General features: G+C 71.8%; 56 protein-coding genes and 1 pseudogene (1 of these 57 running past the window's edge). 32 read left to right on the top strand and 25 right to left on the bottom strand.

Features of this window, described 5'->3' with window-relative positions; translation table 11 throughout:
• On the top strand, positions 1-1,771 hold the 3' portion of the coding sequence (locus ACH4S9_RS46535; RefSeq protein ID WP_385347029.1) for an ABC transporter ATP-binding protein. It extends 176 nt beyond the left edge of the window; only the last 1,771 of its 1,947 coding nucleotides appear in the window; its start codon lies off the left edge, out of view; the stop codon is at positions 1,769-1,771.
• 64 nt (positions 1,772-1,835) lie between these two features.
• Here the strand turns inward: ACH4S9_RS46535 and ACH4S9_RS46530 are convergent, their stop codons facing one another.
• From ACH4S9_RS46530 to ACH4S9_RS46505, 6 genes are all read right to left on the bottom strand, one after another.
• Positions 1,836-2,588, bottom strand: coding sequence for a response regulator transcription factor (locus ACH4S9_RS46530; RefSeq protein ID WP_398377659.1), 753 nt, complete (start codon positions 2,586-2,588; stop codon positions 1,836-1,838).
• 64 nt (positions 2,589-2,652) lie between these two features.
• On the bottom strand, positions 2,653-4,077 hold the full coding sequence (locus ACH4S9_RS46525; RefSeq protein ID WP_398377657.1) for a sensor histidine kinase: 1,425 nt from the start codon (positions 4,075-4,077) through the stop codon (positions 2,653-2,655).
• Positions 4,074-4,817: a response regulator transcription factor gene (locus ACH4S9_RS46520; protein ID WP_311724563.1), complete on the bottom strand. Its 744-nt coding sequence runs from the start codon at positions 4,815-4,817 to the stop codon at positions 4,074-4,076. The genes ACH4S9_RS46525 and ACH4S9_RS46520 overlap by 4 nt, the downstream gene beginning before the upstream one ends.
• A 106-nt stretch (positions 4,818-4,923) precedes the next feature.
• Complete coding sequence (locus ACH4S9_RS46515; protein WP_398377654.1) at positions 4,924-6,048, bottom strand: S1C family serine protease; 1,125 nt, start codon at positions 6,046-6,048, stop codon at positions 4,924-4,926.
• 110 nt (positions 6,049-6,158) lie between these two features.
• Entirely contained in the window at positions 6,159-7,181 is a 1,023-nt protein-coding gene (locus ACH4S9_RS46510) for a LacI family DNA-binding transcriptional regulator (RefSeq protein ID WP_311724565.1), read from the bottom strand.
• A 24-nt stretch (positions 7,182-7,205) separates the two neighbouring features.
• Entirely contained in the window at positions 7,206-8,009 is an 804-nt protein-coding gene (locus ACH4S9_RS46505) for a response regulator transcription factor (RefSeq protein WP_398377652.1), read from the bottom strand.
• A 304-nt stretch (positions 8,010-8,313) separates the two neighbouring features.
• Here ACH4S9_RS46505 and ACH4S9_RS46500 point away from each other — a divergent pair, with 304 nt between their 5' ends.
• Entirely contained in the window at positions 8,314-9,270 is a 957-nt protein-coding gene (locus ACH4S9_RS46500) for an alpha/beta hydrolase (RefSeq protein ID WP_398377650.1), read from the top strand.
• 42 nt (positions 9,271-9,312) lie between these two features.
• On the opposite strand, the gene ACH4S9_RS46495 is transcribed toward ACH4S9_RS46500, so the two are convergent.
• Both ACH4S9_RS46495 and ACH4S9_RS46490 read right to left on the bottom strand, forming a co-directional pair.
• Positions 9,313-11,211, bottom strand: a complete 1,899-nt coding sequence (locus ACH4S9_RS46495) for an ABC transporter ATP-binding protein (RefSeq protein WP_311724645.1) — start codon at positions 11,209-11,211, stop codon at positions 9,313-9,315.
• Positions 11,212-11,443: 232 nt separating this feature from the next.
• Positions 11,444-13,177: an ABC transporter ATP-binding protein gene (locus ACH4S9_RS46490; protein ID WP_398377648.1), complete on the bottom strand. Its 1,734-nt coding sequence runs from the start codon at positions 13,175-13,177 to the stop codon at positions 11,444-11,446.
• Positions 13,178-13,281: 104 nt separating this feature from the next.
• Here ACH4S9_RS46490 and ACH4S9_RS46485 point away from each other — a divergent pair, with 104 nt between their 5' ends.
• From ACH4S9_RS46485 to ACH4S9_RS46455, 7 genes are all read left to right on the top strand, one after another.
• Entirely contained in the window at positions 13,282-13,566 is a 285-nt protein-coding gene (locus ACH4S9_RS46485; protein WP_311724569.1) for a MoaD/ThiS family protein, read from the top strand.
• A 10-nt stretch (positions 13,567-13,576) separates the two neighbouring features.
• Positions 13,577-14,974 carry a hypothetical protein gene (locus ACH4S9_RS46480; RefSeq protein WP_398377646.1) on the top strand — a complete coding sequence of 466 codons (1,398 nt, stop codon included), beginning with the start codon at positions 13,577-13,579 and terminating at the stop codon, positions 14,972-14,974.
• 88 nt (positions 14,975-15,062) lie between these two features.
• The gene (locus ACH4S9_RS46475; protein ID WP_385347040.1) at positions 15,063-15,758 is read left to right on the top strand and encodes a DUF2993 domain-containing protein; all 696 of its coding nucleotides are present in this window, start codon (positions 15,063-15,065) and stop codon (positions 15,756-15,758) included.
• A 255-nt stretch (positions 15,759-16,013) separates the two neighbouring features.
• The gene (locus ACH4S9_RS46470; RefSeq protein ID WP_352133573.1) at positions 16,014-16,094 is read left to right on the top strand and encodes a putative leader peptide; all 81 of its coding nucleotides are present in this window, start codon (positions 16,014-16,016) and stop codon (positions 16,092-16,094) included.
• Between the two features lie 162 nt (positions 16,095-16,256).
• Positions 16,257-17,096 (top strand): sulfurtransferase, encoded by an 840-nt coding sequence (locus ACH4S9_RS46465; protein WP_311724572.1) that lies wholly within the window; start codon positions 16,257-16,259, stop codon positions 17,094-17,096.
• Between the two features lie 40 nt (positions 17,097-17,136).
• Entirely contained in the window at positions 17,137-17,424 is a 288-nt protein-coding gene (locus ACH4S9_RS46460; protein WP_311724573.1) for a DUF1416 domain-containing protein, read from the top strand.
• Between the two features lie 170 nt (positions 17,425-17,594).
• The gene (locus ACH4S9_RS46455) at positions 17,595-17,855 is read left to right on the top strand and encodes a DUF3099 domain-containing protein (protein WP_311724574.1); all 261 of its coding nucleotides are present in this window, start codon (positions 17,595-17,597) and stop codon (positions 17,853-17,855) included.
• A gap of 60 nt (positions 17,856-17,915) precedes the next feature.
• Here ACH4S9_RS46455 and ACH4S9_RS46450 read toward each other — a convergent pair whose 3' ends face one another.
• A complete protein-coding gene (locus tag ACH4S9_RS46450) occupies positions 17,916-18,278 on the bottom strand; it encodes a DsrE family protein (protein ID WP_311724575.1) in 363 nt (120 codons plus the stop codon).
• Positions 18,279-18,584: 306 nt separating this feature from the next.
• On the opposite strand from ACH4S9_RS46450, the gene ACH4S9_RS46445 reads away from it, so the two are divergent.
• The 3 genes from ACH4S9_RS46445 (at position 18,585) to ACH4S9_RS46435 (ending at position 20,720) form a co-directional block, all read left to right on the top strand.
• Positions 18,585-19,148, top strand: a complete 564-nt coding sequence (locus tag ACH4S9_RS46445) for an FABP family protein (RefSeq protein ID WP_311724576.1) — start codon at positions 18,585-18,587, stop codon at positions 19,146-19,148.
• Between the two features lie 76 nt (positions 19,149-19,224).
• Positions 19,225-19,716 carry a Fur family transcriptional regulator gene (locus ACH4S9_RS46440; protein WP_398377643.1) on the top strand — a complete coding sequence of 164 codons (492 nt, stop codon included), beginning with the start codon at positions 19,225-19,227 and terminating at the stop codon, positions 19,714-19,716.
• Positions 19,717-19,754: 38 nt separating this feature from the next.
• A complete protein-coding gene (locus tag ACH4S9_RS46435) occupies positions 19,755-20,720 on the top strand; it encodes a folate-binding protein (protein ID WP_311724579.1) in 966 nt (321 codons plus the stop codon).
• Between the two features lie 33 nt (positions 20,721-20,753).
• Here the strand turns inward: ACH4S9_RS46435 and dtd are convergent, their stop codons facing one another.
• A complete protein-coding gene (gene dtd, locus ACH4S9_RS46430; RefSeq protein ID WP_352133474.1) occupies positions 20,754-21,179 on the bottom strand; it encodes a D-aminoacyl-tRNA deacylase in 426 nt (141 codons plus the stop codon).
• Between the two features lie 152 nt (positions 21,180-21,331).
• On the opposite strand from dtd, the gene ACH4S9_RS46425 reads away from it, so the two are divergent.
• On the top strand, positions 21,332-22,021 hold the full coding sequence (locus ACH4S9_RS46425; protein ID WP_398377640.1) for an ABC transporter substrate-binding protein: 690 nt from the start codon (positions 21,332-21,334) through the stop codon (positions 22,019-22,021).
• Positions 22,022-22,094: 73 nt separating this feature from the next.
• Positions 22,095-23,342: a GNAT family N-acetyltransferase gene (locus ACH4S9_RS46420; RefSeq protein WP_398377638.1), complete on the top strand. Its 1,248-nt coding sequence runs from the start codon at positions 22,095-22,097 to the stop codon at positions 23,340-23,342.
• 34 nt (positions 23,343-23,376) lie between these two features.
• On the opposite strand, the gene ACH4S9_RS46415 is transcribed toward ACH4S9_RS46420, so the two are convergent.
• Positions 23,377-23,976 (bottom strand): TetR/AcrR family transcriptional regulator, encoded by a 600-nt coding sequence (locus ACH4S9_RS46415; RefSeq protein ID WP_398377636.1) that lies wholly within the window; start codon positions 23,974-23,976, stop codon positions 23,377-23,379.
• Positions 23,977-24,090: 114 nt separating this feature from the next.
• Between ACH4S9_RS46415 and ACH4S9_RS46410 the strand changes: the two genes are divergently transcribed.
• Both ACH4S9_RS46410 and ACH4S9_RS46405 read left to right on the top strand, forming a co-directional pair.
• Positions 24,091-25,077 (top strand): zinc-binding dehydrogenase, encoded by a 987-nt coding sequence (locus tag ACH4S9_RS46410; RefSeq protein WP_398377634.1) that lies wholly within the window; start codon positions 24,091-24,093, stop codon positions 25,075-25,077.
• A gap of 11 nt (positions 25,078-25,088) precedes the next feature.
• Complete coding sequence (locus ACH4S9_RS46405) at positions 25,089-25,994, top strand: TIGR03564 family F420-dependent LLM class oxidoreductase (RefSeq protein ID WP_398377632.1); 906 nt, start codon at positions 25,089-25,091, stop codon at positions 25,992-25,994.
• 107 nt (positions 25,995-26,101) lie between these two features.
• Here the strand turns inward: ACH4S9_RS46405 and soxR are convergent.
• Positions 26,102-26,479 (bottom strand): annotated as a pseudogene (gene soxR / locus ACH4S9_RS46400) (redox-sensitive transcriptional activator SoxR); the annotation flags it as partial.
• Positions 26,480-26,540: 61 nt separating this feature from the next.
• Between soxR and ACH4S9_RS46395 the strand changes: the two are divergent.
• Together ACH4S9_RS46395 and ACH4S9_RS46390 are read left to right on the top strand one after the other, a co-directional pair.
• Positions 26,541-27,170, top strand: coding sequence for an NADPH-dependent FMN reductase (locus tag ACH4S9_RS46395; RefSeq protein ID WP_398377630.1), 630 nt, complete (start codon positions 26,541-26,543; stop codon positions 27,168-27,170).
• A gap of 164 nt (positions 27,171-27,334) precedes the next feature.
• Complete coding sequence (locus tag ACH4S9_RS46390; RefSeq protein ID WP_398377628.1) at positions 27,335-28,744, top strand: pyridoxal-phosphate dependent enzyme; 1,410 nt, start codon at positions 27,335-27,337, stop codon at positions 28,742-28,744.
• A 27-nt stretch (positions 28,745-28,771) separates the two neighbouring features.
• Here the strand turns inward: ACH4S9_RS46390 and ACH4S9_RS46385 are convergent, their stop codons facing one another.
• A complete protein-coding gene (locus ACH4S9_RS46385) occupies positions 28,772-29,884 on the bottom strand; it encodes a MerR family transcriptional regulator (RefSeq protein ID WP_398377626.1) in 1,113 nt (370 codons plus the stop codon).
• Positions 29,885-29,983: 99 nt separating this feature from the next.
• Positions 29,984-30,769 (bottom strand): IclR family transcriptional regulator, encoded by a 786-nt coding sequence (locus ACH4S9_RS46380; protein WP_398377624.1) that lies wholly within the window; start codon positions 30,767-30,769, stop codon positions 29,984-29,986.
• A gap of 172 nt (positions 30,770-30,941) precedes the next feature.
• Between ACH4S9_RS46380 and ACH4S9_RS46375 the strand changes: the two genes are divergently transcribed.
• Both ACH4S9_RS46375 and ACH4S9_RS46370 read left to right on the top strand, forming a co-directional pair.
• The gene (locus ACH4S9_RS46375) at positions 30,942-32,048 is read left to right on the top strand and encodes a homoserine dehydrogenase (RefSeq protein ID WP_398377621.1); all 1,107 of its coding nucleotides are present in this window, start codon (positions 30,942-30,944) and stop codon (positions 32,046-32,048) included.
• On the top strand, positions 32,041-33,471 hold the full coding sequence (locus ACH4S9_RS46370) for an aldehyde dehydrogenase family protein (protein WP_398377619.1): 1,431 nt from the start codon (positions 32,041-32,043) through the stop codon (positions 33,469-33,471). Before ACH4S9_RS46375 ends, ACH4S9_RS46370 begins: the two co-directional genes overlap by 8 nt.
• Here the strand turns inward: ACH4S9_RS46370 and ACH4S9_RS46365 are convergent.
• From ACH4S9_RS46365 to ACH4S9_RS46345, 5 genes are all read right to left on the bottom strand, one after another.
• The gene (locus ACH4S9_RS46365; protein WP_311724592.1) at positions 33,452-33,904 is read right to left on the bottom strand and encodes an Lrp/AsnC family transcriptional regulator; all 453 of its coding nucleotides are present in this window, start codon (positions 33,902-33,904) and stop codon (positions 33,452-33,454) included. The genes ACH4S9_RS46370 and ACH4S9_RS46365 overlap by 20 nt on opposite strands.
• Positions 33,905-33,983: 79 nt before the next feature.
• On the bottom strand, positions 33,984-34,775 hold the full coding sequence (locus ACH4S9_RS46360; RefSeq protein WP_311724593.1) for a cyclase family protein: 792 nt from the start codon (positions 34,773-34,775) through the stop codon (positions 33,984-33,986).
• A gap of 58 nt (positions 34,776-34,833) precedes the next feature.
• Complete coding sequence (locus ACH4S9_RS46355) at positions 34,834-35,517, bottom strand: HAD hydrolase-like protein (RefSeq protein ID WP_311724594.1); 684 nt, start codon at positions 35,515-35,517, stop codon at positions 34,834-34,836.
• Positions 35,514-36,878, bottom strand: coding sequence for an amino acid permease (locus tag ACH4S9_RS46350; RefSeq protein WP_398377617.1), 1,365 nt, complete (start codon positions 36,876-36,878; stop codon positions 35,514-35,516). Before ACH4S9_RS46350 ends, ACH4S9_RS46355 begins: the two co-directional genes overlap by 4 nt.
• Before the next feature lie 262 nt (positions 36,879-37,140).
• Positions 37,141-37,617 (bottom strand): hypothetical protein, encoded by a 477-nt coding sequence (locus tag ACH4S9_RS46345; protein ID WP_358847838.1) that lies wholly within the window; start codon positions 37,615-37,617, stop codon positions 37,141-37,143.
• A gap of 207 nt (positions 37,618-37,824) precedes the next feature.
• Here ACH4S9_RS46345 and ACH4S9_RS46340 point away from each other — a divergent pair, with 207 nt between their 5' ends.
• The 5 genes from ACH4S9_RS46340 (at position 37,825) to ACH4S9_RS46320 (ending at position 40,994) form a co-directional block, all read left to right on the top strand.
• The gene (locus ACH4S9_RS46340) at positions 37,825-38,604 is read left to right on the top strand and encodes an IclR family transcriptional regulator (RefSeq protein WP_361192216.1); all 780 of its coding nucleotides are present in this window, start codon (positions 37,825-37,827) and stop codon (positions 38,602-38,604) included.
• 55 nt (positions 38,605-38,659) lie between these two features.
• A complete protein-coding gene (locus ACH4S9_RS46335; RefSeq protein ID WP_398377615.1) occupies positions 38,660-39,331 on the top strand; it encodes a class I SAM-dependent methyltransferase in 672 nt (223 codons plus the stop codon).
• A 104-nt stretch (positions 39,332-39,435) separates the two neighbouring features.
• Positions 39,436-39,867 (top strand): helix-turn-helix domain-containing protein, encoded by a 432-nt coding sequence (locus ACH4S9_RS46330; RefSeq protein WP_352133453.1) that lies wholly within the window; start codon positions 39,436-39,438, stop codon positions 39,865-39,867.
• A gap of 18 nt (positions 39,868-39,885) precedes the next feature.
• A complete protein-coding gene (locus ACH4S9_RS46325) occupies positions 39,886-40,512 on the top strand; it encodes a hypothetical protein (RefSeq protein WP_311724599.1) in 627 nt (208 codons plus the stop codon).
• Positions 40,513-40,649: 137 nt separating this feature from the next.
• The gene (locus tag ACH4S9_RS46320; RefSeq protein ID WP_311724646.1) at positions 40,650-40,994 is read left to right on the top strand and encodes a DUF2516 family protein; all 345 of its coding nucleotides are present in this window, start codon (positions 40,650-40,652) and stop codon (positions 40,992-40,994) included.
• A gap of 83 nt (positions 40,995-41,077) precedes the next feature.
• Here ACH4S9_RS46320 and ACH4S9_RS46315 read toward each other — a convergent pair whose 3' ends face one another.
• The gene (locus tag ACH4S9_RS46315; RefSeq protein WP_311724600.1) at positions 41,078-42,310 is read right to left on the bottom strand and encodes a fused response regulator/phosphatase; all 1,233 of its coding nucleotides are present in this window, start codon (positions 42,308-42,310) and stop codon (positions 41,078-41,080) included.
• Between the two features lie 359 nt (positions 42,311-42,669).
• Positions 42,670-43,863, bottom strand: coding sequence for an NlpC/P60 family protein (locus ACH4S9_RS46310; RefSeq protein ID WP_385347071.1), 1,194 nt, complete (start codon positions 43,861-43,863; stop codon positions 42,670-42,672).
• 334 nt (positions 43,864-44,197) lie between these two features.
• Here ACH4S9_RS46310 and pstS point away from each other — a divergent pair, with 334 nt between their 5' ends.
• The 4 genes from pstS (at position 44,198) to pstB (ending at position 48,437) form a co-directional block, all read left to right on the top strand.
• Positions 44,198-45,328, top strand: a complete 1,131-nt coding sequence (gene pstS / locus ACH4S9_RS46305; protein ID WP_385347073.1) for a phosphate ABC transporter substrate-binding protein PstS — start codon at positions 44,198-44,200, stop codon at positions 45,326-45,328.
• A 98-nt stretch (positions 45,329-45,426) separates the two neighbouring features.
• Positions 45,427-46,413, top strand: a complete 987-nt coding sequence (pstC, locus tag ACH4S9_RS46300) for a phosphate ABC transporter permease subunit PstC (RefSeq protein ID WP_311724603.1) — start codon at positions 45,427-45,429, stop codon at positions 46,411-46,413.
• A 139-nt stretch (positions 46,414-46,552) separates the two neighbouring features.
• Positions 46,553-47,629 (top strand): phosphate ABC transporter permease PstA, encoded by a 1,077-nt coding sequence (gene pstA, locus ACH4S9_RS46295; RefSeq protein ID WP_311724604.1) that lies wholly within the window; start codon positions 46,553-46,555, stop codon positions 47,627-47,629.
• 31 nt (positions 47,630-47,660) lie between these two features.
• Positions 47,661-48,437 carry a phosphate ABC transporter ATP-binding protein PstB gene (pstB, locus tag ACH4S9_RS46290; RefSeq protein ID WP_311724605.1) on the top strand — a complete coding sequence of 259 codons (777 nt, stop codon included), beginning with the start codon at positions 47,661-47,663 and terminating at the stop codon, positions 48,435-48,437.
• A 181-nt stretch (positions 48,438-48,618) separates the two neighbouring features.
• Here the strand turns inward: pstB and ACH4S9_RS46285 are convergent, their stop codons facing one another.
• Entirely contained in the window at positions 48,619-49,617 is a 999-nt protein-coding gene (locus ACH4S9_RS46285; protein WP_311724606.1) for an inorganic phosphate transporter, read from the bottom strand.
• A gap of 8 nt (positions 49,618-49,625) precedes the next feature.
• Positions 49,626-50,246, bottom strand: a complete 621-nt coding sequence (locus ACH4S9_RS46280) for a DUF47 family protein (protein ID WP_311724607.1) — start codon at positions 50,244-50,246, stop codon at positions 49,626-49,628.
• A 194-nt stretch (positions 50,247-50,440) separates the two neighbouring features.
• On the opposite strand from ACH4S9_RS46280, the gene ACH4S9_RS46275 reads away from it, so the two are divergent.
• The gene (locus ACH4S9_RS46275; protein WP_311724608.1) at positions 50,441-50,824 is read left to right on the top strand and encodes a metal-sensitive transcriptional regulator; all 384 of its coding nucleotides are present in this window, start codon (positions 50,441-50,443) and stop codon (positions 50,822-50,824) included.
• A 214-nt stretch (positions 50,825-51,038) separates the two neighbouring features.
• Here the strand turns inward: ACH4S9_RS46275 and ACH4S9_RS46270 are convergent, their stop codons facing one another.
• Together ACH4S9_RS46270 and ACH4S9_RS46265 are read right to left on the bottom strand one after the other, a co-directional pair.
• Entirely contained in the window at positions 51,039-51,227 is a 189-nt protein-coding gene (locus tag ACH4S9_RS46270; RefSeq protein ID WP_311724609.1) for a hypothetical protein, read from the bottom strand.
• A 127-nt stretch (positions 51,228-51,354) separates the two neighbouring features.
• Positions 51,355-52,428 carry a hypothetical protein gene (locus tag ACH4S9_RS46265; RefSeq protein WP_398377612.1) on the bottom strand — a complete coding sequence of 358 codons (1,074 nt, stop codon included), beginning with the start codon at positions 52,426-52,428 and terminating at the stop codon, positions 51,355-51,357.
• A 97-nt stretch (positions 52,429-52,525) separates the two neighbouring features.
• Between ACH4S9_RS46265 and ACH4S9_RS46260 the strand changes: the two genes are divergently transcribed.
• Together ACH4S9_RS46260 and ACH4S9_RS46255 are read left to right on the top strand one after the other, a co-directional pair.
• Entirely contained in the window at positions 52,526-52,861 is a 336-nt protein-coding gene (locus ACH4S9_RS46260) for a hypothetical protein (RefSeq protein WP_398377678.1), read from the top strand.
• 70 nt (positions 52,862-52,931) lie between these two features.
• Complete coding sequence (locus tag ACH4S9_RS46255; protein ID WP_385347079.1) at positions 52,932-54,560, top strand: FAD-binding oxidoreductase; 1,629 nt, start codon at positions 52,932-52,934, stop codon at positions 54,558-54,560.
• The last annotated feature ends 180 nt before the right edge of the window (positions 54,561-54,740 follow it).

The raw sequence follows: 54,740 nt of genomic DNA, 5'->3' as shown, positions 1-54,740 counted from the left end.
CCGCTTCTGGCCGCTGACCAGCGGCGACCGCCGCTGGCTGGTGCTGATCTGCGCCTGCGTGGTCGCCGCCGCGCTCGCCGAGACGGCCGCGATCCTGCTGTTCTCCGACCTGACCGACCACGCCCTCCAGGAGGGCTCGCTCAGCGCCTTCTGGTCCCCCGCCGGGCAGTGGTTCGCCGTGGCGGTCATCGGCGCGGCGGTCGGATACACCGGCAACTCGCTCGCGGTGTGGACCGCGGAGCGCTTCGTGCTGCGCCTGCGCGCCCGCGTCTTCGGCCATGTCCAGGACCTGCCGCCGCACTTCTTCCAGCGCCACCGCCAGGGCGATCTGGTCGAGCGCCTCACCGGGGACGTCGAGGCCATCGAGCAGATGGTGGTCTCCGGCGTCGTGGGCACCGTGTCCGCCCTGTTCAGCACGGTCTTCTTCGCCACCGCCGCCTTCTGGCTGCGCTGGGATCTGGCGCTGGCCACCTTGGTGCTGGCGCCGCTGTTCTGGCTGGCGGCCCGGCGCTTCTCCGGGCGGATCAAGACCGTGGCGCGCGAGGAGCGCGTCGCCGACGGCGCGATCACCTCGGTCGTCGAGGAGTCGCTGGGCAACATCGTGCTGACCCAGGCCTACAACCGGAAGGCCGCCGAGGAGAAGCGGCTGCGCCGGGAGGCGCGCGCCTGGATGCGCGCGTCGGTGGCCGGGGCGCGGATGAGCGAGCTGTACGAGCAGCTGGTCGAGGTCATCGAGACGCTGTGCGTCCTCGCCGTCATCGGGCTCGGCGCCTGGGAGATCTCCCAGGGCCGGATGACCATCGGACAGCTGCTGGCCTTCGCCGCCTTCCTCGGCTACCTCTACCCGCCGATCCGCAACCTCGGGCAGCTCGGCCTCACCCTCACCGCCGCCACCGCGGGCGCCGAGCGGCTGCTGGACATCCTCGACGCCGAGCCCGCCGTGGCCGACCCGCCGCCGGGAGCGGCCGTCGCACCCTGGCGGGTGCACGGCACGGTGGAGTTCGCCGGGGTCGGCTTCCGCTACCCGGGCGCCGGGAAGCGCACCCTGGCCGCGGTCTCGCTCACGGCCCGGCCGGGGGAGTTCGTGCTGATCACCGGCGCGAGCGGGGCGGGCAAGTCGACCGTCTCGAAGCTGTTGCTGCGCTTCTACGACCCCGCCGAGGGCTCCGTGCGCCTGGACGGGGTGCCGCTGCACACCATGCCGCTCGCCTTCCTGCGCGAGAACGTCACGCTCCTGCCGCAGCAGACGCTCATCCTGCACGACACCATCCGCGAGAACATCGCCTGCGGCCGGCCGGGGGCCACGGACCACGAGATCGTCCAGGCGGCCCGCGACGCGGCGGCCCACGACTTCATCACCGCCCTGCCCGAGGGCTACGACACCCGTATCGACCCGCACACCGCCCGGCTGTCCGGGGGCCAGCTCCAGCGCGTGGCGATCGCCCGCGCGATGCTGCGGGACGCGCCCGTCCTGGTCCTGGACGAGCCCACCACCGGGCTCGACGCGCTGGCAGCGCGGCGGGTGGTCAGGCCGCTGAGGCGGCTGATGTCCGGCCGTACGACGATCATGATCACGCACGATCTGAACCTGGCCCCGGACGCCGACCGCATCCTCGTCCTCGACCACGGGCGGGTGGTGGAGACGGGTACGCACCGGGAGCTGCTGGCCCTGGGCGGGGCGTACGCGCGGCTGCACGGCTCGCAGAACGGCACGGGACTCGCGGAACCCACGGACACAGGGCAGTTCCCCGCCCCGCTCGCGGGGAGCTGACGCCCCGCCGAACGCCGGGCGGGCTGGATGAGAACCATCCAGCCCGCCCGGCGTTCGGCGTTCGCTACTCCCCCACCAGGGCGCGCAGCACATAGCCGACCCCCCGCACCGTGTGCAGCAGCCGCGGCTCGCCGCCCGCCTCCGTCTTGCGCCGCAGGTACATCACATACACGTCCAGGGTGTTGGAGGTCGGCTCGAAGTCGAACCCCCACACATCGCGCAGGATCACCGCCCGGGTGAGCACCTGGCGGGGGCGGGTGAGGAACAGCTTCAGCAGCGCGTACTCGGTCTTGGTGAGCTCCAGCAGCCGCCCGGCCCGGGTGACCTGGCGGGTGCCCGGGTCCAGCATCACGTCCTCGAAGGACAGCCGCGCGGGCGGCTGCGGCGCGGCACCGGCCGCCGGTACGAGGGCAGAGGCGAGGGCGGGGGCCGGGGCGGGGCGGTGGGCGCCGCGGCGCAGCAGGGCGCGCACCCGGGCCAGGAGCTCCTCGCCCGCGAAGGGCTTCGTCAGATAGTCGTCGGCGCCGTTGTCGAGGCCGACGATCCGGTCGCCGATCGAGTCCCGCGCGGTGACCATCATGATCGGCACGGTGTCGCCGGCGGCCCGGATGCGGCGGGCGACCGTCAGCCCGTCCAGGCCGGGCATCATCACATCGAGCAGCACCAGGTCGGGCGGTCCCTGTTCGAGACGGTCCAGGGCTTCCAGGCCGTCCTGGGCTGTGTCGACCGCGTACCCCTCGGTTCTCAGGGTTCTGCCGAGCGTGTCCCGCACCGCGGGATCGTCGTCCACGACCAGAATCCGGGCTGTCTCATGCATGGGCTCCAACCTCGCGCCCGAGCCTGTGCGCACGCTGAGTCAGGCGTGTACGGCGGCTGAGAGGTCAGGGCCCCGAAGGCTCCAGTCCCTCCGGCGGCTCCGTGGGCGCGCCCGGGAGCCGGATCCAGGCCACCGTCCCTCCGCCCGGCGCGGGCTGGAGCCCCACCTGGCCGCCGGACTGCTGCACGGTGCGGGCCACGATGGACAGGCCGAGGCCGGAGCCGGGCAGGGCGCGGGCGGACGGCGAGCGCCAGAACCGTTCGAAGACATGCGGCAGTTCGTCGGCGGGGATGCCGGGGCCATGGTCGCGAACGGTGAAGTCGCCGTCTTTGAGCACGATGTCGATCACACCACCCGAAGGGCTGAACTTCACCGCGTTGTCGAGCAGATTGACCAGTGCCCGCTCCAGCGCCGCCGCCTCTCCCCGTACGTACCAGGGCGCCAGCGAGGCGTTGATGGTGAGGTCGGCGCCGCGCAACCGCGCCCGCTCCAGCGCGGCCCCCGCCACCTCGTGCAACCCGACCACCTGGAGCGGTCCGGCGCCGGGCAGGGCGTCCGGGCGGGACAGCTCCTGGAGGTCGCCGATGAGCGCGGCCAGCTCGGTCATCTGCGCCTTGACGCTGGCCATCAGCGCCTTGCGGTCGTCGGGCGGCAGCGGACGGCCGGTCTCCTCGCTGCGCGCGAGCAGCTCGATGTTGGTGCGCAGCGAGGTGAGCGGCGTACGCAGCTCGTGGCCGGCGTCGGCGATCAGCTGCTGCTGCCGTTCGCGGGAGGAGGCGAGGGCGGCGGTCATGGAGTTGAAGGAGCGGGACAGCCGGGCGATCTCGTCGTCTCCCTCGGCGGGGATGCGTACGGCCAGGTCCTCCGTGCGGGCCACATGCTCGACCGCCTCGGTCAGCCGGTCCACGGGCTTGAGCCCGGTCCTGGCGATCCACAGGCCGGCGGCCCCGGCCCCGACGACACCGGCGCCCGCGACCAGGAGCATGACCAGCGCCAGGGTGTTGAGGGGACCGGTCACCTCGTCGAGGGGACGGGAGACGGACACGGTCAGCACGCCGGGGCCGCCGTCCACCCGGACCGGCATCTGCCTCGTGTAGACGCGGACGGCGTCGCCGGATGTGGTCGTGCCGTTGCGCATGACCTCCCGCAGCCGGCCGGCCGCGACGGCGATGTCCTTGTCCGTCACCTTCACCGCCGTCGAGCCGATGACGCACCGCTCGCCGTCCTGACTGACGAACTGCACCCCGGCGGCGCCGGGCCCCAGGTGGTCGCTGGTCTGCGGCTGAGACGAACAAGACAGGCCGACCAGTCGCTGGATGCGGTCCGGGGACACGCTGTCGCGCAGCTTCTGGTCCAGCGCGCCGGTCAGCTCCTGACGGGTGAGGAACCAGCACGCGAAGGCCGCCACCGCGACCGCCACCGCCACCGCCACCGCGGTCAGCAGCGCCAGCCGCGAGCGGAGCGGAAGCCTGCGGAAGCGGTTCGTCACGGTGTGCCGCCCCCGGCCGCGCGCAGCACATAGCCGACGCCGCGCACGGTGTGCACGAGCCGCGGCTCACCGCCCGCCTCGGTCTTGCGGCGCAGATACATCACATACACGTCCAGCGAGTTGGACGACGGTTCGAAGTCGAAGCCCCAGACGGCCTTGAGTATCTGTTCGCGGGTGAGGACCTGGCGCGGATGGGCCAGGAACATCTCGAGCAGCGTGAACTCGGTGCGGGTCAGCTCGACCCGGCGCCCGCCCCTGGTCACCTCGCGCGTGGCGAGGTTCATCCGCAGATCGGCGAAGGTCAGCTCGTTGTCGCCGGTCTCCGGGACGGCCCCCGCGGCCGCGGCGTACGAGCTGCGGCGCAGCAGGGCGCGGATCCGGGCCAGCAGCTCGTCCAGCTCGAACGGCTTGACGAGGTAGTCGTCGGCGCCCGCGTCGAGCCCGGTAACCCGGTCGCCGACCGTGTCGCGCGCGGTGAGCATCAGGATGGGCACGGTCACCTGGGTGGCGCGCAGCCGCCGGGCGGCGGTCAGCCCGTCCATACGGGGCATCAGCACATCGAGCACGATCAGCTCGGGGTCGTACGCGCCGACCTTCTCCAGCGCGTCGAGCCCGTCCAGGGCCGTCTCGGTCACATAGCCCTCGAAGGCGAGGCTGCGCTGAAGGGCTTCGCGGACGGCCGGCTCGTCGTCGACGATCAGGATGCGGGCGGGCTGGTCGCCGTGCTCGGCGGGGCTCATGGAACGGGTTCCTCACTCGGAGTCGACGGAACGCGGCAGCGGTAGGGCGGAGCGGTGGGTGGATCCGCTGCCTTCAGCCTCGCACGGGCGGACGGGCGCGGGCCGGTCAGCTGTTGCTGGTGCCGCCGCCGCTGCCGCCGCTGCGCAGGTTGTCGAGGTCGGCCTTGACGGTGTTGATGGGGATGGAGAAGCCCAGGCCGATGCTGCCCGCGCTGCTGGAGCCCTGGTCGGCGGCGGAGGAGTACATGGCGGAGTTGATCCCGATGATCTGGCCCTTCATGTTGATGAGCGCGCCGCCTGAGTTGCCGGGGTTGAGCGAGGCGTCCGTCTGGATGGCCTTGTAGGTGGTGGTCGAGGAGCCGACGTCGCCGTTGTACTGGCCGCCCCCGAACTCGAACGGCCACTGCCCGCGACCGTTGCCGCCCGGCCCCTGCCCCTGCCCCTGCCCCTGGCTCTCGTCCGTCGAGACGGTCACATCGCGGTCGAGCGCGGAGACGATGCCGCTGGTGACGGTGCCGGTCAGCCCCTCGGGCGAGCCGATGGCCACGACCTGGTCGCCGACCTGGACGGCGCTGGAGTCGCCGAGCGTGGCGGGCTTGAGTCCGCTCGCGCCCGAGACCTTGATCAGGGCCAGGTCCTTGCCGCTGTCCGTGCCGACCACCGTCGCGCTCTTCTTGCTGCCGTCGCTGAAGGTGACCTTGATGGTGTCGGCACCGGCGACGACGTGGTTGTTGGTGATGATCTCGCCGCCGCTGGTGATGACCACGCCGGAGCCGGTGGACTGACCGCTGTTGGACGTGGCGCTGATCTCCACGATGCTCGGGCTGACCGCCGTCGCGACGGCGGTGACCCCGCCGACCTTGCTGGACGTGGCGTTGACGACGGTGGTCGTGGTGGAGCTGTCCGACTTCTGGGCCGCGTTCGTGACCAGCGCCGCCGCCCCGCCGCCCACGAGCGCCGAGACCGCCGCCACCGCCGCGATCAGCAGGGCGGACCTGGGGACGCGCCGCTTGCGGCGACCGCCGCTCCCGCCGGTGCTCCCGCCGCCGCTCCCGTCAGCGCTCCCGGGCCACACGGTGATCCCCGAGGGGGTGGTGACGGGTTGCTGGGGCGCGTGCGGGGGCGGCGTGGGGTAGCCACCGGACCAGGCGCCGTACGAGTGCCCGCCGTAGGGGGGCTGCGGGTGCTGCGGGGGCTCGTGATCGCCGCTGCGGGGCGTGTTCTCCGTCATGCCTATGACTGTGCTCAGCGAGTATGAGAACTTTCTGAGTGCCCGCTGAGAAGCCCGACAGAAGTCGGTATGCCCGAGATAAAGACGGCCCGGGCCGGATCGCGCGGAGGTTACGCGCAGCCGCAGGACCGCCGTACCACCAGCGCCGACGGGAACTGCCGCACCCGCTCCCGCCGCGAGGACGCGGGCCGTACCGCGTCGTCGAGCACCATGTCGACGGCCGCACGCGCCATCGCGGGCCGGTCGGAGGCGACCGTCGTCAGCGGCGGATCGGTGAGCCCCGCCTCCTTCACATCGTCGAAGCCGGCGACCGCCAGCTCTCCGGGCACCTCGATGCGCAGTTCGCGCGCCGCCCGCAGGACGCCGATCGCCTGGTCGTCCGTCGCGCAGAAGATGGCCGGCGGCCGGTCGGGTCCTGACAGCAGCCCCAGGGCGACCTTGTAGGCGTCGTACCGGTTGTACGGGGCCTGGAAGAGCCGTCCCTCCGTGGACCGCCCGGCTTCCAGCATCGCCCGGCGCCAGCCCTCGACGTGGTCGGTGACCGGGTCGCCGACGGTCGGGGTGATCTCGATGCCGCCGATGCACGCCACGTACTCGTATCCGTGCTCCAGCAGATGCCGCACGGCCAGCTGCGCGCCGCCGATGTCGTCCAGCACCACCGCCACGTCGTCGATCGCCTCGGGGCGCTCGTGCAGCAGCACCACGCGGGCGTCCCACGCCTCGATCTCGGCGGCGGCGTTCTCGCTCAGGCCCTGGCTGATGAGGATCAGCCCGGACACCCGCATGCCCAGGAAGGCGCGCAGATAGTGCACCTCGCGCTCGTCGAGGTAGTCGGAGTTGCCGACCAGCACCATCTTTCCGCGCTCGGAGGCGGCCTGCTCGACGGCGTGCGCCATCTCGCCGAAGAACGGCTGGCGCGCGTCCGGGACGATCAGTCCTATGAGGTCCGTCCGCCGGCTGGCCATCGCCTGCGCGACCCGGTCCGGCCGGTAGCCGAGCTCCTTGATCGCTGCGAGTACCCGCTCGCGCGTGGCCGGGGCGACCGGCCTTGGTCCGTTATTGATGACGTAACTGACGACCGCGGTGGAAGTCCCCGCCAGCCTTGCCACATCATCCCGCGTCACCTTGGCCACGCGCGGCAGTCTACGCGGGTCCAGCTATGTGTTGGCCGAGCGTGCGGCACCGGCTTTCACGTTCTCCGCGAGCGGCGCCCCGTCGGCCGGAGCCTCCTCGCGCGCCGCCCTCGCGGTGTCCGCCCTCCGCTTCGCCTCTTCGGTGCCGCGGTCGCCCTTCTCCGGGGCGACGAACCGGTAGCCCACGTTCCGCACGGTGCCGATCAAGGACTCGTGCTCCGGGCCGAGTTTGGCCCGCAGCCGCCGTACGTGCACATCGACCGTGCGGGTGCCGCCGAAGTAGTCGTAGCCCCAGACCTCCTGGAGCAGCTGCGCCCGGGTGAAGACCCGGCCGGGGTGCTGCGCCAGGTACTTGAGGAGCTCGAACTCCTTGAATGTGAGATCCAGCACACGGCCCTTGAGCTTCGCGCTGTACGTGGCCTCGTCGACCGACAGGTCGCCGTTGCGGATCTCCATCGGGCTGTCGTCCGTGGTGATCTGCTGGCGGCCCATCGCCAGCCGCAGCCGGGCCTCGACCTCGGCCGGGCCCGCGGTGTCGAGCAGCACATCGTCGATGCCCCAGTCCGCGGTGACGGCGGCGAGGCCGCCCTCGGTCACCACGAGGATCAGCGGACAGCCGGGCCCGGTGGAGCGCAGCAGCTGGCACAGGCTGCGCACCTGGGGCAGATCGCGCCGGCCGTCGATCAGGATCACATCGGCGCCGGGGGTATCGACCAGAGCCGGGCCCTCGGCCGGAGCCACCCGCACGCTGTGCAGCAGGAGTCCCAGCGCGGGGAGCACCTCGGTGGAGGGCTGTAGCGCGTTGGTCAGCAGCAGGAGGGAGCTCATCGGTCATCACCCGCCCTGGCCGTCGTCTTGCGGTCGGACACGCTTCGCTCGCCCATTACGTCGGTTCCTCCTCGGTCCCTGCGAGAGGGGGCACCTCCCAGGCCCGAGCCTGGGGGAGTATGCGGCTACTGCTTCGTACCTGACTGGCTCGTACTGCACTTCTTGCGGCTCGGCACTACGTCGTGTCGGCTGCGGCTCCGCGCCCTGGAGCGCGTGTGCGCTCAAACGCGCAGAACGCGCTTGAAAGCACAAAAGGACCCGGGGGCTGCTTTGCCCGGATCCTCTTCCCAGAAGAATAACCCACATGACACGTGGGCTTAAGGCTGCATCCGCGCCGTCTTCTGTTTCCTTGATCACCGACCGGGGGCGCCGGACCAGGCAAGAGGCCTGGCAGCGGGCCGTGCTGCTGACGGACGACGGGGTGCCGATCGAGGCCGCGTATGAGCCGTTCGGGCCCCTCGCCGCGCCCCCTGCCGAGCCCCCTGCCGGGCCGTCCCCATCCGCTCCGGCCGCGGGCGTGAGCGGCCCGGCGATCGTGGTCGCGCACGGCTTCACGGGCGCCCTGGAGCGCCCCGCGCTGCGGCGCGCCGCGGCGGCGCTGGGCGGGCACGCGGCCGTGGTGACCTTCTCTTTCCGAGGCCACGGCCGGTCCGGCGGGCGCTCCACGGTCGGCGACCGGGAGGTCCTGGACCTGGCCGCCGCGGTGCGGTGGGCGCGCCGGCTCGGACACCGGCGGGTCGCCACGGTCGGGTTCTCGATGGGCGGCTCGGTGGTGCTGCGGCACGCGGCGCTGTACGGGGCAGGCACCGAGGAAGGGGCGGGCACGGGGGCACTCGAAGCGAAAGGGGGCGCGAGGGAGCGCGAAGGGGCGCACACGGACGCCGCAGTGGCGGTGAGCGCACCTGCCCGCTGGTACTACCGGGGAACCGCCCCGATGCGCCGGGTGCACTGGGCGATCACCCGGCCGGCCGGGCGGCTGGTCTCCCGCTACGGGCTGCGCACCCGCATCGACGCCCGCGGCTGGGACCCCGAACCGCTCCCGCCGGTCGCCGCCGCCCCGCTGATCGCGCCCACGCCCCTGCTGATCGTCCACGGCGACCGGGACCCGTACTTCCCGCTGGACCACCCGCGGTCGCTGGCGGAGGCGGCGGATCCGTCATCCACAGAGCTGTGGATCGAGCCGGGCTTCGGCCACGCGGAGAACGCGGCCGACGCCGAGCTGCTCGACCGGATCGCCGCCTGGGCGACAAGCCGCGTCTGACCCCCGGGCCGGCTCGCTCCACCTCAGCCGGCCCGGCCCGGCTCACTCCGCCTCGGCCAGCGGCTCCGCGAACTGCGCCTCGTACAGCCGCGCATACGCTCCGCCCGCCTCCCGCAGCGACTCGTGCGTGCCCTGCTCCACGATCCGCCCGGCCTCCATCACGAGGATCACGTCCGCGTCGCGGATCGTCGACAGCCGGTGGGCGATCACAAAGCTGGTGCGGCCGGTCCGCAGGGAGGCCATCGCGTGCTGGATGAGCACCTCCGTACGGGTGTCGACCGAGCTCGTCGCCTCGTCCAGGACCAGGATCGCCGGCTCCGCCAGGAACGCCCGGGCGATGGTGATCAGCTGCTTCTCGCCGACGCTGATGTTGGAGCCCTCGTCGTCGATCACCGTGTCGTAGCCGTCCGGCAGGGTCCGTACGAAGCGGTCGACATGCGTGGCCCTGGCCGCCTCGACGATCTTGTCGAACGACGCGCCCTCCGCCCCGTACGCGATGTTGTCCGCGATCGTCCCGCCGAAGAGCCAGGTGTCCTGGAGCACCATGCCGATGTTGGAGCGCAGCTCCTCCCGGCTCATGGCGGCGATGTCCACCCCGTCCAGCGTGATCCGCCCGCCGCTGACCTCGTAGAACCGCATCAGCAGATTGACCAGGGTGGTCTTGCCCGCGCCGGTCGGGCCGACGATGGCCACCGTCTGGCCCGGCCGCACCGCCAGCGACAGCTCCTCGATCAGCGGCCTGTCGGGCTCGTAGCGGAAGGAGACGTCCTCGAACTCGACCCGGCCGCGCACCTGCTCCGGCCGCGCCGACGGCGACGCGTCCGCCTCCTGCTCCGGCGCGTCCAGCAGCTCGAAGACCCGCTCGGCGGACGCGACACCCGACTGCACCAGGTTGGCCATGGAGGCGACCTGGGTGAGCGGCTGGCTGAACTGGCGCGAGTACTGGACGAAGGCCTGGACGTCGCCGATCGACAGCGCCCCGCTCGCCACCCGCAACCCGCCGACCACGGCGACCAGCACATAGTTGAGGTTGCCGATGAACATCATCGCGGGCTGGATGATCCCGGAGATGAACTGGGCGCGGAAGCCCGCCTCGTACAGCTTCTCGTTCTGCGCCCGGAAGAGCTCGGCGGACTCCTTCTGGCGGCCGAAGACCTTCACCAGCGAGTGGCCGGTGTACATCTCCTCGATATGGGCGTTGAGCTTGCCGGTGGTCTTCCACTGCGCCACGAACTGCGGCTGCGCCCGCTTGCCCACCTTCGTGGCGACCACCACCGAGACCGGCACGGTCACCAGCGCGACCAGCGCAAGCAGCGGCGAGATCCAGAACATCATGGCCAGCACGCCCACGATGGTCAGCAGCGAGGCCATGAGCTGGCTGAGGGTCTGCTGAAGCGTCTGCTGGATGTTGTCGATGTCGTTGGTGGCCCGCGACAGCACCTCGCCGCGCGGCTGCTTGTCGAAGTACGACAGCGGCAGCCGGGCCAGCTTCCGCTCGACGTCCTCGCGCATCCGGAAGACCGCGCGCTGCACCACGACCGTGGCGACGCGCGCCTGGAAGAGATTGAACAGCGAGGAGATGACGTAAATCGCGGTCACCCACATCAGCACGGTCCCGACCGCGCCGAAGTCGATGCCCTGGCCGGGGACCACGTCCATGGACGCGACCATGTCGGCCACCGTGTCCTGGCCCTGCCGCCGCAGCCCCTCGACCGCCTCCGCCTTCGTCACGTCGGCGGGCAGCTGCCGCCCGATGATGCCCGCGAAGATCAGGTCCGTGGCCTGGCCGAGGATCTTCGGGCCGAGCACCGACAGCGCGATGCTGACCGTGCACAGCGCGAGCACCACCATCGACAGGCCGCGCTCGGGCTGAAGGGTCGCCAGCAGACGGCGGCTGGAACCCTTGAAGTCCATGCTGCGCTCGGCCGGCTGGCCGCCCATGAAACGCGCGGGGCCGGCCGCCGGCGCGGGGCCTCTTCGGGGCGCCGCCGCAGCGCTGGGCGCCGGGGTGCTGGGCTCCGGGGTACTGGACGCCGGAGCGCTCTTCTCGCTCATGCCCCTCCCACCCGCTCAGTCTCGGCGCGCTCCCACGCGCGGGCTTCCCTCGTCACTGCTCGCTCCTCCGTCGCTGCGCGGCTCCTCAGTCCAGCCCGCACAGCGCGCCAAGACACGCTCACGCGGCCTCCTGCTCGGTGAGCTGGGAGAGCACGATCTCCCGGTAGGTCTGGTTGTTCTCCATCAGCTCGGTGTGCGTGCCCGTGCCGACGACCCGCCCCTCGTCGAGGACCACGATCCGGTCCGCGCCCCGGATGGTGGACACCCGCTGGGCGACGATGATCACCGTCGCGTCCTCCGTCTCATCCGCGAGCGCGGCCCGCAGCCGCGCGTCCGTGGCGTAGTCCAGGGCCGAGAAGGAGTCGTCGAAGAGATAGACGGACGGCTTGCGGACCAGCGCGCGGGCGATCGCCAGCCGCTGCCGCTGACCGCCGGACACATTGCCGCCGCCCTGGGCGATGGGGGCCTCGAGACCGCCCTCCAGGCGCTCGACGAAGTCGCGGGCCTGGGCGGTCTCCAGGGCCTGCCACAGCTCGTCGTCGGTCGCGTCCGGCTTTCCGTACCGCAGGTTTGAAGCGACGGTGCCGGAGAAGAGGTACGGCTTCTGCGGCACCAGGCCGATGGCCTCGGCCATCAGGACCGGGTCCATGTCGCGCACGTCCACCCCGTCCAGGTGCACGCTGCCGTCGGTCGCGTCGAAGAGGCGGGGCACCAGACCCAGCAGGGTGGACTTGCCGCTTCCGGTGGAGCCGATGACGGCCGTGGTCTGGCCGGGCCGGGCGACGAGCGAGACCTCGCGCAGCACGGGCTCCTCGGCGCCCGGGTAGCGGAACTCCACGCCGCGCAGCTCCAGCAGACCCCGGCGCTCCAGGGGCGGGACGGGCTTGAGGGGCAGGGCGACGCTGGTCTCGGTCTCCAGCACCTCCTGGATGCGCTCGGCGCACACCTCGGCGCGGGGCACCATCATGAACATGAAGGTGGCCATCATCACGGCCATCAGAATCTGCATCAGATAGCTGAGGAACGCGGTCAGCGCGCCGATCTGCATGTCCTCGCTGTCGATGCGGTGCCCGCCGAACCAGACGACGGCGACGCTGGAGAGGTTCACCACCATCATCACGGCCGGGAACATCAGCGACATCAGCCGGCCGGCCCGCATCGAAACATCCAGCAACTCGGTGTTGGCCTCGGTGAAACGATCCCGCTCGTGCTCGTCGCGGACGAAGGCGCGGATGACGCGGATGCCGGTGATCTGCTCGCGCAGCACCCGGTTGACCGTGTCGATGCGCTCCTGGACGCCCCGGAACAGCGGGCGCATCTGCCGGACGATCAGCGAGACGATGATGCCCAGGGTCGGGACGATGAGCAGCAGCAGCCCGGAGAGCGGCACGTCCTGGTTGAGCGCCATGACGATGCCGCCCACACACATGATCGGCGCCGAGACCATCAGGGTGAACGACATCAGGGCCAGCATCTGGACCTGCTGCACGTCGTTGGTGGTGCGGGTGATGAGCGAGGGCGCGCCGAAGTGGCCCATCTCACGGGCGGAGAAGGACTGCACGCGGTCGAAGACGGCGGCGCGCACATCGCGGCCGAGCGCCATCGCCGTCCGGGCGCCGTAGTAGACGGCGCCGATGGAGCAGACGATCTGCACCAGCGTGACGGCGATCATCACACCGCCGATCTGAAGGATGTAACCGGTGTCACCCTTCACGACACCGTCGTCGATGATGTCGGCGTTGAGCGTCGGCAGGTAGAGCGTCGCCAGCGTCTGCACAAGTTGCAGCGCGACGATCAGAGCGATCGATCGGGTGTAGGGCCTCAGGTACGCCCGTATAAGTCGGACCAGCACACCGAAACCCTAAGCGAGCGCCCCGGAGCGCACCCGGGGATTTACCGGTCTGCCGCCCGACCCCGTCATCATGGGGGGCGGCAGATGACGGGAGAGGGATCGCGATGGCGATGAAGAACACGGCGGGGCCGCCGGCCGGCACCATCCGGTACTGGGCCGCGGCCAAGGCGGCCGCCGGCACCGCCGAGGAGCCGTACGCCGCGGCCACGCTCGCCGACGCCCTGGACGCCGCCCGGCAGCGGCACACCGCGCGACCGGAGTTCGCGCGGGTGCTGGGGCGGTGCTCGTTCCTGGTCGACGGCGACCCCGTCGGCACCCGTGATCACAAGACGGTCCAACTGGCCGAGGGCGGCACGGTCGAGGTGCTCCCGCCGTTCGCAGGAGGGTGACCCCGACGTCATGAGCAACCAGCCGCAGCATTCCGGCAGTAATCCGTACGACCCCTATGGGCCGAACGGGTCGGCCGAGACGCCGTACCAGGGCTACGGAGATTACGAGGGATACGCAGGACAGGCGGAGCAGGACGCGTACGGGTCCTACGCTCCCCAGGGCCAGTACGACCAGCAGGGCCAGTACGACCAGCGGGGCCAGCAGCCCGGCGCCTGGCAGGGGTACGACGGGTCCGCGTACGACGGGCAGCAGGCGTACCAGCAGCAGCCGCAGCAGCAGGCGTACCCGGGGCAGGGATACCAGCAGCAGGCGTACCAGCAGCAGGCGTACCAGCAGCAGGGGCACCCGGAACAGAGCCACCCTCAGCAGTGGCACCACCAAGGCGGCCAGGCCGCCTACCAGAACCAGGTCCAGGGCCAGCAGGGTTACCAAGGGCAGGCGTACCAGGGCCAGCAGGCGTACCAGGGGCACCAGGAGCCGTACGCCGCCGCCTCCGACGCCACCATGCAGTTCTCGGCCGCCACCCGCCCCGCCGAGCCCCGGGCCGCCGCCGCGCCACCGCGCTCGGCTCCGGCCGAGCCCGCCGAGGCCATCGCCCCCGCCGCGGCCCCCGAGACCCCCGAGACCCCCGCCAAGCCGCTCACCGCCGCCGAGCAGGCCCGCGCCGAGGGCCGCCCGATGATCCTCTCCCCGGGGCTGACCCCCGCCGCCCTGACCGCCGTGCTCGCCGCGCTCCTCGCGGCCACCGCGCCGCTGGCCCGGCCCGCCGTCGCCGTCGTCGTGGCGCTGCTCCAGGCGGTCACCGCGGCGGGCTGGTTCCGGCTCAACGGGATGTGGCCCGCCCGGCAGGGCATCGCGCTGGCCTTCGCGGGCGGCCTGGCCGCGGACATCGGCCTGCTGGCCACCGAGCGCTCACACGCCCCGACGGTGCTCATGGGCACGCTCGGCGTCTGGCTGCTGCTGGTGCTGATCCTCCAACTGCGCAGCCACGCCTCGCCCGACGAGCGGCTGTACGGCCTGACGGCGGCCGTCGCCTCGACCGCGGTGACCGTGATCGCCGCCGGGCATCTGGCCGCGGTCGCCGAGTCCTCGGACGCCGTCGTGGTGGGGGCGGCCGCCGTCGCGGTGGCGGCGCTGGTGCGCGCCCTGCCGCTGCCGGGCGCCGTCTCCGCGGTCCTGGCGCTGATGGCGTCCGCGGGCGCGGGCCTGGCGGCCGCCCAGCTGACCGGCACCGGCACCGCCGGCGCCGTGGGGCTGGGCCTGGCGGCGGGGGTGTGCGCGCTGATCGGGCTGCGGGTGGCCAGCTACGACTACCCCTCCCGCTTCGTGCACATGACCGCGGGCGTCGCCCTTCCCCTCGCCGCCGCGGCCCCCGCGGTCTATGTGATCGGGCGCGCGCTGGTGTGATCCGGGCCCTAGGGGGTGCCCGCACCGCTGCGGTTAGGCTCGCAGCCTCAGGCGACGGCCTGAGCCAGAGCCTGGGGGACCCAACGCAATGCGCGCACTGCGAATCACACTGATCGTCTTCGTCGTACTCGGCGTTCTGTTCGTCGCCGCCGACCGCCTGGCGCTTTATATGGCGGAGTCCGAGGCAGCCGACAAGATCAAGAGCAGTCAGGGGCTGACCAGCACCCCCGATGTCTCGATCAACGGCTTCCCGTTCCTGACCCAGGTCGCCGGCAAGGAGCTGGACGAGGTCGAGATCGGCGTGGACGGGCTGACCACGGACGCGGGGGGCGGCCGTACGGTGCGCGTCACCAAGCTCGACGCCACGCTGCACAACGTCCGGATCTCCAGCAGCTTCTCCTCCGCCACCGCCGACAGCGCCACCGGGTCCGCGCACATCAGCTACGCGGACCTGTCCACGGCCGCGGGCCAGGGCATCACGGTCGGCTACGCCGGGGCGGACGAGTCGGGGCGCGGCCGCGTCAAGATCACCGGGCAGCTGATGGGCCTGAGCCTCAGCACGTACTCCACGGTCACCATCGTCAACGGCGACACGATCAAGCTGCACGCCGAGTCCGTCCCCGGCAGCAAGATCCCGCAGTGGGAGCAGAAGGTGCGGCAGCGCACCGACATGGAGCGCAAGATCGACGGTCTGCCGGCGGGCATGAAGCTGGACAAGGTGGAGACGGACGAGGAGGGCATAAACGTGTCGGTCGTGGGTAAGAACGTCGAGCTGGCGGGCTGATCATCCGGGGCCGCAGCGCCCCCGCAGCCGCCCAGTACCCACCCCCATCCGTACCCCACCCGCCCCCGCGTTCCACGGTCGTCCATTCCATGAGACGGTCTCGTCCGCGATGGCGGACATTCCTGGGCGCCCGACGCCCCGCGGACCGCTCCGCGACGCGCCGGGCGCCCTTCTCGTTTCACATCGCGGACAATCCCGTCTCATCATCCGACACGGCGGTGACATGCCCGGCTGTCCGTCCCTACGATCGGACGCATGAAGCGACAGGCGGATCTCACAAAGCGGCGGGCAGTAGACCTGTGCCGCGTGGCCGCCATGCTCTGTCGCGCCGCCTGACGAGGACGCGCGGCCCGCTCCTTCACCTCACGGCCCCGTCCTAATGGCCCGCCAGTCAGCCGGGCCTGCCCGCACTCCGCTCGTACGCCCGCTACCGAACCGCGCGTAGCCCGCATTCCGACGCGTACCCGTACCGCCGCAACTGCCCCGGAGGAGAAAAACATGAGCCGCAGTGACGTCCTCGTCGACGCCGACTGGGTACAGGCCCGCATCGACGACCCCAAGACGGTCATCGTGGAGGTCGACGAGGACACCTCTGCCTACGACAAGAACCACATCAAGAACGCCATCCGGATCGACTGGAAGCAGGACCTCCAGGACCCGGTGCGCCGCGACTTCGTCGACCAGGCGGGCTTCGAGAAGCTGCTCTCCGAGAAGGGCATCGCCAACGACGACACGGTCGTGCTCTACGGCGGCAACAACAACTGGTTCGCGTCGTACGCCTACTGGTACTTCAAGCTCTACGGGCACCAGGACGTCAAGCTCCTCGACGGCGGCCGCAAGAAGTGGGAGCTCGACTCGCGCGACCTGGTCGCCGAGGTCCCGTCCCGGGCGAAGACCGAGTACCAGGCCAAGGCCCAGGACGTCTCGATCCGCGCCTTCCGCGACGACGTCGTGGCGGCCATCGGCTCGCTGAACCTGGTGGACGTCCGCTCCCCCGACGAGTTCTCCGGCAAGCTGCTCGCCCCGGCGCACCTCCCGCAGGAGCAGTCGCAGCGCCCGGGCCACGTGCCGTCCGCCCGCAACATCCCCTGGTCGAAGTCCGCCAACGACGACGGCACCTTCAAGTCCGACGACGAGCTCAAGGAGCTCTACGAGGGCGAGGGCGTCGACCTGGCGAAGGACACCATCGCCTACTGCCGCATCGGTGAGCGCTCCGCTCACACCTGGTTCGTCCTGCACGAGCTGCTCGGCCAGACCAACGTCAAGAACTACGACGGCTCCTGGACCGAGTACGGCTCCCTCGTCGGCGTGCCGATCGAGCTGGGCGCCAACAGCTGACCCTCCTCCCTCCCCTCCCCGAACGTAAGGACAGTCACCCATGTGTGGAGCAACGGCCGGCGGCCCCGACGCGTCGACCATCAAGCCCGGCGAGACCACCATCCAGGGTTCCGTGACCCGTAACGGCGAGCCGGTCACCGGCTACGTCCGGCTGCTGGACAGCACCGGCGAGTTCACCGCCGAGGTCCCCACCTCGGCGACCGGACAGTTCCGCTTCTACGCGGCCGAGGGCACCTGGACGGTGCGCGCCCTGGTGCCGGGCGCGACCGCGGACCGTACCGTCGTCGCCCAGAAGGGTGGCCTGGCGGAGGTCGCCATCGCCGTCTGACGCCACCCGCGCGTCACGGACAGCACGGCCGGAGGGCCGCACCCCGGGGTTGGACGCCTCGGCGGGGTGCGGCCCTCCGGGCACTTCGGGGCCCTACGGGGGCCTTACGGGGCTGCGCGGGGGCTGTCCTCGACCTGTCCGAGCGGCGTCCCCGGACGTATCCTGGGGATATGTACGCGCGACGCCGCCACGCATACTTCATCCTGATGGGCGCGTGTCTGACGCTGTTCGTCTCGGCATGGGGATTCGTACGCCTGTGGTCCGTCCCGGCCGCCGTGGCCATGTGTGTCGTCGCCATGGTGATCCCGCCGCTGGCCGCCATCGTGGCCAACCGCAGGGGGCCGAGCGACCGGTGGTGGGACGAGTCGGGGGACGAGGAGTCCGACCGGTGGTGGCGGGAGCTGGACGAGTACGACCACCACCGCCACTAGCGCGATCTCCGGCCCGACCGGGCCGAAGAGACGAAGTCCCCGGTCCGTGGACGAGTGCGGTCAGTAGACGAGCGCCTGGACCCCGTCGGGCATGATCTCGCTGACGAACACCTGTGCCCCCGCGATCCGGGCGCCCTTGATGAGGTCCTTCTCCTCGATCTCCCGGCGGGCCGCACACTGCGAGCACACGGTGATCGAGCCACCGGCGAGGATGCCGTCGATGAGATCCGGCAGCGGCGCCGCATGCGGCAGTTCGAACTCCGCCGCGCGTCCCGGGAGCGCGAACCAGGTCGACTCCCCCGTCAGCCACAGCGAGACCTCCACGCCGCTCGCCGCGGCCACCGCCGCCACCGTGAACGCCTGGGAGCACCGCTCGGGCGCGTCCGCGCCCGCCGTCACCTTGATCACCAGCTTCTTCGCCATGCGGCCAGCCTAGGCCGGACCGGGAGACCTCGAAGAGCCGACCACCACACCGGCGACTAGACTCGGCCGCGGTCCACGACCGTTCCGCCAGTCCCACCGGAACACCCCACTCCTCCAAGGAGCGCGCACGTGCTTGAGGCAGTCTTCACCACCCTGATGATCCTGGTCGTCGTCGCCACGCTCGGCTTCGCCGCGCTGACCTGGAAGAAGCTGTACCAGGGCCAGCGCTGACCCGCCCGCTGCCCGGCACCCGGGGGCACCTCGCCCCCTCCCCTCCATTCCCCTTCCCACAGATCGCCTGAACTCATGATCGAGATTCCGTCCGACCTGCACCCGGACCTCGTGCCGCTCGTCTTCCTCCTCGGCAACTGGGAGGGCGCGGGCGTCTACGACTTCCCGGGGACCGAGAAGTGCAACTTCGGGCAGGAAGTGACGTTCACCCACGACGGACGCGACTTCCTGGAGTACATCTCGCACACCTGGGTGCTCGACGGCGACGGCAAGAAGGTCCGTCCGCTGGAGTCCGAGTACGGCTTCTGGCGGATCGACAAGGACCGCAAGGTCGAGATCGTCATGATCCGCGACCAGGGCGTCGTCGAGGTCTGGTACGGCGAGCTGGCGGACGGCAAGCCGCAGATCGACGTGGTGACGGACGCCGTGGCCCGGACCGCCGCCTCCGGCCCGTACTCCGGCGGCAAGCGGCTCTACGGCTACGTCAAGAGCGATCTGATGTGGGTCGGCGAGAAGGCCACCCCGGAGGTGCCGCTGCGGCCGTACATGTCCGCGCACCTGAAGAAGGTCGTGGACCCGCGCGAATGGGCCAAGGACCTCAAGGACCTCCCGGACGACGGCATCGCCTTCTTCCGCTGACCGGCCGCTTCCCCGCTGACCGGCCGCTTCCTCCGCGGACCGCACGGCCGCCCGGGCCCACGCCTACACTGGGCCCGTGGCGACCACCGACTGGAAGACAGATCTGCGGGAGCGCGGCTATCGCCTGACGCCGCAGCGCCAGCTCGTGCTCGAGGCCGTCGACCACCTCGAGCACGCCACCCCGGACGACATCCTCACCGAGGTGCGCCGCACCGCGAGCGGCGTCAACATCTCCACGGTCTACCGCACCCTGGAGCTGCTGGAGGAGCTGGGGCTGGTGAGCCATGCCCACCTCGGGCACGGCGCTCCCACGTACCACCTGGCCGACCGGCACCACCACATCCACATGGTCTGCCGGGACTGCACGGATGTGATCGAGGCCGATCTGTCGGTGGCCGAGCCCTTCACCCGGCAGCTGCGGGCGAGCTTCGGGTTCGAGACCGATATGAAGCACTTCGCGATCTTCGGCCGCTGCGCCAAGTGCTCCGCCGGCCGGACGGACGGCGACTCCCGAGCGGATGACGCCTCCCGGGCGGATGCCCCCAAGGCCCGCGGGAGCGAGTCCTAGGCCAGGTCCTAGGACTCGCCGAGTCGTAGGCTGAGCGCATGAAGAGCCCTTTGCTGTCGCTGCCCGGCGCCGTCCCCGGCGAGGGCGCCGACGAAGGCGTCGCCGCGCACTACGGCGACCTGTTCCGCGAGCAGCGCACGCTCGCCGACGGCTCCGGCTTCGTGGACCTCTCGCACCGCGGTGTGGTCACGGTCACCGGCGCGGACCGGCTGAGCTGGCTGCACCTGCTGCTCACCCAGCACGTGAGCGAACTCCCGGCCGGTGAGGCCACGGAGGCGCTGATCCTCTCCCCGCACGGCCATATCGAACACGCGCTCTACATAGTCGACGACGGCGAGACCACCTGGGCCCATGTGGAGCCCGACACCCAGGGTGATCTGCTCGCGTACCTGGAGAGCATGAAGTTCTTCTACCGGGTGGACGTCGCGGACCGCACCGAGGAGTTCGCCGTCGTCCACCTCCCGGCGGGCAGCATCACCGAGGCCCCCGAGGGCGCCGTCGTCCGCGAGACCCCGTACGGCCGGGACCTGTTCCTGCCCCGCGCCGACCTGGAGTCCTTCGCCGCGGCGGGCGGCCCGCCGGCCGGTGTGCTGGCGTACGAGGCGCTGCGCGTCGAGGCGCACCGCCCGCGGATCGGCCTGGAGACCGACCACCGGACGATCCCCCACGAGCTCGGCTGGATCGGCAGCGCCGTACACCTCCACAAGGGCTGCTACCGCGGTCAGGAGACCGTCGCCCGGGTGGAGAACCTGGGCAAGCCGCCCCGCCGGCTGGTCTTTCTCCACCTGGACGGCAGCGAGGTGACCCTGCCCGGCCACGGCGCTCCCGTGCGGCTCGCCTCGGACGGCACGGCGGGGCGCCCGCTGGGCTTTGTGACGACGTCGGCGCGCCACTACGAGCTGGGGCCGATCGCGCTGGCGCTGGTCAAGCGCAACGTGCCCGTGGACGCGGCGCTGATCGTGGATACGACGGCCGCCTCGCAGGAGGTCGTCGTCGAACCGTAGACGCGGGCGTAGGCGAGGGCCGCGGCCCTCGCCTCAGACCTCGACGATCACGGTGAACGGGCCGTCGTTCGTGAGCGAGACCTTCATGTCCGCTCCGAACCGGCCCGTCTCCACCTGCGCGCCCAGCTCCCGCAGCCGGGCCACGACCTCGTCCACCAGCGGCTCGGCGACCTCGCCCGGCGCCGCCGCGTTCCAGGTGGGCCGGCGCCCCTTGCGCGCGTCGCCGTAGAGCGTGAACTGGCTGATGACCAGCAGCGGGGCGCCCAGGTCCGAGCAGGACTTCTCGCCCTCCAGGATCCGTACGGTCCACAGCTTGCGGGCCAGCTGCGCCGCCTTCTCCGGGGTGTCGTCGTGGGTCACCCCGACCAGGACGCACAGCCCCTGCCCGACGATCTCCCCGACCGTCTCGCCGTCCACGACGACGTTGGCCCCGTTCACCCTCTGTACCACAGCACGCATACGGTCCATCATGCCCTGCCTCCTTCCGGGGCCGATCGGGTGGAAGCGCGCTGCGGACGGACCTCACACAGTGGCACGATGCGTGCAAGCGGTGCGCAATGGGCACAACGCGATCAGCTCGCGTAGCACCGCATGGAGGGGACGGAAACCGCATGATCACATCCGGCACCGGGCAGCCGCCCGGGCCCGCATCGACGCGCCCGGGAGACGGCGGCCTGCTCCAGGCGGCCACCGAGGCCCTACAGCAGCAGGGATTCCAGCCGACGGACCTACGGCCACCGCGGCCGCCGAGCCAGCGCGGCGGCCGACAGGCCGATTCCGGTTCGGCATCCGCTTCGGCCTCCGGTTCGGCGTCCGCTTCGGCGGCGCGGGAGCCGGCCGGGCTGCGGCTGTCGGAGCTGCGGGCCCTGCGCCGCTCGGCCCAGCGCGAGGAGGCGGACCTGAGCTATGTGCGCAGGCTGCTCCAGGGCCGGGTCGACATCCTCCGGGCGGAGCTGAACCGCCGCTCGGCCCCCGGCTCGCCGGTGGTGGACCTGCTGCCGGAGATCCTCGCCGACGGGCCATCGGGGCACCGCTCCTCCGCCCGGCATGTGACGCTCGGCACTCCACAGGGCGCGGAGTACCGGCGGCTGGCCGAGGAGACGCTGGCCGAGATCGGCCTGTCCGATCTGGGGGCGCGTACGGACGAGGAGTTGGCCGGCGCGATGGGCCGGCTCGCCGACTACGAGCGGCAGGTCTCGCGGCAGCGGCGGGAGCTTCAGCGCACGGCGGACGACTGCGGAGCGGAGATCACCCGAAGGTACCGCGAGGGAGAGGCGCACGTGGACGACCTGCTCTCGTAAGCCCTCCGGGGCAGGGGGAACCCCGCGGATATCCATGTGCACCTGGCGGTATCGGCCGCATACCGTGGGGTTCATGGCCCCAGAGATCCGTACGGTCGCCGACTCCGACCTCACCGACTGGACCCGCGCGCTCAACACCGGTTTTCTGCGGCCGCCGGAGGCGAGCAAGGAAGAGGTCGACATCCGGCGGTCGCACATCGGCCAGGAACTGGACCGTGTGCAGGGGGCCTTCGACCGGGGCCGCTGTGTGGGCACCTTCCGCAGCTTCACGCAGCGGCTGACGGCGGTCGGCGGGGCGGCGGTCGCGGCCGACGCCATCACCAACGTCTCGGTCTCGCCCACGCACCGCCGCCAGGGGCTGCTCAGCCGGATGATGGAGCGCGACCTGCGCGCGGCGCAGGAGCGCGGCGAGGTGGTGGCGTCGCTGATAGCCGCCGAGTACCCGATCTACGGACGGTACGGGTTCGGCCCGGCCACCTGGGTCACCGAGTGGCGGGTGGACGTCGCGCGCGCCGGGCTCGACGCGCGCTACTCCGGGCCCGCGTGCGGCGGCCGGGTGGACTTCGCGGACGGCGCCGAGGTACGGGAGCTGGGCCCCGCGCTGCACGAGCGGCTGCGCGCCCGGCAGCACGGCATGATCGACCGCCGTGAGAGGTGGTGGCGGGTGAACACCGGCCTGCTGCCCTTCCCCAACCAGCCGTGGACGGAGCCTTTCTACGTCCTGTACCGCTCCCCCGACGGCTCCGTGGACGGTCTGCTCGCCTACGCGGGCGACAGCAAGTGGGAGGGCAAGCTCCCCCACAACACCGCCAGTGTGCTCGGGATGCTCGCGGCTTCCCCGGCCGCCGAGCGCGCGCTGTGGCACTTCCTGTTCTCCGTCGACTGGGTCACCCAGGTCGCCACCGGCTACCGCCCGCCGGACGACCTACTGCCGCTGCTGCTGGGCGACCCGCGGGCGGCCCAGGTCACGACGCACGCCGACTTCCTGTGGCTGCGGCCGCTGGACGTCCCCCGGCTGCTCGAGGCCCGTACGTACCCCGTCCCGGGCTCGCTGGTCCTGGAGCTGTCCGACCGCGCGGGCCTGGCCGGCGGCCGCTATCTGCTGGAGGCCGGGCCCGACGGCGTCTCCTGCGCGCCGACCACCCGGTCCGCCGACCTGACCATGGACATCGCCGAGCTGGGGACGCTGTGGCTGGGGGACGAGTCCGTGGTCCGGCTGGCCGCGCTGGGGCGGGTCGCCGAGGAGCGCGAGGGCGCCGCGGGCCGGGCGGACCTCCTGCTGCGCACCCCGCGCCGCCCTTGGTGCCCGGACATCTTCTGATTCCGACCGGCCCCGCTGCCGCGCGCCCGCGCCGTTACGTCCCCTGGCCGACCAGCAGGTCGGCCAGGTCCCTGACCGACTGACGGAACCGCGTCCAGTCCCCGTCAGCCGTCAGCCGCCGCACCAGCTCGCCGTCGAACGCGGCGAGCAGCATATGGGCCACGAACTCGGCGTCGAGGCCCGGTCCGAGTTCCCGGACCAGCGCGGAGACGTGGGCGTGCCACCCCCGATAGGTGGGGTCGTCGAACTTGTCGTCGCCACAGGCGCGTTCGTGCGCGGCGATCAGGGACAGATGGCGCTCGGCGAGGTCGGCCAGCGCGTCGAGGAAGGCCAGCAGCCGCTCGCACGGGGCACTATCGGTGCCCAGCGGCGCCGCCTCCTCGTGGATCGCCTCCGCCAGCTGGGCCGCGCGGTCGGCCAGCAGCGCCCGGAACAGGCCCGTACGGCTGCCGAAGCGGCGGAAGACGGTGCCCTTGCCGACCCCCGCGGCGGCCGCCACCCGGTCGAGGGACACATGCTCGGCGCCGCACTCCGCCAGCAACTCCTCGGTGGCGCGCAGGATCGCGCGCCGATTGCGCGCGGCGTCGGCACGCTCGCCGCGTCCGGCGCTGTGCGCTGTCGTGGCCTCGCTCACGGCACCTCCTCCCATCCGGCCGGCGGTTGTAACCGGACCGCCGGTCCCCATAGTATCCACCACACGGAAGCGGACTGCCGGTCCGGTTCACTCGTCTGCCCTGGGGAGGCAGCCATGAGCAACAGCACCACCATGCGCGCGGTGATCGTCGACCCCGAGGCGCCGGGGTCCCTGCGCTTCGCGGACGTACCGGAGCCCACGCCGGGGCCGGGCGAGGCGCTGATCGAGGTGCGGCACGCGTCGATGAACTACGGGGAGGTGCGGTGGGCCGCCCATCAGCCGCCCGGCTCCGTCATGGGCTACGACGCGGCGGGGGTCGTGCTCCGCGCCGCGGCCGACGGCTCCGGGCCCGCAGCGGGAGCCCGCGTCGTCGCCTTCGGCCCGGGCGCGTGGAGCGAGCGCGCGGCCTTCGCGAGCGACAGCCTCGCCAAGTTGCCCGACACGGTCGACCTGGCCGACGCCGCCGCGCTCCCGCTGGTCGGCATCACCGCCCTGCGTACGCTGCGCGCGGCCGGGAGCGTCCTGGGCAAGCGGGTACTGATCACCGGCGCCTCGGGCGGCGTCGGACGGATGGCCGTCCAACTGGCGCGGCGGGCCGGGGCGTACGTCATCGCCTCGGTGGGCTCGCCCGCGCGCGGCGAGGGGCTGAAGGGGCTCGGCGCGGACGAGGTCGTGGTCGGTCTTGAGCCGGTCGAGCAGCCCGTGGACGTGGTCCTGGAGAACGTCGGCGGGCCCCAGCTCGTGGCCGCCTGGAACCTGCTCAAGCCGGGCGGCAACCTACAGAGCATCGGCTGGGCCGCCCACGACCAGCCTGCCGTGTTCCCGCCGAACGGCATCTTCTCGCTCGGCCCGGCCAAGTCGCTGCACTCGTTCGCGGACCCCTCCCACCCGGGCCCGGACCTCGCCGCCCTCGCCGGTCTCGTGGCGCGCGGCGAGCTGTCGCCGGAGATCGGCTGGCGCGGGTCCTGGGAGCGAGTCGCGGAGGCGGCGGACGCGCTGCTCGGGCGGCGCGTGCCGGGCAAGGCCGTCCTCGACATCGGCCCCTCCACGGGCCCCGCCGCGAGCGCGAAGCCCGTCCCCACAACCGCCACAACCGCGTGAAAGGCGATCCCATGCGCATCGGACTTCTTCTGAACGTCCTCGGCACCCCGCTCGACTCGGTCGTCGCGCAGGCGCGCGACATCGCCGCGTCGGGTCTCGGCACCGCCTGGCTGCCCGAGTTGGGCGCCTGGGACGCCCTGACCGCGGCCGCCGCCATCGGCCCCCAGGTGCCCGGGCTGACGCTGGGCACTTCCGTGGTCCCGACGTATCCGCGCCACCCGTTGACGCTCGCCGCCCAGGCGCTGACCGCCCAGGCGGCCACCGGCAACCGCTTCACGCTCGGCGTCGGGGTGAGCCACCGGCACATCATCGAGGGGCAGTTCGGCCACTCCTTCGACCGGCCGGCCCGCCATCTGCGGGAATACCTGTCCGCTCTGGTGCCCTTGCTGCGCGGCGAGAGCGTGACGCACGAGGGCGAGACCCTCAAGGCCGTCGGCGCGGTCACCGCGCCCGGCGCCGAGCCGCCCGCGCTGCTGGTCGGCGCGCTCGGCCCGGCGATGCTCAAGGTGGCGGGCGAGCTGGCCGACGGCACCGTCGCCGTCTGGGCGGGCAGGGCCGCGCTCGCGGACCACATCGTGCCCACCATCACCCGGGCGGCGGCCCACGCGGGGCGGCCCGCGCCGCGCGTCGTCGTCTTCAAGGCCGTGGGCGTGACCGCGGACCCGGAGGCGCGCCGCGCGGAAATGGCCGAACAGTTCAGCCAGGTCGACCAGATTCCGCACTACCGCGCCGTGCTGGACCGCGACGGCTCGGCGGGCCCGCAGGACACCGCGGCACTGGGCGACGAGTCCACCGTCGAGCAGGAGTTGCGGGAGCTGGTCGACGCGGGGGCGACCGAGTTCATCGCCTCCCCGGTCGGCACGTCCGAGGAACAGGCCCGCACGCTCGCCTTGTTGGCGGAGCTGGCCGCGTCCTGACCGACGGGTCCACAGGCCCCGGGCCCGTCCGAATCGGAGCAGGACTTCAGCAGTCGGCGCGCGCCCGGGCCCTGCTCGCCGAGTCTGTCGTGACGGTTCACCAGCGCGCACTTGTCGATCGACAGACAGCCGCAGCCGATGCAGTCGGTGAGGCTGTCGCGCAGATTCAGCAGCTGCTCGATCCGCTCGCTGAGGTCCTCGCGCCAGCGCTCCGAGATCTGGGCCCAGTCCTCCTTGCTGAGGACGTGGTCCTCGGGGAAGAGCGAGAGGACCTCCCGGATCCTGGCCAGCGGGATGCCGACGCGCTGCGAGGAGCGCACAAAGGCCACCCGGCGCAGCGTGTCGCGGGTGTAACGGCGCTGGTTCCCGGTGGTGCGGCGGCTGTGGATGAGCCCTTCGCGCTCGTAGAAGCGCAGCGCGGAGGCGGGGACTCCACTGCGTTGGGACAGGTCACCGACCGTGAGTTCATGGGTCTTCCACGACATCTGGCTCATAAAAACGAGCGTAGCTTGACTTCAAGTTATGTTTAAGTCCGAGTCTGGAGGCATGGTTACCGAAACGGCCGGCCACACCGCCGCCGCAACTTCCACCTCCGTCGCCACTCCCCTCCAGCTCGCCGTCATCGTCGGCAGCACCCGCGAGGGGCGCTTCGGCCCGAAGGTCGCCGACTGGTTCACCAGCCGCGCCACACCCCGGGCGGACCTGCGCATCGACGTCATCGACCTGGCCGACACCCCACTGCCCGGGACGCTCAGCCACCGGCCCGGCCCCGAGGACGCCGCGGCCCTGGCGGCCGTGGCGCCCCGGCTGGAGGCCGCCGACGCGTTCGTCGTGATCACCCCGGAGTACAACCACAGCTACCCGGCCTCCCTCAAGAACGCCATCGACTGGCACTACACACAGTGGCGGGCCAAACCCGTCGGGTTCGTCTCGTACGGCGGGATCTCCGGCGGCCTGCGCGCGGTCGAGCACCTGCGAACCGTCTTCGCCGAGCTGCACGCGGTCACCGTCCGCGACACGGTGAGCTTCCACAACGCCGGGGAGCTCTTCGACGCGGACGGCACGCTGAAGGACCCGCAGGGGGCCGAGGCGGCCGCCTCGACGATGCTCGACCAGCTGGAGTGGTGGGGGTGGGCGCTGCGCGAGGCCCGCGCCACCCGCCCGTACCAGGGCTGACCACCCCCGCCGACCAGGTGCCCCCGATCACCGGTCGCCCCTGACCGATCGCCCCCGACCCGTTGCCCCGCCGACGTCGCCGTCGGGCCCATGAGCCGAGCCCCGGCCCCTGGCCCTACGGCGGCGTCGGGCGTCTGACCAGCAAGCCTGGCATGATCCGGGCCATGCAACAGCCCAGCTCCCGGCCCGCCCCGCCCAACTCCCGCGCCACACGGTCCAATTCCCGCCCCACGGGCCCCAATCCCACACCCCACAACCCCACACAGACCGACCTCACACAGGCCGACACCCCACCGGCACAGCCCAAGGCCCCACCCGCACAGCCCACGGCCTCGCGCGCCCGCTCGCGGGCCCACTCGCTGTCGCTCGCGACCGGTCAGCGGTCCCTGGGGGATCCCACGATCCACTACTCCCTGTGGCCACCGCTCACCAACGGCTGCCCGCGCACCTCCACCGACGCGGTCGCGTACCCGCTGGAGGTCGACTACGCCTACGACCGGGTGCCCGCCGACCTGTTCGACCGCCCCGCCGCGCACGGCCTCGAACGCTGGGCCCCGCTGCTCCCGCCGCTGTCCGCCCCCGGGCTCGGCGAGGGGAACACACCCCTGGTCCGGCTGGCGGACGGCGTCTACGTCAAGGACGAGTCGCGCAACCCCACGTGGAGCCACAAGGACCGGCTCAACCGCGTCGCCGTCAGCGCCGCGAAGTCGAGCGGGGCGCGCGGCGTCGTGGTGTGCTCCTCCGGCAACCACGGCGCCTCGGCGGCGGCTTACGCGGCTCGCGCCGGTCTGCCGTGCGCCGTGTTCACCTCGCCGCACGCCCCGCCCGCCGTCGCCTCCTTCGTGCGCGCGTACGGGGCCACGGTGCTCACCGTCCCCCGCGAGTCGCTGCGACCGCTGGCGCGGCGCGTGGTGGCGGAGTTCGGCTACCACCCCGTCAGCAGCCTCACCGACAACGCCCACACCGGCCACCCCTTCGGCCCCGAGGGCTACAAGACCATCGCGTACGAGATCTTCCTGGACCTCGGCGAGACGCCCGAGGCGGTGTACGTGCCCACCGGCTACGGCGAGCTGCTCTTCGGCGTCTGGAAGGGCTTCCACGAGCTGACCCTGCTGGGCCTGGCCGACCGCGTCCCCCGGCTGTACGCGTGCGAACCCGCCGCCGCGGGCGCGCTGGCCACCGCGATCCGCACCGGCCGCTCCGCCACCGAGGTCCCGGTCGGCCCGACCGAGGCGTACGGGATCGCCTGCCCGGTGGGCGGCTACCGCGGGGTGGTCGCCGTACGCGAGAGCCGGGGCGAGGCACTGACCGTCACCGACGAGCAGATGGCCGCCGCCCGCGCCGAACTCTCCGCCCAGGGCATGTGGGTCGAGCTGTCCTCCGCCGCCGGGCTTGCCGCGCTGCGCGCCCACCACGACGGCCCGGCGGCCGGCCCGCAGAACACCCCCGACACGGGCGGCCCCGTCGTGTGCATCGCCACCTCCAGCGGCTTCAAGGACAGCGCCACCGGCACCCGTACCTACCCGCCCATGCCCGCGGACTGGGGCGCCGTGGCGGGGGCGCTGTCCCGATGACCGTCGGCTCGGGCGCCCCGGACCACGTCACTCCTCCGGCTCCAGAACATCGGCGACCACGCAGCTGACGTTGTCGGGGCCGCCCGCCCGGTTGGCCAGAGCGACGAGCTCGCGCACCGCCCCCTCGGGATCGCGGGCCGAGGTGACCACCCCGCGTATGTCCTCGGTCGGCACCACGGCGGACAGCCCGTCGGAGCAGAGCAGATAGCGGTCCCTGGGCCGGGCGTCGTGCAGACGTATGTCGGCGGTGGCCCCGGCCTCTCCGGTCAGGGCCCGCGCCAGCAGGGAGCGCTGCGGGTGGGAGGCGGCCTCCTCCGGGGTGAGCCGCCCTTCGTCGACCATCGACTGGACGAGGGTGTGGTCGTGGGTGATCTGGAAGAGCCCGCCGTCCCGCACGAGGTACGCGCGGGAGTCCCCGATGTGCACCATGGCCAGCTGGGATCCGGTCCACAGCAGCGCGGTGAGCGTGGTGCCCACCTCCCGCGGCGCGGGGTCGGCTCCGGCGATGTCGCGCACGGCGTGGCCCGCCTGCTCGACGGCGTCCTCCAGCGCGTTGAGGATCCCGCCCACCGGGACGCCCGCGCCGACGCCCTCGGCGACGCCCTCGACGCCCAGGCGTTTGAGCACTTGGACGGCGGCCGCGCCGGCCGGTGCGCCGCCCGCGCCGAAGCCGTCGGCGACGGCGAGCAGACGGGACCCGGCGTAGGCGGTGTCCTGGTTGCTCTCGCGGACCAGGCCGGTGTCGGACAGCGCGGCGTAGCGGATTCCCAGGGGCTTGGTGGTCGGGGACATGTCGGGGTCCTTCCATGACAGATGGTCGACGAGGAAGGCGGCCAGGTCTCGCCGGGCGGCGGTCTCGGCCTCCACCTGGGCCCAGTAGGCCCGGACCTCGCGCGCCGCCGCGGCCGCGTCCACCTCGCGCAGCTCGCAGACCTCGCCGATGCGGGCCAGCGGCATGCCCAGGCGGCGCAGCCAGGCCACCAGCCGGGCCCGTTCGAGCTGCTCCGGTGCGTAGAGCCGGTAGCCCGTCGCCGGGTCGACCCGGGCCGGGGACAGCAGCCCCAGCTCGTCGTACAGCCGCAGCGCCTTCGGCGACAGCCGGGACGCCTTCGCGAACGCCCCGATGGTCAGCAGGCCCATGTCCGCCTCCTCGCGCCGGGCGCCTCGCCCGGCACATCGATGCTGTGGCCTCCCCCAAGGACAAGGTCAAGGAGGAGGGCAAGGAGGAAGAGCGGTCGGCTACGGCGTGGCGACGTCGATGAGCCGCCCGAGCGCGGCGGCCGAGGCGGTCAGATCGGCGCGGATCGTCTCCTCCCGCGGCCGGAGGTCCGTCTGCCGGCCCAGGACCGCGAGCGCCGCGAAGATCTGGCCCTGGCCGTCCCGCACCGGTACGGCGTACTCGGTGATGCCGTGCTCGAACTCCCCGTGCGCGGCGACCATCCCGCCCGGCCGGTCGCGGTCGTTGGCCGCTGCCAGCTCGTCGGCGGAGTGTGCGGCGTTGGGCCCGCCGACGCCGATCAGCTCGTACCCCTGGAGCAGCGCCGCGATCTCGTCGCCGGAGTGGTCGAGCAGCAGCGCGCGCCCCGCCCCCGTGCACCAGCAGGGGGTGACCAGGCCGGCCCTGACGGGCCATGGCTCGGCTGCCGCTGCCGCCTCCGCGCGCAGCAGCCGGACGAGCACACCGTCGCGCACCGAGAGCCGGGCGCCGGCCCCGTGTTCGATCGCGAGCCGGCGAAGGACCGGCCGGGACCCGCGCAGCAGGCCGTGGTTGAGGGCCCGGCCCAGCTCGTGGAACCCGGCGGCGACGCGCAGTGTGGAGTCCTCACGGCGCTCCAGGAACCCCCGGTCGCACAGCTCCTGGGTCATCCGGGAGGCCTTGCTGGGGTCGATGCCGATCTCCTGGGCGAGCCTGGCGACGTTGAACCCGGTGCGCCCGGAGGTCTCCCGCTCCAGGACCGCGTTGATGATCTGGAGGCCGGTACGCAGCGAGGACGCCGCCTGGGCCTTCGGCGGGTTCGCTGTCACGGCCTCACTTTAGCAACGTGATCCCCACGTGATCCCCACGTGATCCGCGGCCGCCGCAGGACAACCGCTCGCGGGACGGTGCACATCGGCATCTCCGCCGGTCGCTTCGGCATGGCCGCGATGACAGGCGCGGAGGTGACGCTGGGCGAGGTCACAACCGAAGGAGATGCTGATGACGCTGATGACCCGATACGACCTCGCCCTGATCGGATTCGGTGGCGTCAACCGCGCGCTCGCCGAACTGATCGCCGAGCGTGGCGACGAGCTGTCCGAGGAGCTGGGCTTCGGCCTGCGGGTGGTCGCGATCACCGACCTGCGGGCCGGGTCCCTGGTGCGGGCCGACGGTATCGACCTGGCGCCGCTGCTCGCGGTGGCGCCGGGCGAGCTCGACTTCTCCGGCCTGGAGGGCGGCAGCGCCGATCCGCGCAACGAGTGGGTGATCCGGTCCGTGCCCGCCGACATCGTCGCCGAGGCCACGTTCACCAACCCGGCCGACGGCGAGCCCGCGCTGTCGCATGTGCGCTGGGCGCTGGAGGCGGGCAAGCACGTGTGCACCACCAACAAGGGCCCGGTCGCCCTGCACTGCGACGCGCTCAAGCGGCTCGCGGCGGAGCGCGGCGTCGGCTTCGAGTTCGAGGGGACCGTGCTCAGCGGCACGCCGGTGCTGCGTACGGCGGACCGGCTGCTCGCGGGTGCCCGCGTCACCGGCGTCGAGGGCATCATGAACGGCACCTCGAACTACATCCTCGGCCGGCTCGAAGAGGGGGTCGGCTTCGCCGACGCCGTCAAGGAGGCCCAGGAAGCGGGCTATGCCGAGGCGGATCCCACGGCGGACGTCGAGGGCTTCGACGTACAGCTGAAGGTCGCGATCCTCGCCCATGAGGTGCTGGGCGCCACGCTGTCCCGCGACGACATCGCCCGGGAGGGGATCACCCGGCTCACCCCGGCGGACATGCGGGACGCCGCGGCCCGGGGGCTGCGGTGGAAGCTGATCGGCTCGGTCGCCCGCCGCGCGGACGGAGGCGTCGACGCGCGCGTGGCGCCGGTCGCGCTGCCGGTCGAGCACCCGCTGGCCTCGGTCGGCGGCGCCGTGAACGCGGTGGCCTTCCACACCGATCTGCTCGGCACCGTCACCGTCTCCGGCCCCGGCGCCGGGCGCACCGAGACCGCGTACGCCCTGCTGTCGGACATCATCGCCATCCACCAGCGGCACGGCACCGGCCCCATCGCCCCCGCTGCCGCCGCAGGACGCGTCCTCCAGGAGGCCCTCCGTGACTGACACCACTCTCGCCGCTCTCCCGCACACCGGCGACGACGACCACGGCTTCGTCGCCGTGCGCAACCCGTACACGGACGAGGTCATCGGGTCGGTCTGCGCCACAACGGCGGACGCCGTCGACGAGGTCATGGCCCGCGCCCGCCGCGGGCGCGCCACCGCCGCGGCCCTCTCGCGGGCCGCCCGGGCCACGGTGCTGGACCGCGCGGCCCGGCTGGTCTCCGAGCGCGCCGAGTCCTTCGCCCGGCTGATCGTGGCCGAGGCGGGCAAGACCATCGCCCAGGCCCGCAAGGAGACCGCCCGCGCGGTGAACACCCTGGCGCTGTCGGCCGCCGAGGCCCGCCGGAACGCGGGCGAGGTGGTGCCCTTCGACGCGTACGAGGGGTCCGAGGACCGCCAGGGCTGGTTCACGCGGGAGCCGCTGGGCATCATCGCCGCGATCACCCCCTACAACGACCCCCTCAACCTGGTCGCCCACAAGCTCGGGCCGGCCGTCGCGGGCGGCAACGCCGTCATCCTCAAACCCTCCGACCTGACCCCGCTGTCCGCGCTGCGGCTGGTCGACACCCTCGTCGAGGCCGGGCTGCCGGATGAGGTGATCACCGTCGTCAACGGCGGCGCGGACCTCGGCGCCGCGATCGTCGCCGCCCCCGAGGTGCGCATGGTCTCGTTCACCGGCGGCTTCGCGACCGGGGAGGCCATCGCGCGCCAGGCCGGGCTGAAGAAGCTCGCCATGGACCTCGGCGGCAACGCGCCGGTCCTGGTGCTCGCCGACGCGGACCTCGACCTCGCGGTGGAGGCGTGTGTGTCCGGCGCGTTCTGGGCCGCGGGCCAGAACTGCATCGGCGCCCAGCGGATCCTGGTCGCCCGGGAGGTGTACGACGAGTTCCGCGCCGCGTTCGTCACGAGGACGAGGGCGCTGCGGACCGGCGACCCCCGCGACGAGCACACCGATGTCGGCCCGATGATCACGCCCCTGGCGGCCCGGGCCGCGAAGGCGAAGGCCGATGAGGCCGTCGCGCGGGGCGCGGTGCTGCTGTGCGGCAACGACCTCGACGGGAGCCGCTACAGCCCCACCGTGCTGGAGAACGTCCCGGCCGACAGCGCCCTGTGGCGGCAGGAGGCGTTCGCGCCGCTCGTGGCGCTGGAGCCGGTCGACTCCTTCGAGGAGGCCGTGGCGCGCGCCAACGAGATCGACTTCAGCCTCCACGCGGGCGTCTTCACCGCCAGCCTGGACCGCGCGATGGCGGCGGCCCGGCTGCTGGAGGCGGGCGGGGTGATGGTCAACGACTCGTCCGACTACCGGTTCGACGCCATGCCGTTCGGCGGGTTCAAGTACGGCAGCATGGGCCGCGAGGGCGTGCGGTTCGCCTACGAGGACATGACGCAGCCGAAGGTCGTGTGCCTCAACCTCGCGGGCGGCTGACCACCCGCGAGAGCGTCAGCGCCGTGACCGTATCGCGTACACCGGGCATCTGGGCGATCTGTTCCCAGATGCCCTGTACGCGTTCCAGGGACCTGGCCTCGATCCGCACCATCAGGTCGAACTCCCCGCTGAGCACATCGCAGATGACGACCTCCGGGATGCGCTTGAGCGCCGCCAGCACCTCGCCGCCGCGCAGCCGGTCCTTGCGGTAGACGAGGACGAGCGCCGAGGCGATGTCCTCGTCCTCGTGCCCGCCGCGCACCAGCGTGTAGCCGCGGATGTGTCCCTGCCGCTCCAGCCGGTCGATCCGCTGCCGTACGGCGTTCCGCGACAGCAGCACCCGCTGGCCGAGCTCGGCGTGCGACAGGCGGGCGTTGCGGGTGAGTTCGGCGATGATCTTCTCGTCGATCGCGTCCAGGGCCGGTCGGTCCATCGCGGTATCCGTTCCGCGCACGGCGAGACCCCGGCGGACTCGGGTCCGCCGGGGCTCCGTGCGCCGGTCGTTCGGGCAATCAGTCATTCATGTCGTTCGGGCACAGGGCGAAGACGCGGGCCGGGAACCCGGAGCCGCCCTGGGGCTTGGGCCAGGTGGCGACGATCAGCGCGCCCGCCTCGGGCACCTGGTCGAGGTTGGCCATCAGCTCTATCTGCCACCGGTCACGCGCGAGGACGTACCGCTCCAGGCCGAAGTCGCCGGCCGAGGTGGCCGAGCCCGGGTCGGTGTCGGTCTGTTCATGGCCGATCGCGGTCACGCCCGCCTCCTCGAACAGATACCGCAGCACCTCGCCGGACCAGCCGGGGGCGTGGCTGACGCCCGCCGCGTCCTTGTTGGCCATCGCGTCCCGGTCCGGCCAGCGCCGGCCCCACCCGGTGCGGAGCGCCACGAACGACCCGGCGGGGACGGTGCCGTGGCGCGCCTCCCAGGCCGCCACGTCGTCCAGGGTCGGGGTCGCGTCCGGGTCGGCGGCCACCCGCTCGGTGATGTCGAGCACCACCAGCGGCAGGACCATCTCCTCCACGGGGATCCGGTCCAGCGTGCGCGCCCCGGCGACGAAGTGCACGGGCGGGTCGACATGTGTGCCCCACTGGCCCACGAGTGTGTAGCGGTGGACGTTGAAGCCGTCCCCGCGGTCCATGTCGAAGACCATCTCGCGCTGCTCGTCGGGGAAGGCGGGGAAGTGCGGCTGCCCGGGGTGGAAGGCGTGGGTGAGGTCCGTGTACGTCGCCTTCGCGGTCAGCTCGCGAAAGGCCGACCACAGGGTGGGGGCGGCGGCGGTGGTGTGGTGCGGGCTGCTGTCGCTCATGTGCTGGTTCTCTTTCGCGTCATTGGTGCCATGCCGGTGATTTCACGTCAGTGGCTGTTCAACGGCCATGGTCGCGGGCCGCGATCAGCAGGTCCGTCAGTTCCGCGGGCTCGGCCACCGAGGCGATGGCGTCCGCCGACTCCGACCGGTCCCCATAGCCCCACAGCACGTGGACGGCCGGGATCCCCTCGGCGGCGGCGCTGGTGACGTCGTACGACCGGTCGCCGACCATGAGCGGCGCCGACACGTCGACGCCGCGGCGGGCCAGCCGCGCCAGGCACTCCCGGATCACCTGCCGCTTGGTGGTGCGGCCCGCCCGGTCGTCGATGCCGCACACCGCCTCGAACCGCGGGTCCAGGCCGTAGTGGGCGACGATCCGCCGCGCCTGGTCCTCGACCTTGGAGGTCGCCACCCCCATCGGCAGGCCCGCGGCGGCCAGCGTCTTCAGCGCCTCCACGATCCCGTCGTACAGCGCGCTGTCGAGGGCGCCGTGCGCCGCGTAGTGCGCGCGGTACGCCGCCAGGGCCCGCAGCGCGGTGGGCTCGTCGAGGCCGAGCCGGTGCCGGAAGGACTCGTACATCGGCGGGCCGACGAACGTCCGCAGCACGCCGGGGTCCGGGGCCACGACGCCGACCTCGCACAGCGCGGCGTGGATGCTCGCGAGGACCCCCGGGGCGGAGTCGACGAGGGTGCCGTCGAGATCGAGCAGCAGACAGGTGGGCGGGGTCGGCGTCGGGGTCATGAGGCCGTCGTCCCGCTCCCCCTGCGGCGGTGCCGCAGGTAGTAGTACAGGTAGCAGGCGGCGACGAAGGGGACGCCGAAGTACAGGGCCGCGACCTGGGCGGGATCCAGGGCGACGCCGACCAGGGAGACCAGGCAGAGCAGGAACGCCAGGACGGGCACGACCGGATAGAGCGGGGTGCGGTAGGGCAGGGTCTTCACATCCCCGCCGGCGCGCAGGAAGGCTCTCCGGTGGAAGAACTGCGAGGCCGCGATCGACATCCACACCGCCACCGCGGCGAACCCGGCGATCGACACCAGCACGAGATAGACGGTCTGGGCCGCGACCACGCTGCTCAGCAGTGACGCGAGGCCGCCCAGCATGCTCACCACGAGGGCGGCCATCGGGATCTGCCGGGAGTTCAGCCGCCGCAGCAGCTGCGGGGCCTGGCCCTCCTCGGCGAGCGAGAACAGCATCCGGGCGCAGGAGTACAGGCCGCTGTTGCCCGCGGACAACAGCGCCGTGATGATCACGAAGTTCATCACATCGGGCGCGTAGGGGATCCCGATGGTTGTGAAGACGGTGACGAACGGGCTCTCGTCCAGCCCGACCTTGTCGTACGGGATCATCGCGGCGATCACCGTGATCGCCCCGGCGAAGAAGACCAGCAGCCTGATCACCGTCACCCGCAGCGCCTTGGGCACCGCCCGGGACGGGTCGTCCGTCTCGCCCGCGGCGACGCCGATCAGCTCGGAGCCGGAGAAGGCGTAGAACGCGGCGAGGACGGTGACCATGACGCCGGACAGCCCGTGGGGGAACAGGCCACCGGGCGTGTCGAAGTTCTCGAACAGATGCGGGAACGCCGCGTGCTGGTCGGACAGCGGGTGGAAGCCGAAGATCGCCGCGCCGCCGAGGACGATGAGGGCGACCACGGCCGCGACCTTGATGAGGGAGAACCAGTACTCGGTCTCGCCGAAGACCCGGGCGGAGATCGCGTTGACGGTGAACACCACGGCGGCGCAGACGACACACCACACCCAGACGCTGACGGAGGGGAACCAGCGCTGCATCAGCAGCCCGCAGGCGGTGAACTCGGAGCCCAGGGCGACCGCCCAGGTGAGCCAGTACAGCCAGGCCGTGGTGAAGCCGGTCGCCGGATTGATCGAGCGCGAGGCGTAGATATGGAAGGCGCCGGAGACGGGGTAGGCGCAGGCGAGCTCGCCCAGGCAGGTCATGACGAGGTAGACGACGAACGCGCCGACGAGATAGGCGAGGACCGCGCCGAGCGGGCCGGCCTGGGAGATGGTGTAGCCGGAGCTGAGGAAGAGCCCGGAGCCGATGACCCCGCCCATCGCGATCATCACGAGGTGGCGGCTGGTCATGGAGCGGCGCAGTGAACTCTGGGCCGCGTCCTGGGATGCGCCTTGAGACGCGCCTTGAGATGGGCCCTGGGGCGGGTGGTCGGTCGCTCTTGCCTGGGCCGACGGGCTCTCCGCCGGCAGTGATGTAGTCATGACATGACTTCCTCGGGGTGGCGGTGACGGGGACGACACGGCGTGGCGGAGGGGTGGTGCCACCTCTTCGGCGCTCGCGGCCCGCGCGGGGTCCGCGCGCCGCGAGCCGCTCACTCGGAGCGCGGAGGACTCACGCGCGGGAAACGAGCTCCAGGGGTGCGGAGAGCTCGACGACCGGGACCTCCCAGGGGTGGGCGGCCACGATGCGCGAGAGGACGGTGGACACCTCGTCGTCCGCGACGGAGGCGTCCATATACGTGGTGAAGGTGAGGGTGGGGGACAGCGAGCGGGAGCCGACCGCGCCGAGGGTGGGGGTGGACCCGGGCGCGGCGGTGAATCCCTCGGCGCCGATCCCCACCTCGAAGACATCGGTATAGAGGCCGAAGTCTCCGACCTCCGGCGAGCCCTCCAGGACGCGGAACAGCCCGGCCAGGGACTCGTCCTCGTAGAGCGCCGCGAGATCCCCCGCCGCCACGGCGGCCAGGGTCTGCCGCGAGACGGGCCAGTACACCTTGATCGCCCGTACCGACCGGCGGCGGATCGCCGATTCGGCGCGGCACGGCCCCTGGCCGTATGCGTGGGCTGCGGACGTCACCGTCGCCGTCATGGCTGTCGCTGTCCCTTCTCGTGCGCCCCGACGGGGCGGCGGAAACCGATGGCGAGATGCTATGCGTGCATCTACCGCACGGCAAGATGCAAATAACGCACACTTTCAGAGGCGGACGGTGGCAGCGCGGGCAGTAGGGTGTCGGCGATGGCTGATCGCGCCGCATGGACGGCGCACGGCGCGGCGTGGCGACACGGCTGAGGGGTCATGGAATCGAGCGTGGGCAAGGGCCTGGACGTGCTGATGGCGCTCGCCCGCAGAACAGCGGAAGGACACCGCCGCACCTCGGCCACCGACCTCGCACGCGAACTGGCCCGCGACCGCAGCCAGCTCTCCCGCGGCCTGGCCGCCATGCGGGAAGAGGAGTTCGTCGCCAGGGGGCACCTCCCAGCGGTAGCTGGGGGAGGCTCACCCCGGGCGCTCGCCCTGCACTGGCGGCTCTACGCCGACACCCAGGAACTCACCGCGCACCGCCTGCGCACCGACGGACAGACCGCGCTGGAGGGCATGGTCGGCGAGACCGGCGAGAGCTGCTACCTGGGCGTCCTGGCCGGCGACGCGACCGTGACGATCGCCGAACGCGTCCCGCAGGGCAGCAGGCAGGTCGGCTCCTGGATCGGCCGCCCCTACCCCGCCTATTGCAGCGACTGCGGGCAGGCGCTGCTCAGCGACGCCGACGACGAGGAAGTCACCGCCGTCTTCGCCCGCACCGACTTCGTACGCCACGGGCCCAACACACCCACCGGCGTCGACGACTTCCTCCGGCGGCTCGCCGCCACCCGCGAGCGGGGCTACTCGATCGTCGACGAGGAAGCCGAGCCCGGCCTGTACTCGGTCGCCGCCCCGGTCCGCGACTTCCGCGGCGAAGTGGTGGCCGCGCTCCAGGTCGTGGGCCCGCGCGTCCGACTCGCCCCGCGCACGGAGGAGTTGGCGGCCTCCGCGCTGCGCTGGGCCGGCCGGCTGGAGGCTGCCCTGCGAGGGGTGTGACGCCCAACCGGACCCACCCGGGCCTCCGTTGGCCACCGTTCTGTAGCTTCACCGCGTGACCGACACCCCCGACACCCCCGACGCCCCCTACCTCACCGCCGTCCGCGAGTCGTACGACACCGTCGCCGACGCGTACGTCTCACGCGTCAAGACACCCGCCGAGCTGGACCCCTTGTCACGCGCGACGCTGACCGCGTTCGCCGAACTCGTCCGGGCCACCGGCCGGGGCCCGGTCGCCGACCTGGGCTGCGGCCCCGGCCGGGTGACGGCGCACCTGGCCGAACTGGGGGTGTCCGCGTTCGGCGTCGACCTCTCGCCGGAGATGATCAGGCACGCCCAAGAGGCCTATCCCGACCTGCGGTTCACCGTGGGCTCGATGACCGCCCTGAAGATCGGGAACGCCGAACTCGGCGGCATCCTGGCCTTCTACTCCACCCACCACACACCGCCGGAGTGGCTGCCGACCGTGTTCTCCGAGTTCCACCGCACCCTCGCGCCCGGCGGCCATCTGATGATGGCCGGCTACGTCGGAAACGACGAGCGCCTCCGCCCGACGCGGGCCTACGGGAACCGCCCGGTGTCGTACGAGTCCTACCTGCTGCCGGCTGACCGGATCGCCGATCTGCTGGGCCGGGCCGGGCTGGTCGTCACCACGCGCGTCATACAGGAGCCGGACGAGGGGATGACGCGGCGGATCGCCACGTTCCTGGCCCGCAAACCGGAATGACGGCGGACCCGGCCCGCCGGAACGGGGGTGCCGGAACGGGCGCCGATGACACGGCTGCAAGCGAATGCTTGCAATAGTTAGCACTCATGCGGCAGCATGGAGGCATGGCATCACTGAACGTCGGCACCCTCGGTGAGTTCCTGCGGGAACAGAGACGCAGCGCGCAGCTCTCGCTGCGCCAGCTCGCCGAGGCCGCCGGGGTGTCCAATCCGTATCTGAGCCAGATCGAGCGCGGGCTGCGCAAGCCGAGCGCGGAGATCCTCCAGCAGCTCGCGAAGGCGCTGCGGATATCCGCGGAGACCCTCTATGTGCAGGCCGGGATTCTCGACGAGCGGGACCGGGACGACACGGAGACGCGCAGTGTGATACTCGCCGATCCGTCGATCAACGAGCGGCAGAAGCAGGTGCTGCTCCAGATCTACGAGTCCTTCCGCAAGGAGAACGCACCGGACCCCGCCGCGGGCGACACCCCCGCCGGAACCCCCGCCGGAACCGCCACAGGCAGCGCCGACGACGACGCCGAACCCTCGAAATGATCCGGGAGGACCATCAGCATGGCCATCACCGACGATGTGCGTAAGACGCTCACCGACCCGACCCCCCTGTACTTCGTGGCGGGCACGGCCGACCTCGCCGCCCAGAAGCTCAAGGAGGTCCCGTCGCTGGTCGAGAAGATCGTCGCCGAGGCCCCCGAGCGCTTCGCCGCCGTACGGAACACCGACCCGAAGGCCGTTCAGGACCGGGTCACCCAGCAGGCGAAGGACGCCCAGGAGAAGGTCACCGAGCTGCTGGGCACGCTCGACACCGACCTGAAGAAGCTCCGCGACACGGCACAGGACCTGGCGCTCCAGGGCGTGGGCCGCGCGGCCGAGCTGGCCGTCAAGGCGCGGGAGCGGTACGACGAGGTGGCCGAGCACGGCCAGGAGGTCGTCAAGACCTGGCGCGGCGAGGCGGCCGACGAGATGGTGGAGATGGCCGACGCCATCGAGCCCAAGGAGCGGCCGGTCCCGGTCGCGGGCGAGCCGTCCAAGGACGCCACGAAGACCGCGGTCAAGCCGGCCCCCGCCGCCACCCCGGCCACCCCCGCCCCCGCTGCCGCCGCCAAGAAGAGCCCGGCCCGCAAGCCGGCCCCGGCGCCCGCCCCCGGCGCCAAGAAGACCCCGCCGAAGGCCCAGGCCTGAGGGCGGCGAGGGCTGAGGGACGGATGTCCGCCGGAGCCGGACCCCAGGGCCGGGCACACGCTGCGTGCCCGGCCCTGCCAGCGGGTACGGTGGCCGGTGGAACGCTTCCCATACATATCTTCTAGGCGGTGGACGGCGTGCTGGTACAGGGATTCAACAATTTGTTGTACTGGGTCTCCTGGGGGTTGCTCCTGTTCAGCCTCTTCGCCTTCATCGACGCGGCGATCCGCCGCGAGGACGCCTACCGTGCCGCGGACAAGCAGACCAAGCCCTTCTGGCTGATCATCCTCGGGATCGCGGCCGCGGTGAACTTCTTCATGGGGATTCTCGACTTCCTGCCGATCATCGGGCTCATCGCGACCATCGTGTACTTCGTCGATGTGCGGCCCGCGCTGCGGCAGGTCTCCGGCGGCGGCCGCAACTGGCGGCGCGGCCGCGGCTCCAGCTCCGACGGTCCGTACGGGCCCTTCAACGGCCGCTAGGCGCAGCGATCACGAGCGGGGCCCTGTGGCCGTGACCGTCAGCCGCAGGGCCGCCGGCCTCAGGTCCGCCGGCCGCGCGACCGTCAGCCGCGGTCCAGGAGCAGCACGGCCAGGTCGTCCGTCAGCTCCCCGCCGTTGAGCGTCCGCACCTCGGTGACGGTGTTGTCCAGCAGCTCCTCGCCGCGCAGCCCCGATGCCAGCCCGCGGGTCACGATCTCGACCATCCCGTCCTGGCCCAGCCGCTGCACGCCCTTCCCGATGCGCCCCTCGATAAGCCCGTCGGTGTACATCATCAGGCTCCAGGAGCCGCCGAGCTGGATCTCCCGGCGCGGCCAGCGGGCGCCCGGCAGCAGGCCGAGCGCCGGGCCGTTGTCGTCGGAGGGCAGCAGCCGCGGCGCCCGCCCGGGGCGCACCGCCAGGGGGGCGGGGTGGCCGGCCAGGCACACCCCGGCCCGCCGCCCGTCCGGCGCGATGTCGACGGTGCACAGGGTCGCGAAGATCTCGTCGTCGGCGCGCTCGTTCTCCAGGACCTGCTGGAGGGTGCCGAGCAGTTGGTCGCCGCAGAGCCCGGCGAAGGTCAGTGCGCGCCAGGCGATGCGCAGCTCGACGCCGAGGGCCGCCTCGTCGGGGCCGTGCCCGCAGACGTCGCCGATCATCGCGTGCACGGTGCCGTCCGGGGTGCGGACGGTGTCGTAGAAGTCGCCGCCCAGCAGGGCGCGGCTGCGGCCGGGCCGGTAGCGGGCGGCGAAGCGCAGACCCGAGCCCTGGAGCAGCGGGGTGGGGAGCAGCCCGCGTTCCAGCCGGGCGTTCTCCTGGGCGCGCAGCCGGGACTCGGTCAGCTGGCGCTGGGCGAGGTCGGAGCGTTTGCGCTCGACGGCGTAGCGGATGGCGCGGCTGAGGAGCCGTCCGTCCAGCTCGTCGCGGAAGAGGAAGTCCTGGGCGCCGACCCGTACGGCCTCGGCGGCGCGTTCGCCGTCCTCCACGGCGGTCAGCACGAGGACCGCGTGGGCGGGCGCGAGCCGCAGCACCGCGCGCAGGGAGTCGAGCTCGTCCTCCGCCTTCTTGCCGGGGCCGGGCAGGGCCAGGTCCAGCAGGATGCACTGGACGTCGTCGGTGAGCAGCCGCTGGGCCTCGGTGAGGTTGCGGGCGGTGCGGATACGGACGCGGTTGCCCTCGGTGTCCAGCATTTCGGGGACAGTGAAGGAGCCGGCCGGGTCTTCCCCGATCACCAGCAAGGTGAGCCCGTTGTCGGGCGGCGCGGCGGGGCGGGCCTCGGTGGCCTCCGCCTCCAGCTGCCCGGTCGCGGGTACGGACATCGCTCGATTCCTTCCCTCCCCCCGAGAGTGCGGCACCCTGTCGAACTGACACAGCGCCGGACACCGAGAGGCGACCATAGCGCTAGGGCGGGCCCCAGCGGAATGACCTTCGGACAGCCACTTTTGTCATATGCCAAAGCAGAAAAGGGACTTGACGCGCCGGGGCGGGGCGGCGAGATGACGAACATCACGCCGACACGAGGTGAAATGACCGGATAACAGCCCGATGTGGATGCTAGTAACCGGTCCTTTCCCCCACCCGGCTCAACCCCGGCCGGCCCGACCCCCCACCGGACTCGACTCCCCGTCGGATGCGGACACATCGGGACGTACGACACCGGGCGCGACATCCGGCGGGCTCAGCCCCCGTCGGGACGTACGACGCCCAGGATCGGCATCGAGCCCGCACCCGCGACCGTGACCTGCCGCCCCGGGCGCGGCGCGTGGACGATCGCTCCGTCCCCTACATACATCCCCACATGACTCGCGTCCTTGAAGTAGATGATCAGATCCCCCGGCCGCATCCGCTCGACGCCCACCCTCGGCAGCCGCCGCCACTGCTCCTGCGAGGTGCGCGGGATGGCACGGCCGCCCGCGGCCCAGGCCTTCTGCGTCAGCCCCGAGCAGTCGTAGGTGTCGGGGCCTTCCGCGCCCCACACATAGTCCTTGCCGAGCTGGGCCGTCGCGAACTCCACCGCTCGCCGCCCCTGCGAGGTGGCCTTGCCGCCGATCTTGCGGAGTATGCCGGAGCCCAGCCAGGTCGTCTGCGCCCGGCGCTGCTGCTCGTCCTCCAGCTGCCGCAGCCGCTCCCGCTCCTTCGCCCGCAGCCGCGACTCCAGCTGCCTGGCCCGGGCGAGCTTGGCCCGGATCTCCTTGCGCGCCGCGGCCTTCTTCGCGCGGCTGGAGTCGAGCCGCTCCCACTCCCGGGAGGCCGACTTGGCATAGCCGTCGAGCGTGGCCTGCGTCTTCTCCAGCTGGTTCATCAGGCCAAGGGTCGCCTGCTGGCCCTTGCGCGCGAGCGTGACGTCGTTGAGGAAGCCCTCGGGGTCGTCACCGAGGAGCAGCTGCGCCTCTGGCGGGATTCCGCCGTTCCGGTACTGGGCCCGGGCCACCGCCCCGGCCCGCTGCCGCAGGCCCGCCATCCGCTTCTGTGCCTTCACCACGGACTGGGCGATCCTCACGATGCGTTTCTCCTGGCGGGTCTGTTTCTCGCGGGCCAGGTTGTACGCGTCGGTGGCCGCCTCGGCCTTGCGGTAGAGCGTCTCCACCCGCTGGTGCACCTGGCGCAGGCGGTCGCTCCCGGACCCCGAGCCGCCGGACCCCGAACCCCCGGATCCCGCGCCCCCGGATCCCGCGCCCGCGGGCGAGCCCGGCCTGGGCTCGCGGGGCGCGGCCTGCGCGCTTTCCGGCGCCGCCGTCAGCCCCACGGCGCACACGATCGCGGTGGCCGCGGCGACACCCGCGCCGCCTCCCCTGCTTCCCCTGCTCCCCTTGCTTCCTGTGCCTCCCTCGCCGTCCCCGCCGCCCCGCCCCACCTTCCGCTTCCTCATCACCTGCGGACCTCCACGAGCCGTCGCGTAACCCGCGCGCCAGAGCTGACTTACCGGTACGTAGGGACGGATAGTGACATGCCGTACCTCAATCCGACAGAGTCACGCGCCGTTCACCACCGCTCTCACCCCCGCTCAACCGGAACCGAGGCCTCAGCCGGGCCACCACCCTGACGGCCGAGGTTCACCCTCCGTTCACCCGTGCCCATCAGCTGCGTCACCTGATCTGCCTAATTTCAGCCCTACAGAGTGCGGGTCGCGCCCATGGCATGGCCTGTCCATCCGAGCAGACTTGTGCGCCGTCCCCACCGGCGGCTCCTGGAAGGAAAACCCGAAAGTGAAGCTTCAGCGCAACAACCGGCTTCGCGCCATCGCCGCCGGTGCCCTCGCCGTCTCCGGCGCCCTGGTCCTCACCGCGTGCGGCTCCGACAACAACAGCGGTTCCTCGGGCGGCGACGGCGGCACCAAGGCGGCCAGCAACATCAAGTGTGACGGCAAGGGTCAGCTGCTGGCCTCCGGGTCGTCCGCCCAGAAGAACGCCATGGACCTGTGGGTCAAGAACTTCGGCGCCGCCTGCAAGGACGTCAAGATCAACTACAAGGCCACCGGCTCGGGCGCGGGCATCCAGGAGTGGCTCCAGGGCAAGACCGCCTTCGCGGGCTCCGACTCGGCGCTCAAGCCCGAAGAGGTCGCGTCCTCCAAGAAGATGTGCACGGGCGGCGGCCAGGGCATCAACCTGCCCATGGTCGGCGGCCCGATCGCCGTCGGCTTCAACGTCCCCGGCGTGGACAAGCTGACCCTGGACGCCAAGACCCTCGCCGAGATCTTCGACTCGAAGATCACGAACTGGAACGACGACGCCATCAAGAAGCTCAACAAGGGCGTCAACCTGCCGAACCTCAAGATCCAGGCGTTCCACCGCTCGGACGACTCCGGCACCACGGACAACTTCACCAAGTACCTCAAGGCCGCCGCCCCCTCGGCGTGGCCGCACGAGCCGGGCAAGGCCTGGGAGGGCAAGGGCGGCCAGGCCGCGGACGGCTCCGCGGGCGTCTCCTCGCAGGTGAAGCAGGTCTCCGGTGCGATCTCCTACTTCGAGCTGTCGTACGCGACCGCCAGCAGCATCAAGACCGTGGACCTGAACACCGGCGCCGCTGCCCCGGTCCAGGCCACCGTCGACAACGCCTCCAAGGCCATCTCCGAGGCCAAGGTCAAGGGCACCGGCAAGGACCTCGCCCTCGACCTGGCATATGACACCAAGGCAGAAGGCGCGTACCCGATTACGCTGGTGACGTACGAGATCGCCTGCGACAAGGGCAACAAGTCCGACACCCTCGCCGCCACCAAGTCGTTCCTGACCTACGTCTCGAGCGAGGACGGCCAGACCTCGCTGAAGGAGCTGGGCTACGCCCCGCTGCCGGCCGAGATTGCCACGAAGGTCCGCGAGAGCGTCTCGAGCCTCTCCTGACCCGAGTGCGGCCGGCTCCAAAGCATGGGAGCCGGCCGCACCGTCCGGTGCACCGCCGCAAGGAGCCCCACCCCACGGCTCCGCAGACCGGAGAACCCATGAAAACGGACATAGAACCCACATCCCCCACAGACCCATCGGCCAAGGTCAGGACGCGCAGCACCGGCCGATTCGGTGACAAGATCTTCCTCGGACTCTCCCGGGGCTCCGGCGTGCTGCTGCTGGTGATCATGGCCGCGATCGCGGTCTTCCTCGCCGTGCGCGCCGCCTCCGCCCTCTCCGACAACCACGGGAACTTCCTCACCACCTTCGAGTGGAACACCAGTTCCCGGCCGATGGTCTTCGGCATCGCCGTCCTCGCCTACGGCACGATCGTCAGCTCGATCATCGCGATGGTGATCGCGGTACCGATCGCGGTCGGCATCGCGCTGTTCATCTCGCACTACGCGCCGCGCCGGCTGGCCACCCCGGTCGCCTACGTCGTCGACCTGCTCGCGGCGGTCCCCAGCATCGTCTACGGCCTGTGGGGCGGGCTCTTCCTCGTCCCGCACCTGACCGGCCTGTACAAGTGGCTCGACGAGTACCTGGGCTGGACCAAGATCTTCGAGTACAACGACGGCGCCGCGCGCTCCCTGTTCACCGTCGGCATCCTGCTGGCGATCATGATCATCCCGATCGTCACCAGCGTCAGCCGCGAGGTCTTCCGCCAGGTCCCGCAGATGCACGAGGAGGCCGCGCTGGCGCTCGGCGCGACGCGCTGGGAGGTCATCCGGATGTCGGTGCTCCCCTTCGGCCGCTCCGGCATCATCAGCGCCTCCATGCTGGGCCTGGGCCGCGCGCTCGGCGAGACGATGGCCGTGGCCACCGTGCTGTCCCCCAGCTACCTGATCAACGCCAGCCTGCTGGACCCGGGCGGCGGCACCTTCGCCCAGAACATCGCCAGCCACTTCAAGGAGGCCGACGGCCCCGCGCGTGACGCGCTGATCGCCTCCGGTCTGGTGCTGTTCGTCATCACTCTGCTGGTGAACGGCGCCGCGCGGCTGATCATCGCCCGCCGCAAGGAGTACTCGGGAGCCGCCGCGTGAACGACGCACACGCGGCCGCCGGGCCGCAGACGACCGCGATAGCCGCGCCTCTGCGCCGCGTGGGCGACAGTGCCCGTGGCGGAGCCGCTGATGGATCGAGCAGCTGCTGGCGCAGCGGGGTGAACGAAAGGGGCGGCGCATGAGCAACGCAGTCATCGACAAGAGCACGGTGGCCGGTGACGCCCCGCGTCCGGCCCTCAAGCAGCCCCGGCTGCCCAAGTGGACCCCGATCGGCCTGGCGGTGCTCGCCATCGCCCTGGGCTGCGGCATCGGCGTCGCCGCCGATCTGAGCAGCAGGACCCAGTGGGGTCTGATCGCCGCGCTGCTGTTCGTCGTGATCTCGTTCGGCCTGACCGCCAAGGTCGAGGGCTCCCGCCAGGCCAGGGACAAGCTGGCCACCAGCCTGATCTGGGTCTGCTTCCTGCTCGCGGTGATCCCGCTGATCTCGCTGATCTGGGAGACCGTCGACCGGGGCCGCACGGTCCTCGACGGCTACTTCCTCGGCCACTCCATGGAGGGCGTGCAGACGATCCTCCCCGGCGGCGGCGTCTACCACGCGATCATCGGCACGCTGGAGCAGGTCGGCATCGCCACCGCCATCGCGGCCCCGATCGGCCTGCTGACCGCCGTCTACCTGGTGGAATACGGGCGCGGCCGGCTCGCCAAGGCCGTGACCTTCTTCGTGGACGTCATGACCGGCATCCCCTCGATCGTCGCCGGTCTGTTCATCCTCACCTTCTGGATCATCATCCTGGACTTCGACTACTCCGGCTTCGCGGGCGCGATGGCCCTGGCCATCCTGATGATGCCGATCGTCGTCCGCTCGACGGAGGAGATGCTCAAGCTCGTCCCGAACGAGCTGCGCGAGGCCTCCCTCGCGCTGGGCGTGCCCAAGTGGCGCACCATCCTCAAGGTGGTGCTGCCCACCGCGATCGGCGGAATCATCACGGGTGTGATGCTCGCGGTCGCCCGTATCGCCGGTGAGTCGGCCCCGATCATGCTGCTGGTGTTCGGCGCCACGGGGATCAACAACAACCCCTTCGACGGCGCGCAGTCCTCGCTCCCGTACTACGTGTACGAGCAGTGGCAGCTCGGTAACGATGCCTCGTACAACCGGGCCTGGGCGGCGGCGCTCGTCCTGATCGCCTTCGTCATGATCCTCAACCTGCTCGCCCGCGGTGTCGCCCGCTGGAAGGCCCCGAAGTCCGGCCGCTGAGGCCACGCCACGAAGAAGAGAAGTGATTCACATGGCCAAGCGCATCGACGTCAGCGGCCTGACCGCCTACTACGGCAACCACAAGGCCATCGAGGACATCTCGATGACCGTCGAGCCCCGCTCGGTGACGGCCTTCATCGGCCCGTCCGGCTGCGGCAAGTCCACCTTCCTGCGCACCCTGAACCGGATGCACGAGGTCACCCCCGGCGGGCGCGTCGAGGGCAAGGTGATGCTGGATGACGAGAACCTGTACGGCGCGGGCGTCGACCCGGTCTCCGTGCGGCGTACGGTCGGCATGGTCTTCCAGCGCCCGAACCCCTTCCCGACGATGTCGATCTTCGAGAACGTCGCGGCGGGGCTGAAGCTGAACGGCTCGTACAAGAAGAGCGAGCTGGAGGGCATCGTCGAGAAGTCCCTCAAGGGCGCCAACCTGTGGAACGAGGTCAAGGACCGGCTGAACAAGCCGGGCGCGGGCCTGTCCGGCGGCCAGCAGCAGCGGCTGTGCATCGCGCGCGCCATCGCGGTGGAGCCCCAGGTGCTGCTGATGGACGAGCCGTGCTCGGCCCTGGACCCGATCTCCACGCTCGCCATCGAGGACCTGATCGGTGAGCTGAAGGAGCGCTTCACGATCGTCATCGTGACGCACAACATGCAGCAGGCGGCGCGCGTCTCCGACCGCACGGCCTTCTTCAACCTGGCCGGCGTCGGCCAGCCCGGCAAGCTCATCGAGATCGACGAGACCGAGCGGATCTTCTCCAACCCGTCCGTCCAGGCGACCGAGGACTACATCTCGGGCCGCTTCGGCTGACGCACCGCCTCCCGCGCCGGTCCGCCGGCGCGGGCAGGGATCGTCCTGTGGTGCTGCATGGCGGTGCCACCACAGGACGAAGGGCCCGCCCCCGGATCACCCGGGGGCGGGCCCGCCGCATTTACGGAGCGCTGTGCGGCTGCGGTGTACGGCCGCGCTGTGCGGCCGCGCTGTGCGGCCGTCAGCCGAAGGCCAGGTTGACGATCCAGTAGCTGAGGGCCGCGACACCGGCGGCCGCCGGCATGGTGATGAACCAGCCGAGAATGATGTTCTTCGCGACGCCCCAGCGCACCGCGTTCACCCGCTTGGTGGCGCCGACGCCCATGATCGCCGAGGTGATGACATGGGTCGTCGAGATGGGCGCCTGGAACATGAACGACGCCGTGTACATGACCGAGGCCGCCGTGGTCTCCGCGGCGAAGCCCTGCGGCGGGTCCAGCTCGATGATCCGCCGTCCCAGCGTGCGCATGATGCGCCAGCCGCCCGCGTAGGTTCCGAGCGAGAGCATCGCGGCGCAGGCGATCTTCACCCACACCGGAATCGCGTCGCTCTCGTCCTCCACACCCGCGATGACCAGGGCCATCACCACGACACCCATGGTCTTCTGGGCGTCCTGGAGACCGTGGCCGAGCGCCATGGCAGCCGCCGAGACGGTCTGGGCTATCCGGAAGCCGCGCTTGGCCTTGTGCGGGTTGGCGTCCTTGAAGATCCACAGGATGGCCACCATCACGAAGTAGCCCAGCACCAGACCGACGATCGGTGACAGGAACATCGGGATGACGACCTTCTCCACCACCCCGCTCCAGTGGACGGTGCTGGACCCGGCGAGGGCCGCTCCCACCAGGCCGCCGAACAGGGCGTGTGAGGAGGACGACGGAAGTCCGTAGTACCACGTCACCATGTTCCAGGTGATCGCGCCGATCAGTGCGGCGAACAAGATCATCATGCCTTGGCCGCCGGTGGGGGTGGCGATCAGCCCCTCGCTGACGGTCTTGGCGACCCCGCTGCCCAGGAAGGCGCCCGCGAGGTTCATCACCGCGGCCATCGCGAGCGCCGCCCGCGGGGTCAGCGCCCGGGTCGAGACGGAGGTGGCGATGGCGTTCGCCGAGTCGTGGAAGCCGTTGGTATACGTGAAGAAGAGCGCGACCGCAATGGTCACGACAAGCGCGAAGGTGTCCATGCCGAGGCTCAGGACTCCTTGACGGCGATCGTCTCGACCGTGTTGGCCACGTGCTCGAAGGCGTCAGCCGCCTCCTCCAGCACATCCACGATCTGCTTGAGCTTGAGCACCTCGATGGCGTCGTACTTGCCGTTGAACAAGTGCGCCAGCAGCTTGCGGTGGATCTGGTCCGCCTGGTTCTCGAGGCGGTTCACCTCGATCCAGTACTCCGTGAGGTTCGTCATGGTCCGCAGGTTCGGCATCGCCTCGGCAGTCAGCTCCGCGGCCCGCGCCAACACCTCGATCTGCTGCTCGACCCCCTTCGGCAGCTCGTCTATCTGATAGAGGACGACCAGGTCGACGGCCTCCTCCATGAAGTCCATGATGTCGTCGAGGGAGGACGCGAGGGAGTAGATGTCCTCGCGGTCGAACGGCGTGATGAAGGAGGAGTTCAGCTGGTGGAAGATCGCGTGAGTCGCGTCGTCCCCCGCGTGCTCCGCGGCCCGCATGCGTTCGGCGAGCTCGCTACGAGCGGAGGAGTCCGCCCCGAGCAGTTCCATCAGGAGTTTCGAGCCGGTCACGATGTTGTCCGCGGATGCGGCGAACATGTCGTAGAAGCTCGTCTCCCTGGGGGTCAGACGAAAGCGCACTGGGGATCCTCGGAATGCATCGGGGTCTGTCTCGTTGATGCTAGGTGCATCATCCGGCCACGGTAACCGGCGTTCCCCAGTGTGACCCATAGGGCAGAGTGCTTATCACAGGGACCCGGTCCAACCTGGCAGACCCGGTACCATATACCCAGCTGGGGTATATGGGGACATAGCGCTGACAACGGGAGGACGCCATGACGACCACGGGAGCCGACAGCTCCGCCACCGGCGGCGGCGAGGAGCACGGCCAGGCGTCCGGGCCCGGAGCGGCGACCGCCCTCGCCGAGCAGCACACCGGCCACGGCTACGCGAAGCAGAAGGACCAGCACCTCAAGCGGCTGCGCCGCATCGAGGGCCAGATCCGGGGCCTGCAACGCATGGTCGAGGAGGATGTGTACTGCATCGACATACTCACCCAGGTCTCCGCGAGCACCAAGGCGCTCCAGTCCTTCGCGCTCCAGCTCCTGGAGGAGCACCTGCGCCACTGCGTGGCGGCGGCCGCCGTCCAGGGCGGCGACGAGGTCGACACCAAGGTGGCCGAGGCCACCGCAGCCATCGCCCGCCTGCTGCGGACCTGAGGGCACCCGCCGCTCCCGCACCGGCGGACCACCGCCGCCGGCGCCAGGCCCTGTCTCCCCGATCTCTGTGACGGTGACATCAGCGGCTCCGCCGCGGGGGCCCGCGGCGTCAGGGGGCACCTCCCAGCGGTAGCTGGGAGGGGGCACCGCCCAGCGGTAGCTGGGGGAGCGTGCCAGGCGTCGCGGGCCCGCAGAGATCGGGGGGAGACAGGGCCTAGGGCCGGGCGTCCTCGCCCTCGGCTGGATCTGATCGGTCCGCCGCCACCTGGAGCACCTCGTCGATACGGTCCGGACTGAGCCTGTCCTCATCCGCGCTCGACGCAGCGATCATCAACTCACCGTAGAGATCGATCTCGACGAGGGCCACGGGGTCCGGGCCCGACGAGCCGCGACGCGCAACCACGTGTTTCACCTCCTCCTGCGAGCATCTGCAAGCACTTCCGAGCAGCGGCTTCCCAGCGTAGGGATCGGTACACACTCCGCGCATGGCACGGATGGACCATTTCACGGGGCTGAACGGCATGCGCTGGCTAGGTCTGGGGGGTTACGACCTTTCCTGTGTAGATATCCGATGGTTTGGGCAGCGTGACGGCGGCCGGGGCACCGAAGTCGTACAGCTCGGTGATGGAGGCCACGCCCAGCGTGCGCCGTACGCCCTGGGGGCCGGGGGCGCTCCGCTGCCCGGGGGCGCCCTGGTCGGGTCGGTAGGCGTCGCTTCCGGTTCCGGTTCCGCCTCCGTTTGTGGTTCCGCTTGTCGCGCCGGCACTGGTTCCGGTGTCGGTGCCGGTGCCCCCGTCCTGACCGCCCTGACCGCCCTGGGCGTCCTGGCCGTCCTGGGCGGGCCGGCCGACGACCTCGCTGGTCACCGTGAAGTGGTGCCGCACCTCGCGCAGCCGCCCCTGAAGGTCGAGATACGCGTCGAAGGGCACCGCGTGCTCGGCGAACCCCCGCGCGGCGGCGGCCAACGGGCCCCGCACGCCCGGCGACGCGGCCCGCGCGGCCCGCCCGATGTCCGTCGTCCCGCGGTAGTGCCGCACCACCGTGCCGTCCAGCGCCTCCTCACCCACCAGACTCACGCCCCGCGCACCGCGCAGCAGCTCGGCGGCGGCCAGCGGATCGGTCGCCCCGCCGGTGACCAGGTTCCCGTCCGGGATGCCGGCCGTGTCCACCCGCACCCACTTGTCCGGCGGGATGCCCGCGCCCCGGTTCCGCATGAACAGCGCGCCCGAGGAGAGCAGTTCGGTGATCGGCTCGTGCTCGGCGGCCCCCATCGCGTCCCTCGGCAGCACCAGCCGCAGCCGCCCCATCCGCCTGGCGTAGTCGTAGGCGCCGCTGCCCCTGATCGATACGCGGGTGCCGCCCGTAGCCGTCTCCATCGTCGTACGGACCCGCGAACTGCCCGACCGGATCAGCACATCCGCGGCGCGGTGCAGCGCGGCGGCCGCGTCGGTCTCGGCGCGCGATTCGCCGCCGGGGCGTTCGTCCGCGACCGTCTCGGAGGAACAACCGCTCACGGTCGCCATCAGCCCGGCCAGCAACCCGCCCGCCAAGGCGGCCGCCACGCGCCTCGTCGGGGCACCGCCCGTACGCCGCTGGATTTCCATCGACCGCCGACCCCCTGGCCACGCTCGTCCACGCCTTGGTACTTGTTCGTTTAACGACTCGCCCCGTCGGCCCGTCACGGCCGGGTAGCGTGGTTATGTGCTCGACTCAGGCGACCCAGGTACAGGCGCAGGCCAACACCGCACCACCACCTCGGAGAAGGGCTCCTTCTGTATCGCCCGCTGCTCCTGCGGCTGGTACGGACCCGCCCGCCGTTCGCGGGACAAGGCCCGTACGGACGCGTCCGACCACGCCGCCGAGCTCGCCGCGGAACCCGCGGCCGCGCGCACAGCCGCTCCGCCGCCGCCCCGCAGCGCGCCTTCCGGCCCCGGCATCGCCTCCGAAGCCATCGCTGATGCCGCCGCGGAAGTCACCGTCTCCCGTTCCGCATCCGCCGCCCACGGAACCGGACGCGCCGCCTCGCCCTCTGAGTAGGGGACCGGACCGGCGCGCGCCGCCCGGCCAACTGGTGGGTCAGCAGCGTCAAGTGGGACGGGAGGCCGCCATGAACCGGCGGACACTACTGGCAGCGGGCACGGCACTGGCGACCACGGGGGCCGGGGCCGCCGCGTGCGACAAGAACTCGGGACAGTCGGCGGGCGACGGCGACCCGTCCACCCGCGCCCCCTCCTCCGCCTCCGACGCCCGCTCGTCGTCCGCCTCCGCCTCCGCGTCGGCCTCCGCCGGCGGCTCCGACGGCAAGCCGCGGGCCACCGACTGGACCGCGCTGGGCAAGGGCCTTCAGGGCGACCTGATACGCCCCGGCGACGCCGACTACGCCACCGCCCGTCAGCTCTACAACACCCGCTTCGACCGGCTGCGGCCCGCCGCCGTCGCCTATGTCGCGAACACCTCGGACATCTCCGAGTGCCTGGACTTCGCCCGCCGCCACGGCACTCCGGTCGCCATCCGCAACGGGGGTCACAGCTACGCCGGTTGGTCCAGCGGCGACGGCCGTCTCGTCATCGACGTCTCCGCGCTCAAGTCGATCCGTACCTCCTCCGGCGAGGCCCGGATCGGCGCGGGCGCCAAACTCATCGACGTCTACACCACCCTGGGCGCCTCGGGCGTCACCGTGCCCGGCGGCTCCTGCCCCACCGTGGGCATCTCCGGCCTGACCCTCGGCGGCGGCCACGGCGTGGTCTCCCGGGCGTACGGGCTCACCTCCGACAACCTCACCGGCGCGACCGTCGTCACCGCCGACGGCCGGAGCCTCCAGGTGTCCAAGGACCGCGAGGCCGATCTGTTCTGGGCCCTGCGCGGCGCCGGCAACGGCAACTTCGGCGTCGTCACCGAGCTCCGCTTCCGTACCCACCGGGCCGCCGACGGCGTCACCTGCTACATGAAGTGGCCGTGGGCCAAGGCGGCGACGGTGCTGCGCGCCTGGCAGAAGTGGGGCCCGGAGCAGCCGGACGAGATCTGGTCCGCGCTCCATCTGGAGGCCTCCCCCGGACGCACCCCGACCGTCTCGGTGAGCTGCTTCTCGCTCGGCACCTACGGCGAGCTGCAGAACGCCGTCGACCGGCTCGCCGACGGCCCGGGCGGGCCCGGCCCCGCCTCGACCGTCACGCTGCGCCGCCGCGGCTATGTGGAGGCGATGCGGATGTACGCCGGGTGCGGCGACACCGGCACCGCCCAGTGCCGCCTCCCGGGCGACACCCCGGGCCGCGGCTCCTCCGGCGTACTCCAGCGCGAGACGTACGCGGCCCGCTCCGACTTCTACGCCCGTTCGCTGAGCGAGGCGGGCCTGCGCGCGATGCTCGGCCAGGTGGAGGCCTACGGACGCCGTACGGGCGGCGGGGGCGCGGTCAGCATCGCGCTCACCGCGCTCGGCGGGGCCGTCAACCGCGTCGCGCCCCTGGCCACCGCCTTCGTGCACCGCCGCTCGCGCTTCCTGGCGCAGTACACCGCCTCCTGGGCGGCCGGCGGGGCCGGGACCGCACAGCTCTCCTGGCTCGACGGGGTACACACGGCGATGCGGCGCCACGCGTCGGGGGCGGCGTACCAGAACTACACGGACGCCGCCCTCAAGGACTGGCGCACCGCGTACTACGGCTCGGCGGCGGACCGGCTGACAAAGCTGAAGAAACGTTACGACCCGGACCGGCTGTTCGACTTCCCGCACGCGCTCTGACCGCCGGGGCGCGGGGCCCGGGGCCCAGGCGGTCAGGGCCTGGCGGGTGTGAAGGCCAAAACGCGGCGTGGGGGGGGGGGGGGGGGGCCCCCCCCCCCCCCCCGGGGGGGGGGGGGCCCGGGGGGGGGCGGGGGGGGGGGGGGGGGCCCCCCCCCCCAAGCGAGGCGGCCCCGGCCCCCC

The sequence above is a fragment of the Streptomyces sp. NPDC021225 genome (assembly GCF_044332865.1).
GTDB lineage: Bacteria > Actinomycetota > Actinomycetes > Streptomycetales > Streptomycetaceae > Streptomyces.
The sequence above is the reverse complement of the archived record's forward strand: the minus strand, read 5'-3'. Positions and strand labels throughout refer to the sequence as shown.

Bases quoted from the DNA above. Each gene is read 5' to 3' on its own strand.
- ACH4S9_RS46395 (WP_398377630.1), top strand. From the start codon at position 26,541: ATGGTTACCGAAACGGCCGGCCACACCGCCGCCGCAACTTCCACCTCC.
- ACH4S9_RS46325 (WP_311724599.1), top strand. From the start codon at position 39,886: ATGGCCATCACCGACGATGTGCGTAAGACGCTCACCGACCCGACCCCC.
- ACH4S9_RS46275 (WP_311724608.1), top strand. From the start codon at position 50,441: ATGACGACCACGGGAGCCGACAGCTCCGCCACCGGCGGCGGCGAGGAG.
- ACH4S9_RS46475 (WP_385347040.1), top strand. From the start codon at position 15,063: ATGCGCGCACTGCGAATCACACTGATCGTCTTCGTCGTACTCGGCGTT.
- ACH4S9_RS46530 (WP_398377659.1), bottom strand. From the start codon at position 2,588: ATGCATGAGACAGCCCGGATTCTGGTCGTGGACGACGATCCCGCGGTG.
- ACH4S9_RS46515 (WP_398377654.1), bottom strand. From the start codon at position 6,048: ATGACGGAGAACACGCCCCGCAGCGGCGATCACGAGCCCCCGCAGCAC.
- pstC (WP_311724603.1), top strand. From the start codon at position 45,427: ATGAAAACGGACATAGAACCCACATCCCCCACAGACCCATCGGCCAAG.
- ACH4S9_RS46450 (WP_311724575.1), bottom strand. From the start codon at position 18,278: ATGGCGAAGAAGCTGGTGATCAAGGTGACGGCGGGCGCGGACGCGCCC.
- ACH4S9_RS46350 (WP_398377617.1), bottom strand. From the start codon at position 36,878: ATGACCAGCCGCCACCTCGTGATGATCGCGATGGGCGGGGTCATCGGC.
- ACH4S9_RS46340 (WP_361192216.1), top strand. From the start codon at position 37,825: ATGGAATCGAGCGTGGGCAAGGGCCTGGACGTGCTGATGGCGCTCGCC.
- ACH4S9_RS46405 (WP_398377632.1), top strand. From the start codon at position 25,089: ATGCGCATCGGACTTCTTCTGAACGTCCTCGGCACCCCGCTCGACTCG.
- ACH4S9_RS46470 (WP_352133573.1), top strand. From the start codon at position 16,014: ATGAAGCGACAGGCGGATCTCACAAAGCGGCGGGCAGTAGACCTGTGC.
- ACH4S9_RS46390 (WP_398377628.1), top strand. From the start codon at position 27,335: ATGCAACAGCCCAGCTCCCGGCCCGCCCCGCCCAACTCCCGCGCCACA.
- ACH4S9_RS46345 (WP_358847838.1), bottom strand. From the start codon at position 37,617: ATGACGGCGACGGTGACGTCCGCAGCCCACGCATACGGCCAGGGGCCG.
- ACH4S9_RS46385 (WP_398377626.1), bottom strand. From the start codon at position 29,884: ATGGGCCTGCTGACCATCGGGGCGTTCGCGAAGGCGTCCCGGCTGTCG.
- ACH4S9_RS46420 (WP_398377638.1), top strand. From the start codon at position 22,095: ATGGCCCCAGAGATCCGTACGGTCGCCGACTCCGACCTCACCGACTGG.
- ACH4S9_RS46495 (WP_311724645.1), bottom strand. From the start codon at position 11,211: ATGGGCGGCCAGCCGGCCGAGCGCAGCATGGACTTCAAGGGTTCCAGC.
- ACH4S9_RS46315 (WP_311724600.1), bottom strand. From the start codon at position 42,310: ATGTCCGTACCCGCGACCGGGCAGCTGGAGGCGGAGGCCACCGAGGCC.
- ACH4S9_RS46360 (WP_311724593.1), bottom strand. From the start codon at position 34,775: ATGAGCGACAGCAGCCCGCACCACACCACCGCCGCCGCCCCCACCCTG.
- ACH4S9_RS46520 (WP_311724563.1), bottom strand. From the start codon at position 4,817: ATGAGCCCCGCCGAGCACGGCGACCAGCCCGCCCGCATCCTGATCGTC.
- ACH4S9_RS46500 (WP_398377650.1), top strand. From the start codon at position 8,314: ATGACACGTGGGCTTAAGGCTGCATCCGCGCCGTCTTCTGTTTCCTTG.
- ACH4S9_RS46455 (WP_311724574.1), top strand. From the start codon at position 17,595: ATGTACGCGCGACGCCGCCACGCATACTTCATCCTGATGGGCGCGTGT.
- ACH4S9_RS46425 (WP_398377640.1), top strand. From the start codon at position 21,332: ATGATCACATCCGGCACCGGGCAGCCGCCCGGGCCCGCATCGACGCGC.
- ACH4S9_RS46505 (WP_398377652.1), bottom strand. From the start codon at position 8,009: ATGAGCTCCCTCCTGCTGCTGACCAACGCGCTACAGCCCTCCACCGAG.
- ACH4S9_RS46410 (WP_398377634.1), top strand. From the start codon at position 24,091: ATGAGCAACAGCACCACCATGCGCGCGGTGATCGTCGACCCCGAGGCG.
- dtd (WP_352133474.1), bottom strand. From the start codon at position 21,179: ATGCGTGCTGTGGTACAGAGGGTGAACGGGGCCAACGTCGTCGTGGAC.
- ACH4S9_RS46465 (WP_311724572.1), top strand. From the start codon at position 16,257: ATGAGCCGCAGTGACGTCCTCGTCGACGCCGACTGGGTACAGGCCCGC.
- ACH4S9_RS46460 (WP_311724573.1), top strand. From the start codon at position 17,137: ATGTGTGGAGCAACGGCCGGCGGCCCCGACGCGTCGACCATCAAGCCC.
- ACH4S9_RS46480 (WP_398377646.1), top strand. From the start codon at position 13,577: ATGAGCAACCAGCCGCAGCATTCCGGCAGTAATCCGTACGACCCCTAT.
- pstA (WP_311724604.1), top strand. From the start codon at position 46,553: ATGAGCAACGCAGTCATCGACAAGAGCACGGTGGCCGGTGACGCCCCG.
- ACH4S9_RS46355 (WP_311724594.1), bottom strand. From the start codon at position 35,517: ATGACCCCGACGCCGACCCCGCCCACCTGTCTGCTGCTCGATCTCGAC.
- pstB (WP_311724605.1), top strand. From the start codon at position 47,661: ATGGCCAAGCGCATCGACGTCAGCGGCCTGACCGCCTACTACGGCAAC.
- ACH4S9_RS46485 (WP_311724569.1), top strand. From the start codon at position 13,282: ATGGCGATGAAGAACACGGCGGGGCCGCCGGCCGGCACCATCCGGTAC.
- ACH4S9_RS46265 (WP_398377612.1), bottom strand. From the start codon at position 52,428: ATGGAAATCCAGCGGCGTACGGGCGGTGCCCCGACGAGGCGCGTGGCG.
- ACH4S9_RS46330 (WP_352133453.1), top strand. From the start codon at position 39,436: ATGGCATCACTGAACGTCGGCACCCTCGGTGAGTTCCTGCGGGAACAG.
- ACH4S9_RS46445 (WP_311724576.1), top strand. From the start codon at position 18,585: ATGATCGAGATTCCGTCCGACCTGCACCCGGACCTCGTGCCGCTCGTC.
- ACH4S9_RS46285 (WP_311724606.1), bottom strand. From the start codon at position 49,617: ATGGACACCTTCGCGCTTGTCGTGACCATTGCGGTCGCGCTCTTCTTC.
- ACH4S9_RS46375 (WP_398377621.1), top strand. From the start codon at position 30,942: ATGACGCTGATGACCCGATACGACCTCGCCCTGATCGGATTCGGTGGC.
- ACH4S9_RS46365 (WP_311724592.1), bottom strand. From the start codon at position 33,904: ATGGACCGACCGGCCCTGGACGCGATCGACGAGAAGATCATCGCCGAA.
- ACH4S9_RS46255 (WP_385347079.1), top strand. From the start codon at position 52,932: ATGAACCGGCGGACACTACTGGCAGCGGGCACGGCACTGGCGACCACG.
- ACH4S9_RS46435 (WP_311724579.1), top strand. From the start codon at position 19,755: ATGAAGAGCCCTTTGCTGTCGCTGCCCGGCGCCGTCCCCGGCGAGGGC.